This is a genomic window from Lapillicoccus sp., assembly GCF_039935575.1.
Classification (GTDB): Bacteria; Actinomycetota; Actinomycetes; order Actinomycetales; family Dermatophilaceae; genus Lapillicoccus.
On the sequence record NZ_JBDTKA010000022.1, the window covers coordinates 1 to 51,059 of the forward strand.

Below are 51,059 nucleotides of genomic sequence, written 5' to 3' on the forward strand. Positions count from 1 at the left end.
CGCATCCGCTGCGGGAGCGGTTGTCGGCGCTGCGGATGCTGGCCTTGTACCGCTCTGGTCGCCAGGCGGATGCCCTGGCTGCCTACCGGAACGTCCAGCACCTGCTCGACGACGAGCTGGGGGTGCAGCCGGGCCAGGAGGTCCGCACCCTGCACGGCCGGATCCTGCGCCAGGACCCGGCCCTGGACTACACCACCGACGCCGCACTCCCGTACTGCGGCGGCGACGCTCAGCTGCCAGTTGCTGCCGCCCGGCTTCCCCGGGTACCGCCCGTACTGCCCCTACTAGACCGGCCCCGCCTACGGTCCCTACCTCGGCCCGGACCTGGACAAGGCCAAAGCCCTGGTGAAGGAGTCGGGAACCACGCAGATCCCTATCACGATCCACCGGTTCACGGCGGCGGTGTACCGGGCCTTCCCTGCCTACATCGCCACAGTCCTGCGGGGCTTGGGATACACCGTGACCATCGAGGACATCCCAACCGGTATTACCGACCCGATCTCGCCTGCCTTGGCCAAGGACCAGATCTTCACCATGTGGGGATGGGTCCCTGACTATCCCAGCCCCGCCACGTTCTATGACGCGGAAGCGTCGTGTCGCGCCCCCAACCCCAACCAGTTCTGCGACCCCGAGATCGACGCACTCGCCAAGACTGCATACGACTTGGGCGTCAGTGACCCCAACGCCGCCCTCACCAAGTGGACGGAGGTCGACCGTCGGCTCACGGACGCCGCTGCCTTCCTAACCCTCGGCAACCACAGACGCGTGGACGTTGTGTCGGAACGGGTCGGGAACTTCCAGCAGCGCGGCGGCTTCGGGCCGGATATCTCCCAGCTCTGGGTCAAATAGCCGCCGCCGCGGCCCATAACTCGAAAAGAGGTGGCGAGGAACGCGGTGGCCAGGTGGAGGGGTGGCGAATCAAACTTGAACGTGTTCAACTTTCTGACTATGGTGGGCAGACAGTCGTCGGGAGGTATGAGATGGGGGCACGAGGCGCGGCCACGCGCGACAAGCTCGTCGAGTCGTCGCTGGCGATGTTCCGGGAGGACGGCTTCGAGGCGACGACCATGCGGCGCATCGCCGACGCCGCAGGTGTCTCGCTCGGCAACGCCTATTACTACTTCGCGAGCAAGGACGACCTCGTCCACGAGCTCTACCTCGTGGTCCAGCGCGAACACCGGGCACTCGCGATCCCCCGGTTGAGGCAGGGCGCGCCCCTCGCCGAGAACCTCGCCCTCGTCCTGCACACCGGTCTCGACGTCATGACGCCCTACCACCGGTTCGGCGGCGCATTCGTCCAGGTCGCCCTGCCGGCGTCGTCGCGGGCCAGCCCGTTCTCGCTCGAGTCGGCGCAGGCGCGAGGGCTGGCGATCGACCTGATGCGTCAGGCCGCGGATGCGTCGCGACCCCGTCCTGCGAGCGCGCTGCGCGAACGGATGCCGATGCTGTTGTGGCTGGCCTACTTGGGGATCACCCTGCACTGGGTCGTCGACTCCTCGCCGGACCAGGCGCGTACCCGCCGGCTGGTGGACGGGGTCGCTCCGATCGTGGGGCGAGCGGTCCGGCTCTCCCGACTACCGGTTGCGCGCGGGCTCGTCGACGACGTCGTCGGGCTCCTCGCTCCTGCGTCGGCGTCGACGCCGACGGCAGCCGCCACACCAGCCGGGGCCAGCCGGTGACGACCCTGCGGACGGCCGTCATCGCAGGCGCGTCCGGATACATCGGGCAGGCCGTGCGCCGGGCCTGGGTCGACGCCGGAGTCACCGTGCGCACGATCGGCCGGGGCCGTTCGAGTGACGCCACCTGGGACTCGCCGCGATCGCTCGCAGACGTGCTCCAGGGCGCGGACCTAGTATTCAACCTCGCGGGCCGGTCGGTCAGCTGCCGGTACTCGCGGCGCAACGCGGACGAGATCCTCCGGTCGCGGACCGAGACCACAGCGGCGCTCGGGCGGGCCCTCGCGACGGTCGATCACCCGCCGCAGCTGTGGGTCAACGTCAGCACCGGGACCATCTACCGGGACGCCCGGGACCGCCCGATGGACGAGGTCGACGGCGAGATCGGGACGGGGTTCTCCGTGGCCGTCGCGCGTGCCTGGGAGCACGAGCTGTTCGACTCCGCGGCATCCGTCCGCAAGGTCGCGCTGCGGATGGCCATCGTCCTCGGCTCTGGAGGAGGTGCGGTCAACCCGTTCGTCAACCTCGCTCGACTGGGGTTCGGTGGGCCGATGGGCGACGGGGGGCAGATGTTCAGCTGGGTGCACGTCGACGATGTCGGCAGGGCGGTGACGCACCTGTTCGACCATCCCGAGCTGAGGGGCCCGGTCAACCTCGCTGCTCCTAGTGCCGTCACCAACGCGGAGATGATGAGCGAGGTGCGGGCCGAGTTCGGGCTGGCCGCCGGCGTCCGGCTCCCGGCCTGGGCTCTGGAGGCTGGCGCCCGGGTCATCCGCACCGAGGCCGAGCTGGTGCTCAAGAGCCGCTGGGTCGAACCGCGGGTCCTGCTCGAGTCGGGGTTCGAGTTCGCCTACCCCACCTTGGAGTCGGCCCTCGCCCAGATCCGTAGCGAGACGCCGCGGGGGCTGTTGCCGGTCGCCCTCGGTTGAGCGAGGGCCCCACGACGATGGACGCCTCGACGCGTTATCGGGGGGACCGCGTCGCGCTGCCACGGGTTGACGCCTGGGCGCACCGTCGTGATCGCTGGGGGTCTGTGAGTGCTCCAGCGATCGACGGGGCGCTTACCGCAGGTGGGCGAGGTCGGTGCGGCAGGATGCCTCGAACCCGTCGAGCTCGGTCAGTGCTTCGTCGAGGTCGCGGCGGCGTTGCTCGAGGTCGGCGCGCCGCTCGTCGACCTGCGCGAGGACGTACTCCAGCTGCGACGCGCGTCCGCGTGGGGCGTCGTAGAGGTCGATGATCGTGCGGACCTCATCCAGCGGGAAGCCGAGGCGTTTGCCCCGCAGGATCAGGGCGAGCCGGGTCCGGTCGCGGCGGTGATAGACCCGCTGGGTGCCACGACGCTCGGGTGCGATCAGCCCGAGCTCCTCGTAGTGCCGGACCGTGCGGTGGGTCACACCGAACTCGTCGGCCACCTGGGCAATGGTCCAGCTCGGGTCCGTGACCTCGGCCACTCCGCTTGCCACGAGACCCACCATCCTTTACCTTTACGTCAACGTCAAGTGTAAGGACGAGGCATGTTCGAGCTGAGCAAGGAGCACGAGGACTTCCGCGCAGTGGTGCGCGAGTTCGCCGAAGCAGAGGTCGCGCCGCACATCGAGCAGTGGGACCGCGACGCCTACTTCCCTGTCGACCTGGTCCCCAGGATGGGCGCGCTTGGCCTGTTCGGCCTGGTGGTTCCCGAGGAGTACGGCGGCGCCGACGCCGACTTCATGTCCCTGGTGGTCGCCATCGAGGAGCTCGGCCGAGTGGACCAGTCGATCGGCATCACCCTTTCGGCGGGGGTGGGTCTCGGCATCAACCCGATCCTCAGCTACGGCAGCGACGAGCAGAAGGAACGGTTCCTGCCCGACCTCGTGGCCGGGCGGGCGCTCGCAGGTTTTGGGCTCACCGAGCCCGAGGCCGGCTCCGACGCCGCGGCGACCCGCACGCGTGCGGTGCGCGACGGCGACGACTGGGTGATCAACGGGGCCAAGGCGTTCATCACCAACTCCGGCACCGACCTCACCTCGGTCGTCACGGTCACCGCCCGCACCGGCACCAACGAGGACGGTTCTCCGCAGATCTCCGCGATCCTGGTCCCCGCGGGCACTCCCGGGATGGTGGTCGAGCCGGCATACCGCAAGCTCGGCTGGCATGTGTCCGACACCCACGGACTGTCTTTCCAGGACTGCCGGGTCCCCGTCGGCAACCTGCTCGGCGAACAGGGAAAGGGTTTCAAACAGTTCCTCAAGACCCTCGACGACGGCCGCATCGCGATCAGTGCGCTGGCGCTGGGCTGCGCGCAGGCCTGCCTCGAGCTGGCCACCGGGTATGCCTCGAGCCGGCAGGCGTTCGGCCGCCCCATCGGGGCGAACCAAGGCGTGTCGTTCCCCATCGCCGACCTGGCGGTGTCGGTCGAGGCGGCGCGGATGTTGACCTACAAGGCGGCCTGGCTCAAGGACGAGCTGCACGCGGGCCGTCGTTCGGTGCGCGAGGTCAAGCAGGCCGCAGCCGTCGCCAAGCTCTACTCGACCGAGGCCGCCGTGACCGCGACGAGGGTCGCCACGCAGGTCTTCGGTGGTAACGGGTTCATGGAGGAGTACCCCGTGGCGCGGTTCTACCGCGACGCGAAGATCCTCGAGATCGGCGAGGGCACCTCCGAGGTCCAGCGGATGCTCATCGCCCGTGGGCTGGGTCTGCCGGCGTGACCGAGACCGACCCGAGTGTCAGCGCGCCTGCCACCGACCCCCGGGTCGGCGACGTCCGCGAGCGCCTGCACCAGGCATACGAGGCGTCGGCGAAACCGACCGACAAAGCCAAGGCCAAGCTCGACAGCCAAGGCAAGATCTACGTCCGAGACCGGGTCGGTCTGCTGCTCGACGACGAGTCGTTCGTCGAGGACGGCCGCTATGCCAACGCGACCGCAAGCGGGCTGCCCGCCGACGGCGTGGTGACCGGGCGGGGCACCGTCGACGGCCGACCGGTCGTCGTCATCGCGAACGACCCCACCGTCAAGGCCGGGTCGTGGGGGGCACGGACGGTCGAGAAGATCGTCCGGGCGACCGAGATGGCGCTGCGCGAGGAGCTACCCGTCTTCTGGTTCGTTGACTCTGCCGGCGCCCGGATCACCGACCAGGTCGAGATGTTCCCGGGCCGGCGCGGGGCAGGCCACATCTTCCACAACCAGGTCGCCCTGTCCGGCCGGGTGCCGCAGATCTGCTGCCTGTTCGGTCCGAGCGCCGCCGGCGGGGCCTACATCCCGAGCTTCTGCGACATCGTGATCATGGTCGAGGGCAACGCCTCCATGTACCTCGGCAGCCCCCGGATGGCCGAGATGGTCGTGGGGGAGAAGATCTCGCTCGAGGAGATGGGAGGTGCCCGGATGCACTGCACCGTCTCGGGGTGCGGCGACCTGCTGGCCCAGGACGACGCCGAGGCGATCGAGCTGGCCCGGCTCTACTTCTCCTACCTGCCGGGCACCTGGCGGGACGCCCCGCCCTCCTACGACGCCGAGGAGCCGGCCGTGCCGCTGACGCGCGAGGTCATCCCCGAGCGTGAGTCGGTGCCGTTCGACGTGCACGAGGTGGTCGACGGCCTGGTCGACGACGGGTCGTTCTTCGAGATCAAGCCGCTCTATGCCGCCGAGCTCGTCATCGGGTTCGGCCGGATGGGGGGTGAGAGCGTCGGCATCGTCGCGAACAACTCGGCAGTCAAGGGGGGCGTGTTGTTCACCGACAGCGCCGACAAGGCCGCGCGGTTCATCTGGCTGTGCGACGCCTTCTCGATCCCGCTGATCTACCTCGCCGATGTGCCCGGTTTCATGATCGGTTCGGAGGTCGAGCGGGGCGGCATCATCCGGCACGGCGCCAAGATGGTCTCCGCGGTAGCGTCGGCAACCGTGCCGCAGTTCTGCGTCATCGTCCGCAAGGCCTATGGCGCAGGCCTCTACGCCATGGGCGGGCCTGGGTTCATGCCCGATGCCACCCTCGCGCTGCCCACCGCCCGGATTGCGGTGATGGGCCCCGAGGCAGCAGTCAACGCCGTCTACGCCAACACCATCGCCCAGGTCGAGGCGGACTCGGGAGCTGCGGCGCGCGACGCGTTCGTGGCGGAGAAGCGCCGGGAGTACGAGCAGGACGTCGACCTCGAGCGACTCGCCGCCGACCTCGTGCTCGACGGAGTGATCGAGGCCGAGGAGCTGCGCTCTGAGCTGCTGCGACGGCTGCGCTACGCGTCCAGGCGGGACCGGGCCTTCAGCGAGCGCAGGAGGTCCGTGCCTCCGGTCTGACCTACGCTTGCACCGTCCCCCTCTCGCCGCCATCCCGAGGTGCCCCCTGACCGCCGTCACCCACGCCACCGCTGCCCGCGAGACGGCGGCGTCGGAGGCTGGCACGCATACGCCGTGGTGGCGCCGGTTCGAGGTGTGGTTCCCGCTCGCCGTGTACGCCGCGACCCGGGTATTCGTGGTTGTGGTCGTCCTGATCACGCAGCGCTCGCAGATCGCGCTGCCGGCCCCGAACGGGATCTTGCGGATCATGTTCCCGACCGGTGAGGCACCCGGCTACTGGGCCGTGATGGGGAACTGGGACGGCCAGTGGTACCAGCAGATCGCCACCTACGGCTACCCCAACCCGCTGCCGCTCGACGACCTGGGTCAGGTCGACATGAACGCATGGGCGTTCTTCCCGCTGTTCCCCCTGATCGTCGCGGCGTTGATGCGCCTGACCGGAGGTGACTTCTACGTCGTCGGCAGCCTGACGGCGACGGTGATGGGCGCCGTGGCGATCTGGCTGCTCTACCGGCTGGTCGACCGGGCCGTCGGGCGGTGGGAGGCTGTCGTCGCCGTCATCGGGGTGTGCACGTTCATCAGCGCCCCGATCCTGCAGGCGAGCTACACGGAGTCGCTGGCCCTGCTGCTCGTCGTCCTCACGCTCACCCTGATCCGGGCACGCCAGTACTGGTGGGTGGTCGTCGTGCTGGTCCTGCTCGCGTTCACCCGCAACGTCGTGGCCGCCATGGCTCCCGTGCTCATCGCCCACTGGATCGTGCGATGGCGGACCGAGGGTGCGCAGTTCCGGCTGCGCGACCGGATCCTCATCGGGGTGCTCACGGTCGAGGCGGCGGTTCTGGCCGGGCTGTGGCCGTTCCTCATCGGTCGGGCGACCGGGGTACCCACCGGCTACGCGCAGACGATGGGGGCCTGGAAGATCGGGACCGACATCAAGCTGTCGAGCTGGTGGAACTACCTCGGGTTCGCCTATGGGTCCCTCGGACCGATTCTGGGCATCGTCATGCTCGCCGGGTTCGCCTGGTTCATGCTGACGCATCGGTCGTGGCGCTGGGGGCCTGAGCTCTGGGGCTGGGCCGGGGCCTATCCGGCATACCAGCTGCTCGTCACCAACACCGGACCGTCGAGGCTTCGTTACGCGATCCTGGCGTTCACCTTCACCTTGTTCATCGCCTGGTTCCTCAAGCTGCGCTGGTGGCGAAGGTTTGCGATCCCCGGCCTGGTCGTCGTCGCCGTCCTCGGCCTGGTCCAGCAGGTCTGGTGGATCCAGAACTACCTCATCGTCAGCCACCTCGACGGGCCGATCTACTTCCCGTGACGGCGCCGAGGCGTCACCCGTCGTGGCCTCATGAGGCTGACTGTCGCGGCCCACGACCTCAGGCGTCGTCCAGCCTGACGAAGGCGGCTCAGTCCCCGGGTGTCAGGACCCGACCCGCCGCGGGTGAGCGAGGTCGAACCACGCGATGCCGATCTGGCCCAGCAGCTCACGCAGCAACGGCAGCGAGAGACCCACGACGTTGTGGTGGTCTCCCTCGATGCCGCTGACGAAGGCGCCACCGAGGCCGTCGACGGTGAACGCTCCGGCGACGTTCAGGGGTTCGCCGGTGGCGACGTAGGCGTCGATCTCCGCATCGCTCAGGTCGGCGAAGCGGACCAGCGTCGAGGCCGTCGCGCCGAACGTCCCGGATGTCCCGCCCTGCTCGGCGTCCCGCTCGTCGCGCAACCAGTGACCGGTATGCAGCGTGCCCGACCGCCCGCGCATCTGGCGCCATCGTGACGTTGCCTCGACGGCGTCTGCCGGCTTGCCGTGCACCTCGCCGTCGAGCTCGAGCACCGAGTCACAGCCCAGCACGATCGCGGCGCCCAAGGTCCCGCTCAGCTGGTCGGCGACGGCATCACTCTTGGCGCGAGCGAGCAACAGGGGGATGTCGGCGGGTTCGAGGGGTCCGAACCGCTGTTCCGCCTCGGTGACGGCGGTCGCCTCGTCGACGTCGCTCACAATCACGGTCGGTTCGACTCCGGCCGACCGCAGGGTCGCCCGGCGGGCCGCGGACGCGCTGGCGAGCACGAGCTGGAGGGTCGTGGCAGGCATACCGCGACCCTAAAGGTGCGGTCCAGAAACGACGGTCCTTTCGGCGGCGAGACGCGACGCCTGCCCTCAGGCCACTCGAGGCTGCGTCGTGTTACTCGACCTACCATGTAAGGGGCGTCACGTCGCTCGACGCAAGCGTCATTGCCCGGGCCACGGAGCGAAGCCGTGTCGACGGCCTGTGGATAACCTCCCCGCGGCCGACGACGGTCGCCGACTGACTCGCGCACCCGACGCCGGTTGAGCAGTCAGCCAAGGATCTCGTCGACGTAGCACCAGCGCCAGGCCTCGCCGGGCTCAAAACTACGCATGACCGGGTGCTCGCTGGCCTCGTAGTGGTTGGTCGCGTGGTTGCCGATCGACGAGTCGCAGCAGCCGACGTTGCCGCAGTCGAGGCACATCCGCAGACTGACCCAGGTCAGGCCCTCGCGCAGGCAGTCGCCGCACCCTTGCGGAGTCCCGGGAGTAGCGTTCGCCGGCGCCTCGCGAAGGTGCTCGCAGTCACCGCGCTGCGCCTCGGGTGTGACGATGAGGCGCTCCTGGTACTGGTCCAGCTGGTCCTCGACCACGGTGAGCATCGACTCCTCGAGGTCCAGGGTCTGCATCACCTCTTCGAGGACGTCGTGAGGGATGGTGCCGCCGTCGCGCAGCTCGAGCACCTCTTCGCGCTCGGCGATCAGCATCTGCTTCCGCAGCCGCCGGTAGGTCTCAGTCGGGCTCGGCGCGTCCCTGTTCGTGACTCCGAGACGCTCCCAGGCGAGAAAGGTGCGCCGCTGGCCCACCGCGCGAAGCTGTTCGACGATCTCCGGCGGCGTGTCGTCGGTGACCCGGCGTTCCAGCTCGGCGTTGCCGGCAGCGACCGCCCGCTGCAGGACGGTGGCGGACTGGAGGGCGTCCTCTCGAGGGTCGGGCGCCCGGACGTCGAGCAGCCGGGCCAGCGCAGGCAGGGTCAGTCCCTGGACGAGCAGGGTCGCCACCACTATGACGAGGGCGATGAAGATGAGGGTGGCGCGTTGGGGCGTGTCCTGCGGCAGCAGGTTGACCGCCGCGAGCGTCACGACGCCGCGCATTCCTGCCCACGACAGCACGGTCCCGTTGCGCCAGAAAGTAGTCGGCCGGTTGAGGCCCGGCGTCAGCTGGAGTACAAAACCAAAGCTCAGGATCCAGATCGGCCGCAGCACTACTACCGTGAACAGCACCGCGATGGCGGCCCACAGCGAGCGCCACAACCCAAGTGGCGAGTCCGAGACGCGGTCGATGATCGCGTGAGCCTGCAGACCGATGACGAGGAACGCGGCGTTCTCGAGGATGTACTGGATTGTCGTCCAGTTGAGTCTCTCTGCCGTGCGGGACTGGGCGGTCTGGATCACCGGAGCCTTGTGTCCCAGCAGGATCCCGCAGACGACGACGGCAAGAACGCCGGAGGAGTGTACGAGCTCGGCCGGTAGGTAGGCCACCCACGGGGCGAGGAACGAGATCGCCGTGTCGGTCGTGGTGTCGGTGACCCGGTGGCGCACCTGCGCAAGCACCCATGCCGCTGCGATGCCGACGAGGATGCCACCCACCGACGCGATCAGGAAGTCGACGCCCACCTCGACGAAGGTGACCGTCCCCGCGATCGCGACGATGGCCGAGCGGACGATGACGATCGCCGTCGCGTCGTTGAACAGGGACTCTCCCTCGAGGATGGTGATGACCCGTCGGGGAAGGCCGATCCGGCGTGCGACCGCCGTGGCGGCGACTGCGTCGGGCGGCGCAACGACGCCGCCGAGGGCGACGGCAGCGGCGATCGGTATGTCGAGCAGCTTCCAGGCCACGAGCCCGACACCAGCCGCCGTGAACGCGACCAGCCCGACGGAGAGCAGGCCGATGACGTTCTTGTTCGACCGCAGGTCGACGAGCGACGTGCGGATCGAGGCGGCATACAACAAGGGTGGCAGGATCCCGAACAAGATCACCTCGGGCCCCACGGTCACCTCTGGCATCGCGGGGACGAACGACAAGATGATGCCGACCACAGTGAGCAGGAGGGGCGCGGAGGAGCCGGTGCGTCTGGCGAGGGCGGAGGCCCCGACGACGACGGCGACCAATGCGACGAGCGTCAGGGCGATGGACACGCAGGGATTGTCTCAGTCAGTCAGTCCGCCCGCGCGGGACGGCGGGCGCTCGGTACTATCGAGCGGCTCAGACCACCTCCCCTCCGGCTGATATGGACCAACGATGACCACCCCAGGCCCGGGTTACTCCGTGACGATGCGCGTCGACGTGCCGAGCGCGCCGACCGCCGCTGCCGAGCTGACGGGGGTGATCGGTCGGTGCGGCGGCGTCGTGACCGCGTTCGACGTGGTGGACTCCGTCGGCGGCATGATGACGGTCGACCTGACGACCAACGCCGCGTCGGAGGAGCACGCGACCGAGATGAGCCAGGCGCTCGGTGAGCTGCCTGGCGTAACGGTCGGGAAGGTCTCGGACCGAACCTTCCTGATCCACCTCGGCGGCAAGATCGAGGTCACCCCAAAGGTGCCGCTGCGCCACCGCGACGACCTTTCGCGGGCATACACCCCTGGTGTCGCGCGCGTCTGCCTCGACATCGCGGCGCACCCCGAGAACGCCCGGCGGCTGACAATCAAGCGGAACACGGTGGCGGTGGTCACCGACGGGACCGCGGTGCTCGGCCTCGGAAACCTTGGCCCGGCGGCGGCCCTGCCGGTGATGGAGGGCAAGGCGGCGCTGTTCAAGAAGTTTGCCGGAGTCGACGCGTGGCCCGTATGCCTGGACACGACGGACACCGAGGAGATCATCCGGACCGTCAAGATCATCGCCCCGGTCTACGGAGGCATCAACCTCGAGGACATCGCCGCGCCACGGTGTTTCGAGATCGAGCGTCGGCTGCGAGCAGAGCTGGACATCCCGGTCTTCCACGACGACCAGCACGGGACCGCGATCTGCGTCCTGGCGGCGCTGCGGAACGCGTTGCGCGTGGTGGGCAAGCGGATCGAGGACTGCAACATCGTCGTGTCGGGGGCGGGTGCGGCCGGGTCGGCGATCATCCGTCTGCTGCTGCACCGCGGGCCGGCGAACATCACCGCTGTCGACGTGGTCGGGATCGTGCACCGTGGCCGCGCGGGGATGGACCCGAACCTCACCGAGATCGCCTCCCTGACCAACGGCCGGGGCCTGACCGGGTCGTTGTCCGACGCGATGGTCGGCGCTGACGTGTTCATCGGCGTCTCGGCACCGGACATCCTCGTGGAGCAGGACGTCGAGGCGATGGCGCCCGGGGCGATCATCTTCGCGCTGGCCAATCCTGACCCGGAGATCGACCCCACGATCGCCCTTCGGTATGCGTCGGTGGTGGCCACCGGACGTTCGGACTACCCGAACCAGATCAACAACGTCCTCGCGTTCCCCGGTGTCTTCCGCGGGCTGCTGGACTCCGGGGCTAGAGACATCACCGACGAGATGATGCTCGCTGCGTCCGACGCGCTCGCCGACGTGGTGGACGCGTCGCGTCTGAATGCCTCCTACATCGTTCCCAGCGTGTTCGACCCCTCAGTTGCCGGGGCCGTGGCAGACGCGATCATCAGCTCGGCGAGAGTCCCTGCTCGGCCGTGAGCGTTGTTCCAGTGAGTCCGGCGGCCGAGAGTCGGGTTTCGTGTCTGGTTGCGGTGTCATGGTTTTCTGGCCCGGCAGCCCCAACGCCGCAGCCACCCGCCCCGGCAACACCGGCTCAGCGAACCGGGTCTCGGGGGGGCACCGCCGCCGCGAACGACGGGCGCGGGAGCCGACACCGTGACCGCCACCGCCAAAGCCCCCTCGGCTCGAGCTGATGTTCGGTTCTAGCAGTCGGGAGGTCCGTCAAGCAAGCAGGCCACAGACCAGTCCTGTTGCCGGCCGAACTCACGTTCTTCGCGACGAAACTCACGTCTCTCGTGGTTTCGACGGTCCATCACTGGTCAGGACCGATAAGAATGTGAGTTCAGTCGGGTGAACGGTCGCCGCGGCGAGGGCCGGAGGTTCGTCCGGGTCGGTCCTCTCGTCCGAGTCCGTCCGGGTCCCCGTCCCCAAGTCCGTCCGGGTCCCCGTCCCCAAGTCCGTCAGGGTTCCCACTGCCAGGGCGCCAGGTTCTCGCTGCCAGCCCGTCAGGTCAGCTCGCCCAGCACGGCCTCGCGCAGCGTGTCGAGCGGCACGCCACCGATGTCGAGCGCCCGCCGGTGGAACGCCTTCATGTCGAAGGCGTCCCCCTCGCGCGCCTCGACCTCCTTGCGCAGCTGCAACCACAGTCGTTCGCCGATCTTGTAGGACGGCGCCTGGCCCGGCCAACCGAGGTAGCGGTTGAGCTCGAACCGTAGCCACGCCTCGCCTTGGTTGGCGTGTGCCGTGAGGAACTGCCACGCCTTGTCGTAGGTCCAGTCCCCCCCGCCGACCTCCACGGGCGCCTCGAACCCGCAGTGCACCCCGATGTCGATGACCACTCGCGCGGCGCGCAGCGACTGCCCGTCGAGCCAGCCCATCCGGTAGCCCGGGTCGTCCAGATAGCCGAGCTCGGCCATCAGCCGCTCGGCGTACAGAGCCCATCCCTCTCCGTGCCCGGAGGTCCAGGCCTCGAGGCGGCGCCAGGTGTTGAGCAGGTCGGACCGGAAGACCGTCTGACCCACCTGCAGGTGGTGCCCGGGAACGCCCTCGTGATGAACGGTCGTCAGCTCCTTCCAGGTCCCGAACTCGGTGACGCCCTTGGGAACCGACCACCACATCCGACCCGGGCGGCTGAAGTCGCCGCTCGGCTGGGTGTAGTAGATGCCGCCCTGCTCCGTCGGCGCGATCATGCACTCGATGGTGCGAACCGGCTCCGGGATGTCGAAGTAGACGTCGGTCAGGTTGGCGATCACCTGGTCGGCGGTGGTCTGCATCCAGTCCTTGAGTGCCGCCTTGCCTTCGAGCTTGTACTTCGGGTCGGCCTCGAGGGCGGTGATCGCCTCCTTGACACCCGCTCCCGGTGCGATCTGCTCCGCCACGGCGCGCATCTGCGCGTCGAGGCTGGCGCACTCCTCGATACCCCAACGGTAGGTCTCCTCGAGGTCGACCGTGGCCCCGACGAAATAGCGTGACATGAGTGCGTAGCGCTCGACGCCGAAAGCGTCGGCCTCCGGAGCCGCGTCGAGCAGCTCGGTCCGCAGGAACTGCGCCAATCCCCGGTATGCGTCGGACGCCTGCTGGGCGGCGGCGCTCAGGTCGTCGTGATGGCTGCCGCTCAGCCTCTCGCCGCCGGACCGGGCGCCCGTGACGATGGTGACGAAATAGCCGTCGTCGGCGACGAGATCGTCGCACTGCGCGGCGCATGCCTCCACCTGCCGGCGGGGGGCGACGTTGCCCTTGGCTTTGGCGGCGAGGAGAGACTCCTGGTACTGCGAGACGGCGGCCGGGATCTTGGTCATGCGGGTCGCGAAGGTCGCCCACCCGTCGTTGCTGTCCTGCGGCATCAGGTCGAAGATGTCGCGGATGCCCTGCAACGGGGAGGCGATCACGTTGAGGGACATCTCCTCGAGACCCGACTCGTGGATCTGCTCGGCCAGCTCGAGCCGGTCGCGCATCGCGGCGATGGTCACGCGGTCGACGTCGTCGGCGGGGGTTGCTGCCGCGAGCTGAGCCAGGGTCCGCTGGCGCAGCTCGGAGAAGGCCTGCTGGCCGGCCGGAGAGAAGTCGTCGAGGTCCTGGTCGTGACCGGGGAGACCGGCATACGTCGCACCGATCGGGCTGAGCTCGATGGACGCAGCGAAGTACTCCTCCGCGATGCCGTCGACCTCGGTGGCGGGTCTGGTCGTCGGCTCGGCGCTGGCGGGGGTGTGAGTGGTCGCGCTGGTGTCTGAAGTCACGCCCGGAAACGTATACCCGTGCCCCGACGACCGTCACGGAGGATTCGAGCGGTCGAGCGGGAGGATGGCCGGATGGGGAGGGACGAGGAGGTCGTGGCCGTGGTCGCGAGGTCACGGGCGCTACGGGACCTGCGCCGCCCACAGGCGGCGCTGCACCTGGTCATGCCGGCCCTCGCCGCCCACCCGGACGCCCCTGAGCTGCTCGTCGAGGCTGCCCGGTGCCGCCTCGGCGTAGGTGGCCGCAGCAACCTGGGCCCAGCGATCGAGCTCCTGCGCCGCGCCATCGCCCTGGAACCCGAGGACGCCACGGCCGTCGCACTGCTCGGCGCGTCGTTGACGGTGACGTTCACGCGCGCCCGTGAAGGTGAGCAGCTCCTCGACCGGGCGTGCGAGATGGCCCCGTTCGACGCCGACGTCGCCTACGCGCGGGCCACCGCCCTGGAGCAGCGCAGCGTGGTGCGCTGGGACAAGGCGCACGCCGCCGTCCTCCACGCCGTGGCCCTGGCGCCGCAGAACCCCCAGGTGCTACTGCTCAAGGCGACGGTCGACCGGGGCCGGCTCGGACCTTACGACACGCAGGGCCGAGCCACGCTCGTCGCCGACATCCAGGCCGTTCTCGCGATCGACCCCGGTAACGCGGACGCCGCATACCTCCTGGCTCAGGTGACCGGCACCGGTGCCGCTCCCGCCGCCCGCGCCGAGTCCTTCCGCCAGGGCGTCCGCCTCGACCCACGGCACGGCGAGGCGATCCAGCGGGTCGACTCGAGCCTGGTCGCGCCACTTCGCGGTGGGTACTGGGTGGTCTGGTTCCTCGTCGTGCTGCAAGCCGGGCTGCTCTGGTGCAGCGTCTCGTGGGGAACGGCGCTGAATGTCGTGTTGTTCGTCTTCGCGCTAGTCGTGCCTTGGGTGAGGTTCCGCGCCGCCCGTCGGTCGTCGCCTCCCGGGTTCGGACGGCACGGCGGCAGGGACCCGCTGTTGTGGACCTTCGGGTTGCTCACCTATCTGGGTGCGTTCGCGTTGAAGGTGTCCCTCGACGGTTTCGGTGGAGCACTGCTGCTGTGGGTATGTGTCGCGATCCTCACCGCCGCCGGCGCGGCATACCTGGTGCGCAGTGGGCTCCGCCGCCACCGCTACGGCTGACCACGGCGGGGGGAGAGGGGAGTGGTCAAAGATGATCCGGGCCATCTCGAGAGCGCGGTCCGGCATCGGCAGAAGCCTGGATATGGTCGGCCCATGACAAGCGTCGCGGTGACCGAGGTCGACGGGGCTCCCGGAAGGTGGCGCGACGCGTGGTCGTGGGCGCGTGACCGACCTGGTCGAGAACGAGGTCGTCGAGTGGCAGCACCCACTGAAGCACCGGTGGCGCTGGGAGCTGGTCGCGCTCACCCCCAGTACCACCCAGGTGACCGAGACCTTCGACTAAGGGGGCGGCTCGCGGCCAGGTTCGACGGCTAGCCGGCAGTCAGCGCCAGTCAGCCCCCAGTCAGCGGCTGTCAGCGTCAGTCAGCGCCTGTCAACGCCTGTCAACGGCTGTCAACGGGCTTGGCTGACGCTGCTCATGTTGAAGTCGCTCACCCGGACCGGTGGCATCGCTGTGCGCGTGAAGAAGTCGCCCCACTCCCTCGGGTAGCACCGGACCGTCTCGCCGATCTCGGTGATGCGGTTGAGGACGTCGAGCGGCGAGATGTTCCACCGGAAGTTGTTGACCGCCCCGACGACCTCACCGTCCTCGACGAGGTAGACGCCGTCGCGTGTCAGGCCCGTCATCAGCAGGGTCTGCGGGTCGACGATCCGGATATACCACATCGTCGAGAGCAGCAGCCCGCGCGAGGTCGATGCCACCAGGTCGTCGACCGAGCCGGAGGCACCGGGCGCCTCGAGGATCAGGTTGTCGGCCGCCAGACGAACCGGTGTCCCGGATGCCGAGGCTGCCGGGGCTGAGGGTCCGGACGCTGTCGAGGCATACGACCTCGAGCCGGACAGTGCGACCAGCTTGCCGCGTGAGACCCAGTCCTGACGCGGGATCGGCAGCCCGTTGTCGAACACGGAGGTGTCCGACGACGAGGTCCGCGCGACGACGAACGGCGCGCACTCCAACCCAGGTCGCCCGGGGTCGCTGAAGATCTCCACCGGCAGAGTCGCGAGCTGGTCGCCGATCCTGGCCCCACCGCCCTTGCGGGAGAACGCAGATCGGCCCTCGTCGGCAGCCTTGGCCTCGGCGAGCCAGTATGCGTAGATCAGCAGGTCCGCGAGCGCGGTCGGCGGCAGGATCGTCTCGTAGCGGCCGGCGGGGAGGTCGATGGACCGTTCGGCCCAGCCCAGCCGCCGAGTGAGCTCTGCGTCGGCAGCTCCGACGTCCGCCTCCGACGGGTCCCGCAGGGTGAAACCGAGATAGCTCGATGCGGACCAGTCGGCGTTCTTGGCGTTCATCTCGAGGCGGCCGGTGGGCTGCACGTGTCGCAGCCGCACGCCTGTCGAGGATCCGAGGTAGACGCTGTCGACCACCTGTTCGGCGAACCCGAAGTGCAGACGGGTCGCACCACCGCCTCGCATCGCCTCGCCGAGGTCGGCGGCCACGTCCGCGAACGCGCCGATGCTCGTCGTCTCGGGTTTCAGGCCGAAGTCGGACCCGACACCCGCGAGCTCGGGCGTCACCAGTGGCGCCGCGTCCGAAGCCGCCTCCGCCGCCCGGGCACCCGCCTCTGCCTCCTCGACGAGAGCGCGCACCTGCGCGGCGGACGTCACCGTCCGGTCGACCACACCTGATGCGGTCCCGTCGCCGGACGGGGAGGTCGCGACCACGGTGACCGACCGCGACGACATCTCGCCGTTCGTCGTCAGGGAGCTGTTGGCCCAGCGCAGGTTGGCCTCGGACCGGTCGGTGACGATGACCACGGTTCCTTTGGTCGTCGCCGCGGCCAGGGCGGCTTCGACGACCTCTTGAGGGGTGGACAGCTGCGTCATCAGTGACCCGCCTCCTGCACGGTGTTGAGGATCCGTACGCCTCGGAAGAGCGCCGCCGGGGTGCCGTGGCTCGCGGGGGAGACCTGACCTGGTTGAGCCTTCCCGCAGTTGAGTGCCCCACCTCGGTAGAACGTCGACGGGCCGCCGACGGCTTCCATCGAGCGCCAGAAGTCGGTGGTGGTCGCCTGGTACGCCACGTCGCGCAGCTGACCCGTGATCGCGCCGTTCTCGATCCGGAAGAACCGCTGGCCGGTGAACTGGAAGTTGTAGCGCTGCATGTCGATCGACCACGACTTGTCACCGACGATGTAGATGCCGTCGTCGACCTGTGCTACGAGGTCCTCGACCGAACCTCCCGACGGGTCGGGTTGGAGGCTGACGTTGACCATCCGCTGCAGCGGCACGTGCCGGGCGCTGTCGGCATACGCGGCGCCGTTGCTGCGTCCCAGGCTTTTGAGCGAGGCCATCGCCCGGTCGGTCTGGTATCCGACGAGGATGCCGTCCCTGACGATGTCCCAGTGCTGTCCGGCGACGCCCTCGTCGTCCCAGCCGACGCTCGCGAGACCCCAGTCGGTGTCGCGGTCGCCCGTGACGTTCATGACCGGAGAGCCGTACTGGAAGGTGCCCAGCTTGTCGAAGGTCGCGAACGACGTTCCGGCATAGGCCGCTTCGTATCCCAGTACCCGGTCGAGCTCGGTCGCGTGCCCGATGGACTCGTGGATCGTGAGGAACAGGTTGGTTCCGTCGATCACGAGGTCGTAGTCGCCGGCTCGGACGCTGGGGGCCTTGACCTTGGCGGCGAGCAGCTCCGGGATCTCCGCGATCTGACCGGCGAGGTCGGCCTCGGCCCCGAGGACGTACTCCCAGCCGGCAGCCGCCGGGGGAGACAGGGTGCGCATCGTCTCGAACGCCCCCGTGGCCCGGTCGACCGTGGTCGCCGTAAGCTCGGGCTCGATCCGGATCCGGGTCTGGGTCGTGGAGGTGCCCGCGAGGTCGGCGTAGAAGACGTTCTCGCGCACGGCCTGCAGCGTGGCCTGGGTGTGGTCGACGCCGTCCTCGGCCTTGAGCCGTTCCGACAGGTCGACCAGCGCGGCGATCTTGTCCGGGTCGCTCACGGTGAACGGGTCGACCTCGTAGGGCGAGGACCACTGCCCATCCGGGTATGCCGGCTCGTCGGCGAGCACGACCCGATCGGTGGAGACCTGTCCGGACACCTGCGCGACGGCGACCGCGCGCTCGGCGAGCCGCGCGGCCTCCCCGGGCGCAAGCACCACCCCGGCGGCGAACCCCCAGCTGCCGTCGTGCACGACGCGAACCGCGAGCCCGACGTCGTCGGAGGTGATCGACGTCTCCAGGTCGAGGTCGTGCAGGGTGAGGAACTGGGTACGCGTCGAGACCACCCGCAACGCGGCGTATTCGGCGCCCAGCTCGCGGGCCCGCGTGAGTGCGGCGTCGGCGAGCACCGACAGCGGCAGCGCGAGGAACTCGGCGTTGACACGGGGCGTCCGAGACATCCAGGGATCCTTTCGTCGCCTGCCAACCTATGCCAACCCCCTGCGGGGCCCTCCGTCGCTCGGACGGAATGAGCGGCGGCCACCGGCCACCCCACCGGACTCTGACGTTTGTGGGTCTGTCCGCGTTGCTGTCCGACTTGTCGACGGACATCTGAGTTCGGTCAGGACACGAGAAGCGATCCCACGGCAAGTTGCGAACAATGGACCTGGCGATCCCGAGAGGAAGGAGCTCGCACGAGTCACCCCCAGAAGTCCACGCGAAAGACGGCGGCCACGACGAAGACAGCACCCGCCCTCACACAGGAGGAGCGGGCGGCGATGAAGGAGCGTGCCGGGATGCCCGCCTACGCCAAGGTTGTGTGCTTCTTCCAGGGTGCGTTCACGTTCACCGCACGGTATGCGACGCTCGGCTTCATCGACCCGGCCAACCCTCGACGACGGCGCGATGTGGCCGACGGCCTTCGCCCTGACCGAGCTGACGCCAGCGGTCGAGAAGCAGATCGCGGACCTGGTGAAGCGCGCCGCCAGCTGACCTGATCACCCGGCCAGCCGATCAGTCGGGACGGTTGTGCTTCCCGAAGATCTCCGCGGCCGCCTCGCCGAACCCCGCAGGGAGACCGGCCTCGGCGAATGTTGTTGCGATCTCGCGCATCTCGGCCTCCCACCGCCAGCCCTTGGCTGCGGCTGACGCCGCAGCGCGGTCCGACCGCGCCTCGACCTCGGGCTGCGACATCGCCCACTCGGCGAGCAGCGCATCGTCGACGTCGTAGGCGGCCGCGGTGCCTCGCACGGCCAGTAGCAGCGCCGAGCTGATCTTCGTCCACGACGCATAGACCATCTTGGTGGCCGAGGCGGCATACGGCCCGGACTCGAGCACGATGGCCTCGAGCCGCGAGCCCACGAACTCGTAGGCGACCTGGTGGGCGTGCGAGCCGGACACGTAGAGCCGGGTGGCCCCGTGCACCGTCGGCGGCCCGCCGATGATGCCGCCGTCGACGTAGGTCGCGCCGCCCTCCGAGACCACGCCTGCCACCTCGGCTGCGGTTCTCGGGCTGATCGCGTTGGCGTCCAGGTAGAGGCCAGTGAAGCCGCGCACCGCGCGGGCCACGTCGAGAGCCGAGCCAGGCGGGCATACGGAGATCACGAGATCACATCCCGAAAGACCTTCTGCTGCCACGAGGCCCGCGTCCTCGGCTCGACGCTGGGTGGCTTTTCCACGCCCGGCCGGGAGCCAACGCACTCGTGCGCCCACATCGACCAGGGCCCTGCCGACCTCGGCGCCCATCGCTCCCGGATGCAGGACAGCAATAGTGCTCATCTGATCACCCCCGAACCGTCTGGCCAGTGACCCCACGATGCCACCCTGCGTGAAGCATCCGCCCCCTCTGGGGGGTCCAATCTTTTACGCTTCCGGTTCGCTGCGCCGGCGGTGTCGAGTCGGCCGCTCCTGGGCGGCCGGCCCCCGGGAGTCGTCAGTGGGGCAGGCCGGAGGTGCGCCACCCACCGCATGCTGGTCCGTAGGCGGTCTGTAGCCGGGCGGCCGGCGAGGCCCAAACCCGTTGTGCCGCGGTCCGTCCGGCGTTCTCGCCGGCTGTCGCAAGAGCCGACAGCACCGTGACGAGCGCGGCCAGCTCCTCGTCGGTCGGCCTCCCGGCACTGATGACGAGCACGTCGTCCGGCCCCGGCTGCCAGTCACTCATAGGGGGATGTTCCCGTGTTTCTTCGGCGGCAGCGTCTCTCGTTTGGTCTTGAGGGCGCGCAGCGCGCGGGTGACATGCATCCGGGTGTTGGACGGGGAGATCACCGTGTCGACGTAACCGCGCTCGGCCGCGATGTAGGGGTTGGCCAGTTGCTCCTCGTAGTCCCGGACGAACTCCTGACGCGTCTTCTCGACGTCGCGACCGGCGGCCTGCGCGGCGGCTATCTCCTTACGGTAGAGGATGTTCACGGCTCCCTGCGCTCCCATCACGGCGATCTGAGCCGTAGGCCAGGCGAGGTTGATGTCGGCACCGAGATGCTTGGAACCCATCACGTCGTACGCCCCGCCGTACGCCTTGCGGGTGATGACGGTGACGAGCGGCACGGTCGCCTCGGCGTAGGCATACAGGAGCTTGGCGCCGCGCCGGATGATCCCGTCCCACTCCTGGTCGGTGCCCGGCAAGAAACCCGGCACGTCGACGAAGGTCAGCACCGGGACGTTGAACGCGTCGCAGGTCCGCACGAACCGCGCGGCCTTCTCGGAGGCGTCGATGTCGAGGCACCCGGCGAACCGCATCGGTTGGTTCGCGACGACACCCACCGGCATACCGGCGATCCGGGCGAAGCCAGTGATGATGTTGGGCGCAAAGAGCTGCTGGACCTCCAAGAAGTCAGCGGAGTCGTCCGCCCTGTCCACGATGTGCCGCACCACCTCGTGCATGTCATAGGGCTGGTTCGGCGAGTCGGGGATGCACGTGTCGAGCCAGCGGTCTTCGTCGGTCACGTCGAGCGACCTGCTTTCCGGCGGGGGTTCGTATGTTGGTGGCTCCTCGAGGTTGTTGGACGGCAGGTATGACAGCAGGGCTTTGACGTAGTCGATCGCGTCCTGCTCGTCGGTGGCCATGTAGTGGGCAACCCCGGACTTGGTGTTGTGGGTGTGGGCGCCGCCGAGCTCCTCCATGGTGACGACCTCGCCGGTGACCGTCTTGATCACGTCGGGCCCGGTGATGAACATGTGCGAGGTCTGGTCGACCATGACCGTGAAGTCGGTGATGGCGGGGGAGTAGACGGCACCACCCGCACACGGGCCGAGAACGAGGGAGATCTGGGGGACGACGCCGCTCGCGTGCACGTTGCGCCGGAAGATCTCGGCGTAGAGGCCGAGTGCCACCACCCCTTCCTGGATGCGGGCGCCGCCGGAGTCGTTCAGCCCGACGACCGGGCAGCCGATCTTCATGGCGAAGTCCATGACCTTGCAGATCTTCTCGCCGAACACCTCGCCCAACGAGCCCCCGAACACCGTGAAGTCCTGGGCGAACACGGCGACCTGACGTCCGTCGACCTGGCCGTACCCGGTGACCACACCGTCACCGTAGGGCCGGTTCTGGTCCTGGCCGAACGCGGTGCTGCGGTGCCGCGCGAACTTGTCCATCTCGATGAAAGTGCCTTCGTCGAGGAGCATCTCCAGCCGTTCGCGGGCGGTCTTCTTGCCCCGGGCGTGCTGCTTCTCGACGGCGCGTTCGGAACCCGCATGCGCGACCTCGGCGACGCGGCGCTTGAGCTCGGCTAGTTTGCCGGCGGTGGTCCCGAGGTCCGGGCCCGGGGGCTCGGCCTGTTCCGCAGCGGGCGTCACCGCGGGCGTCATGGCGGGCGTCACCGCGGGCTTCACGGCGGGCGTCGATGACATGCCCGGGAGCCTAGCCTTGACCCTCGTGGCTCCCCCGCTCGATCCCGAGGTTCTGCGTGCGGCGCTGGTCACGCGCGGATCAGGCTGGACCGAGGTGGAGCACCATGACAGCATCGGTTCCACCAACGCTCGTGCCACGCGGCTCGGCCGGCCCTGGGTCGTGGTGGTCGCCGACCACCAGAGCGCCGGCCGCGGCAGGTTGGCTCGCCGCTGGGATGCCCCGCCCGGGAGGTCCGTCGCGGTCTCGGCGACGGTTCCGGTGCCTGCGTCCGGCGCCGGCTGGCTGCCCCTGCTCACCGGACTGGCCGTGACCGAGGCGGTCGAGGCGACGACATCCCTGGCGGCGGTGCTCAAGTGGCCCAACGACGTCCTGCTGCCGTCGGACGACGACCGCAAGGTCAGCGGCATCCTCTGCGAGGTGGTGACGGCCCGCGCCGGGCCGTTGGTCGTCATCGGTGCTGGCATCAACGTCAGCCAGAGCCGCGCGCAGCTGCCTGTCGAGACCGCGACGTCACTGCTGCTGGCCGGAGCCCGCGTCACGGAGTCGACCGGAACCGACCTCGTGGTGGCCTATCTGCAGCGGCTCGCCGACCGGTACGCCGCTCTCGTGGAGGCGCCGGTCACCGGGGGGGCGCTGGCAGGGCCGACAGGGCTGTCGGGTCTGGCGGCCGAGTACCGCACCCGCTGCTCGACGCTCGGCCGGCGCGTGCGGATGACCCGCGCTGAGACAAACGGGGCTATCGATGTCGTCGGGGTCGCCGTCGACATCGACGCCGAGGGTCGACTGGTGATCGATGGACCCGGCGGGCCCACGGCCTGGGCTGCCGGTGACGTGGTCCACGTCAGGCTGGATGGGTGAGCCGTCGCGGGTTGGGCATGATGACGGGCATGGATCAGGGGCCGGAGACGGAGTACAGCCGCTCCGGCCGACGCCGCCGTCCCTCCGACGACCTTCCGGACGACCCTGGACCCGACGACGTCGCCGCGGCGATCCTCGGACGACCGATAACCCTGACCCGTCGCGAGGTGAGTACCGGAGCCGACGTCTCGCTGCTGAGTGCCCGCCGGTTCTGGCACGCCCTCGGGTTCCCCCTCGTCACCTCGGACGACAAGTTGTTCAACGAGGCCGACCTGCATGCGTTGCGCACCGTCGCCGCGATCGTGCGTGCCGGGGAGCTCGACGAGTCGACGGCACTCGCGCTCACCCGAGCGTTCGCGCGCACCGCGGACCGGCTGGCCGCCTGGCAGGTGCAGCTCGTCGCCGAGGCCGTGGCCATCGAGCAGGGGGTCGATGAGGAGGCGGTGCTGCCGACGACGCACTCGGGGCTCACGACCGCTCGCGAGACGGCCAAAGCAGTGGTCGACATGGCCGACGAGCTCGAACCGCTGCTCGTGTATGCCTGGCGGCGGCACCTGACGGACGCGCTGTCGCGAATGCTGGCGGACGCGGAGCCCACCACCGACGAGGAGGGAACTCACCGCCACATCGGCTTCGCCGACCTCGTCTCGTTCACCTCGCTGGTGCGCAAGCTCTCCGAGCGTGAGCTCGCCACCGTGGTCGCCCGGTTCGAGCTGCTCACGTCCGACGTCGTGACGGCGCACGGCGGCCGCATCGTCAAGACCGTCGGCGACGAGATCCTGTTCTCCAACCGGGAGGCCGCGCCTGCCGCGGCGACCGCCCTCGACCTCGTCGACGCGATGGCCGACGACGAGCTGCTGCCCGACGTCAGGGTCGGGCTGGCTGCGGGGCGGGTGCTCTCCCGGTTGGGCGACGTCTTCGGGACCACCGTCAACCGGGCCTCCCGGCTGACCTCGATCGCGCATCCCGGCCGCGTCCTGGTCGACGGACCGATGGCCTCAGCGCTGGATAGCGTGTCGGGGTTCGAGCTGACCCCGTTGCGGCCGAGGACGCTGCGCGGCGTCGGCCGGGTCCATCCGCACGTCCTGCTGCGAGCCGCGGCCACCGGCCGGCGCACCGGTCGGGTCGTCCCGATCGACCTGACCGACCCGATCAAAGCGATCCACCCGAACGACCTGACATCGGCCCCACCCGAGGAGAGCTCGTGACCCCCTACACCGTGAGCCCGCTGGTCCGGCTCGAACACCACCTCGACGGACACGTCGTCGAGATCGTCCTCGACCGGCCCGAGGCGCTCAACGCCGTGTCCGTCGCCATGGCCACGGCGATCGCCGCGGCGACCGCGTCCGTCGCCGCCGACCCGCGAGTTCGCTGCGTGGTGCTGTCCTCCAGCCAGGACCGGGCGTTCTGTGTCGGCGCCGACCTCAAGGAGCGCAACGGCCTGTCCGACGACCAGCTCGCCGCAGGGCGGCCGGGCAACCGGGCGGCATACCGAGGGGTGCTCGACCTCCCGGTGCCGGCGGTCGCGGCGGTGGAAGGCTACGCGCTCGGCGGTGGTTTCGAACTGGCTCTGTCGTGCGACCTCGTCGTCGCGGGAGAGGACGCGAGCTTCGCGCTGCCGGAGGTGTCGGTCGGCGTCATCCCGGGCGGCGGCGGCACGCAGCTGCTCCCCCGCCGGGTCGGCTGGTCCCGAGCGGCGTCCCTGATCTTCACCGCGCGCCGGGTCTCCGCGCAGGAGGCGTTGGACCTGGGTTGCATCGACGAGATGGTCCCGACGGGTTCCGCGAGGGCTCGGGCACTGGCCCTGGCGGCCGTGGTCGCGGGCCATTCGCCGGTCGGCGTCAGACAGGCGAAGAAGGCAATGCGCGACGGGGCCGACGTCCCCTTGGCGGTCGGCCTGGACATCGAGGACGCCTGCTGGGCGGCGACCGCCTTCAGTGCGGACCGGGCCGAGGGCGTCGCCGCCTTCGCCGAGAAGCGGCGCCCGGTATGGCCTGACAGCGAGAGCTTTCATCCTGATCCCCTAGCATCCTCGCCATGACGCGTGTCCTGCTGGCCGAGGACGACCCTGCGATCTCGGAGCCGTTGGCCCGGGCCCTGCGGCGCGAAGGGTACGAGGTGGACGTGCGCCCGGACGGGCGGGCCGCCCTCGAGGGCGCCCGGGACAACCCGGACCTGATCGTCCTCGACCTGGGGCTCCCGTTCATCGACGGGCTGGAGGTCTGCCGGCGGGTGCGGGCGATGGGCAAGACCGTCCCGGTGCTCATCCTCACTGCTCGGGCTGACGAGGTGGACACCGTCGTGGGCCTCGATGCGGGCGCCGACGACTACGTCACCAAGCCGTTCCGCCTCGCCGAGCTGCTCGCCAGGGTGCGGGCTCTGCTGCGCCGAAACGCCAGTGACATCGAGCCGTCCAACGAGATGGTGCGGATCGACTCCGAGGGGCGCCGGGCCTGGTTCAACGACCAGGAGATGCAGCTCACGGCCAAGGAGTTCGACCTGCTGCGGGTGCTGGTCCGCGAGCAGGGCAAGGTCGTCTCGCGCGAACAGCTGATGCGTGAGATCTGGGAGACCGCCTGGTTCGGGTCCACCAAGACGCTCGACATGCACATCAGCGTGCTGCGCCGGAAGCTCGGCGACGACGCCACGCAGCCGCGCTACATCTCCACGGTCCGTGGTGTGGGCTTCCGCTTCGAGCGCCCGGAGGGCTGACGGGCCATGCGGCGTCTGATCGTCCGCACGACTCTGTATGCCGTCCTCGTGGCCGCCCTGGTCGTCGCTGTCCCGGCGCTCGCGGCGCTCGTCTGGGTGGTGACGTCACGCCCGGCGCTCGTCACGATGTGGATGGCCCAACCAGCGGGCACGCGGGCTTTCCAGCTGTGCGTCACCGCAACGGTGCTCGTGGCGGTTGCGGTCGCGGTCACGCTCGGGCTGGTCCATGGGCGCGCCCAACGGATCGCCGAGCCCATGACGCGCCTCGCCGAGGCGGCGGAACGCCTGGGCCAGGGACCGGCCCGGCTGGAACCGTTGGCGTCCGGCATACCCGAGGTCGACGGCGTCTCGGCGGTCCTCAGCCGCAGCGCCCAGCAGGTCACCCGCTCACTGTCCGCCGAGCGCCAGTTCGCTGCGGACGCCTCCCACCAGCTGCGCACCCCGCTCACCGCATTGCTCATGCGGCTCGAGGAGATCTCGGAGTCCGCCGACCTCGACGTCGTGCACGAGGAGGCCGGAATCGCGATCAACCAGGTGGAACGCCTGACCCGCGTCGTCGACGACCTGTCGATGCGCAGCCGGCGCAGCAACGACGCGCCACGGCCCGAAGTGAGTCTCGACTCGGTGATCGCGGCCCTGCAGCGCGAGTGGCAGCCGGCCTTCGAGCAGGCCCGGCGCAGCGTGCGCGTGCACGGCGAGCGGGGCCTGGTCGTGCGGGCTACCCCGGTGGCGTTGAGCCAGGTGCTCAGCACGTTGTTGGAGAACTCGCTGGTGCACGGGCGGGGCACGGTCGACCTCGAGGCCCGGCGCAGCGGTCCGTCGGTCGTCGTCGAGGTGAGTGACCAGGGCGACGGGGTGTCGCCGACGATCGCCCCGCACATCTTCGAACGGTCGGTCAGCTCGGGCGAGGGTAAGAGCACCGGCCTGGGGCTGGCGCTCGCCCGCGACCTGGCAGAGTCAAACGGCGGCCGCCTCGACCTGGTCTCGGCACAGCCCGTGCGGTTCGCGCTGTTCCTCTCGGAGGCCGACCCGCGTTAGCGGTGGGTTGGCGAACGCACGAGCGTCTGTCAGGGGCGGCCGGACGAGGTGTTGACGTTCTCGGCCTCAGGGTCACCGGGGTGCTCGCCCGCGAACACGAACTGGCGGTAGGCCCAGAAACGGAAGATTGTCGCGAACCCGATCCCGATGATGTTGTTCACGTTGAGCGCCAGGTGCGAGTCGAAGTGCAGGACGTAGGTCGTGAAGGCCAGATAACCCAGGTTGATCGTCAGGCCTATCCCGTTGACTGCGAAGAACAGGATCGCCTCGTGATGCACGGGCCGGTTCCGGCGGTGCCGGAAGGTCCACAACCGGTTGCCGATCCAGGCCCACGCCGTCGCGACGACTCCGGAGATGATCTTGGACGTCGTCGGCTTGCCGTCGAGGACCGTGAGCAGCAGCAGGTTGAAGATGCCGGTGTCGATGACGAACCCGACCAGGCCGATGACGCCGAACTTCGCGATCTCGCGTCCGAAGACACCCAGCAAGTCACGGATCCGATCGAGGACGCCGGTCCGTGGTGTCTCGGTCACCGCAGCACTGTAGCCGCGGACGCTGCTTCCGCTGCGTACGCTGCGTGCGACGGGGGACCGCTCGGCCCTCTAGGCTCACGTGTCGTGACGGCATCGCCGACGGAAAGCGCCCAGGCGCGGTCTGCGCCCCGGCGCTCGCCCGGAGGGTTCCCGGTTGTCGGGGTGATCGGCGGCGGGCAGCTCGCCCGGATGATGCAGGGCCCGGCGATCGAGCTGGGCGTCCAGCTGTCGGTCCTCGCCGAGTCGGTGGATGCGTCGGCCGCCCTCGTGGTGCCGTCGTCACCCGTCGGGGACCACACGGACATCGAGAGAGTGCGGGAGTTCGCTGCCCGGTGCGACGTGGTGACCTTCGACCACGAGCACGTCCCACCGGAGGTGCTGGCGAGCCTCGAGGCAGCAGGCATACCGCTGCACCCCTCTCCGGCTGCGCTGGTCTACGCGCAGGACAAGCTCGCCATGCGCCGCCGGCTCGCCGAGCTGGGCGTGCCGTGCCCGAGGTGGGCCGCAGCGCGGACAGCAGACGAGGTGCGCGCCTTCGGCGACGAGGTGGGTTGGCCGGTGGTGGCCAAGACCCCCCGCGGGGGGTACGACGGCAAGGGCGTCCGCGTGGTGTCGGCCGCCGAGGTCGACGGGCTCGAGGACTGGCTGGGCGCGATGGGTCGACCCGGGCCGCTCGAGGACGGGATCCTGGTCGAGGAACGGGTCGAGTTCGTGCGCGAGCTGGCGGTACTGGTGGCGCGCAGCCCCTCTGGTCAGGCCGCGGCGTGGCCGGTCGTCGAGACGGTCCAGACCGACGTCATCTGCACGGAGGTGCTGGCTCCGGCTCCCGGGCTCGACCCCGGTCTCGCGGCCGAGGTCACCGCCGCCGTGCTCGGCATCGCGGGAGAGCTGGCGGTCACGGGGGTGATGGCGGCCGAGCTGTTCGAGGTGCGTTCCGAGGAAGGTGGGCGACCGGCATACCTCGTCAACGAGCTGGCCATGCGCCCGCACAACAGCGGCCATTGGTCGATGGACGGCGCGGTGACTGGCCAGTTCGAGCAGCACCTGCGCGCGGTCCTCGACCTGCCGTTGGGAGACCCCTCGACCCGAGCGCCCTGGACGGTGATGGCGAACGTGCTCGGCGGCGGTCACGACGAGCTCTACAGCGCATACCGGCACGTCATGGCGCGCGACCCCGGCGTCAAGGTGCACCTCTATGGCAAGGGTGTGCGGCGCGGCCGAAAGATCGGGCACGTCAACGTGGCGTCGCGCTCGTTGGAGGACGCCCGGGGGCGGGCCACACATGCCGCCGACTACCTGCGAGGAGTCATCGATGAGTGACCGGACGCCACCCGTGGTCGGCATCGTCATGGGCAGCGACAGTGACTGGCCCGTCATGGAGGCGGCCGCAGTCGCGTTGCGAGAGCTAGAAATCGGGTTCGAGGCTGACGTCGTGTCGGCACACCGTATGCCGGACGACATGATCGCGTACGGACGCGCCGCCGCCGCGAGAGGGCTGCGCGTCATCGTCGCCGGAGCAGGGGGCGCCGCGCATCTGCCGGGCATGCTCGCGGCCGTGACGCCGTTGCCGGTGATCGGGGTCCCCGTTCCGCTGAGGTACCTCGACGGCCTGGACTCGCTGCTTTCGATCGTGCAGATGCCCGCCGGCGTGCCGGTGGCCACCGTCTCGATCGGTGGCGCCCGCAATGCGGGACTCCTGGCCGCGCGCATCCTCGGTGCGGGAGAGGGTGAGGAGGCGGCCCGGATCCAGGCGGCGATGGCCGCGTTCCAGGAGGAGCTGCGTTCGGTGGCCCGCGCCAAGGGGCGGGCACTCCGGTCGACGCTCTGAGGGACCCGTTCTGGGTTGCGTCCGACGTTTCGGTAGCCCTTGCCGGAGCATGGGGCTGAATCCGGTGATCTCGGCGGGGATATAGGACCGCGTCCAACGGAAGTACCCACGTATGGGTGACATCTCCATCCGGTCGGCGTTGACGATCCACCGCGGCACGACCAACCACTCTCAGAGGTCAAGACCCGTCCTCGTACTTGGGTTGGACGGCCCTGAGGCCGCCAACATCGAACGTCACGACCTCGCCGTGACATCGGACTATCTCCGGAGCCTTCCTTCGTTCGTGCGCAAACACCTCGTCATCCCCGTCGTGGACGAGCTGACGCCGATCACCCAGAAGCACACCATCGAAGGACTCGTGATGGGCGAAACCTGAGCCCTGCGTGAGCTCGGCGGGACCGGACTGCAGACGTGGCCCTGTCAGGGCCCTGGCGACGACGCAGCGCAGAGCCCATGGGGGCGGGTGGTTATCCGACGACGACCCCGGCGCCGTCGCCAGGCTGGAGGCGCGGGTACTCGATGTGCGGGCACGTGTCCATGACCACCGCGAGACCGGCATCGCGAGCGCGCCGGGCGGCCGCTTCGTCGACGACGCCGAGCTGGAGCCACACCGCCGCGATCCCGAGTCGCTCCTTCTGCGCGATGGCCTCGTCGACGACGGCACCCACCAACGTCGAGTTGACGAAGCAGTCGACGACGTCGACCTGGGTGTTGTCGGGGATGTCGGTGAGCGACGCATACCCCGGGGCGTCGAACACCGTCTCGGCCGACGGGTGCACGGGCACCACGTGCATACCGAGCTCGACGTGCAGGAACCGCGCGATGCCGTATGCCGTGCGTGCGGTGTTGGAGGAGAGTCCGACGACGGCCCACGTGCCCGGTGTCGTGAGTAGGTCGCGGATCACGTCAGGGTCGTTCTGGTACCTCGTCATCCCGTCATCCTGACACGCGGGGCGAGGTGGTTCCCGGGGACCTGAGCTGCCGCCCCACCGGGTCGGCCCCGCGCGGCGTCAGCGACACGGTGACATGATGCGACAGGTCCCGAGGCCGGGTCCGTCTCCCCACATATCCGCGTTCTGGAAAGGCGTCTCATGAGGTTTGGCATGTTCGTCCCGCAGGGCTGGCGCATGGACCTGGTCGGCATCGACCCGGACCAGCACTGGGGCACGATGCTCGGTCTCGCGAAGCGCCTCGATGACAACCCCGACTGGGAGTCGCTCTGGGTGTTCGACCACTTCCACACGGTGCCCGAACCGTCTCAGGAGGCCACCCACGAGGCATGGTCGTTGATGGCGGCGTTCGCGGCCTCGACCAGCCGGGTGCGTCTCGGTCAGATGTGCACGTGCATGTCGTACCGCAACCCCGCCTATCTCGCGAAGGTCGCCGCAACCATCGACGTGATCTCCGGTGGACGTGTCGAGATGGGGATCGGTGGTGGCTGGTACGAGCACGAGTGGCGGGCGTTCGGGTATGGGTTCCCTTCTGCGGGAGAGCGACTCGGCCGTCTGCGCGACGGCGTCGAGATCTTCCGCCAGATGTGGACCACGGGTGGTGCGACGCACGCGGGCAAGTACTACACGGTCGACGGAGCGATCGGTCAGCCTCGGCCACTCCAAGGCACCTCGCTCCCGGGGTCGGAGGTGAACGGTATCCCCATGTGGATCGCCGGTGGTGGCGAGAAGGTCACGTTGAAGATCGCCGCCGAGTACGCCGACTACACCAACTTCGACGGGTCGCCGGAGGGCTTCGCCGCGAAGAGCGAGATCCTCAGGGGTCACTGCGAGACGGTCGGCCGCGACTTCGGTTCGATTGTGCGGAGCGCGAACTACAACGTCAGTATCGGTGAGACCCAGGCCGAGGTCGACGACCGGATCGCCGCTGTCGAGGACGTCTACCGCAAGGTCGGCGTGTCCGACAAGGTGGTCCAGGACCGGATCGCCGGCTTCCGGAGCGATCTCGGGGCGGGTACGCCGGAGCAGATCGTCGAGCGGCTGAAGGCGCTCCAGAGGTCCGGGATGACCTACGCCATCGTCAACTTCGCCGAGGCCGCCTACGACACCTCGGGAATCGAGATGTTCGAGACCCAGGTCATTCCCGCGCTACGGGGGTCGGACGCCTGATGCCCTGGTCTTCGTCGGAGACGCCCGACCAGAGCGGTCGGACGTTCGTCATCACCGGCTCGAACTCGGGCATTGGTCTCGAAGCCGCAAAGGTACTGTCTCGCAAGGGTGCTCACGTCGTGATGGCCTGCCGCAACCTCGAGAAGGCGCAGAAGGCACGGGCCGAGGTCGGCGGCACAGCCGAGGTGCGGCACCTCGACACCGCCTCCTTGGAGTCCGTCCACGCCTTCGCGGACGGTCTCGACGGCGAGGTCGACGTCCTGGTCAACAACGCCGGCATCATGGCGGTCCCCCAGGCTCGCACCACCGACGGGTTCGAGTCCCAGCTCGGTACGAACTTCCTCGGCCACTTCGCTCTCACGGGACTGCTGCTCCCGCGTGTGACCGACCGGGTCGTGACGCTGTCGTCCGGTGCTCATCGGATGGGTCGGATCAACCTCGAGGACCCGAACTGGGAGAACCGGCGCTACCGGCGCTGGTCCGCATACGGGCAGAGCAAGCTCGCGGACCTGATGTTCGCCTACGAGCTGCAGCGTCGCCTGCTGCTCGCGGGCTCCTCGGTGCGGTCGATCGCGGCGCACCCCGGTTACGCGGCGACCAACCTCCAGGCGAGCATGGGTCGTGCAGCGGTAGCGGTCCAGGGCGTGCTGCTGCGGGTCGGCGTGGTCCAGGACGCCGCTGGTGGTGCAGAACCGACGCTGTATGCGGCCACCGCCCCCGACCTGCCCGGCGGGTCGTTCGTCGGTCCGTCCGGCCCTGGGGAGATGTCTGGGCCCGCCCAGATCGTCGGCTCGTCGAGCGCGTCGCGGGATCTGGACGTGCAGCGTGGCCTCTGGGACCTGGCCGTGCGCCTCACCGGCGTCGACCCCGGTCTTCCTGCCGACGTTGTCGCGTGACTCGACGGCGTACCGGGCGGTAACCTCATTCTCGTGAGCACTGGCAACCCTGACTTCGACCTGTACCAGCTCCCCGAGGAGCACGAGGCCGTCCGGGAGGCGGTGCGCGCGGTCAGCCGGGACAAGATCGCGCCTTTTGCGGCGGAGGTCGACGAGCAGTCGCGCTACCCGCAGGAGGCGCACGACGCGCTGGTCGCGAGCGACTTCTTCGCCCCCCACGTGCCCGAGGAGTATGACGGGGTCGGGGCCGACGCGCTCGCGACGTGCATCGTCATCGAGGAGGTCGCCCGGGTGTGCGCCTCCAGCTCGCTGATCCCGGCGGTCAACAAGCTCGGCTCGATGCCGGTGATCCTGGCCGGTTCGCAGGAGCTCAAGCAGCGCTACCTACCGCCGCTCGGTCGCGGCGAGGCCGCGTTCTCCTACGGACTGTCCGAGCGCGAAGCCGGTTCGGACACGGCCTCGATGAAGACTCGCGCGCGACGAGACGGCGACGACTGGGTGCTCAACGGCCAGAAGTCCTGGATCACGAATGCCGGCGTCTCGCAGTACTACACGGTGCTCGCAGTCACCGACCCCGACGGACGTCGCGGCGCCAACATCAGCGCCTTCGTGGTCGAGAAGTCCGACGAGGGCTTCTCGTTCGGAGAGAAGGAGCGCAAGCTCGGCATCAAGGGCAGCCCGACGCGCGAGCTGCACCTCGACAACGTGCGCATCCCCGGGGACCGCATCATCGGCGCCGAGGGTGACGGGTTGAAGATCGCCCTGCAGACGCTCGACCACACCCGCATCACGATCGGGGCGCAAGCCGTCGGCATTGCCCAGGGCGCGCTCGACGTGGCCCTCGACTACGTCAAGGAGCGCCGGCAGTTCGGCAAGGCGGTGGCCGAGTTCCAGGGCATCCAGTTCATGCTGGCGGACATGGCGATGACGCTCGAGGCGGCCCGACAGATGGTCTATGTTGCGGCGGCGAAGTCGGAGCGGAACGACAAGGACCTCGCGTTCTTCGGGGCCGCGGCGAAGTGCTATGCCTCCGACGTGGCCATGCGCGTGACGACCGACGCGGTCCAGCTGCTCGGGGGTGCCGGCTACGTCAAGGACTACCCCGTCGAGCGGATGATGCGCGACGCGAAGATCACCCAGATCTACGAGGGCACCAACCAGATCCAGCGGATGGTCATGGCGCGGGAGCTGCTCAGGTGAGCCGCTCCCGCTTAGGGATCGGGATCGGTCTGACTGCGGTAGGCCCCATGACCGTCGAAAGTCGGCGGTCCGCCCGTTATAGGGGCCGGGTTGCCGACTTTCGGCCGTAACACGGACCCGAGGTGATGGGTCCTAGGGGTAGGTCGTACCGGGAGGAGGAGAGCTGAACGGCTCGTCGTCCTGCAGGGCGTGGAACAGCACCAGTGCCTGGGCGCTGTTCCACTTCACGGCGATCCCGGCGTTCGGCGTCTGGAGAGCGGCCGTCTGGATGGGGACGACCAGCGACAGCGTAGCGCCGCTACCGACTCCGCGGATCGCCTGCAGCACCCGCACGGCATCGACGACCGAGGTGCCGTCGCCGACCTCGAGGCCGCTCGCTGCCGCGTTCGCGAAACCTGTGTAGCGCCAAGGAATGAGCACGGTCGACGGGGTCAGTGCCTTGCTCATGATCGCGCCGAGGAACTGGCGTTGACGCTCGGCCCGGCCGATGTCGCCGCGCGGGTCGGACTTGCGCGCTCGGACATACCCGAGCGCGGTCGGGCCGTCGAGGGTCTGACAGCCCTTGGTGAGGTTGATGGCTGCGTCCTTGTCGTTCATGTCGAACGGGACGCACACCTCCACGCCACCCAGGGCGTCCACCACCGAGGCGAACCCCGCGAAGCCGATCTCGACGTACCCGTCGAGGCGTACGCCGGTGGCTTGCTCGATCGTGCGGGTGAGCAGCTCGGCCCCGCCGATGGCATACGCGGCGTTGATCTTGTTGCTGCCGTGCCCCGGGATCGGCACGTAGGAGTCGCGCGGGATCGAGACCAGGGCGGGCTTGCCGCCGCTGCCCGAGACGTGCACCAGGATGATCGAGTCAGTGCGCTTGCCCGCGGCGTCACCGCCGCCGTTGAGCTGTTGCTGCTGCTCGGGAGTGAGGCCCTCGCGGCTGTCCGAACCGACGAGAAGGTAGTTGTGCGCGGAGGTGACCGCGGGACGGTCTCCGGCCGGTGTCGTGTTCACCCGTTGCACGCCGTGCCAGGCCGCGAGGGGAACGGCGACAAGGAAGACCACCCAGGCCAACAGCACCAGGACCACCGTCACGCCGATGCGCCGCCGACGCTGTCGTGCGGTGACCGGCCGACGTGGGCCGTTCGGTGGCGAGGACCCCGGTCCTCGAGCGCCCGGGGTCGGCTCGGTGCGGGGGCGCGGGCGGGCATGAGGAGGCCGCGTGTCGACCCGGTAGGCATCGCCCTCGCGGGTGACGTCGGGTCCAGGGGTGTCGCGGCTCACCGGGCGCCTCTCGTCGGGGGATCTTGTCGGGCGGGAGCCGTCCATGGTGCCACGTCGACCTCAGTGCGACGGGGAGCTTGAGTCGGGGTGCTCGACCACAGCCCGCACTTGGCTGAGCATGGCGACCGCACCGGACATGACGAGCAAGCACAGCACCGAGAGGACGAGCGGACCGGTGTCCGTGCTCAGCTGCTCGTCGAAGACGACGACCCCGAGAAGCACGGAGACAAGTGGGTCGGTGGTCGCGGTCGCGGGCAGGCTGGCGGTGAGTGGTCCGGCCTGGAAAGCCATCTGGGCGAGCAACAGACCGGAGGCACCCGCGACGACGAGGCAGTACAGCTGCCAGCTCGTGAGCAGTGCGAGCGGGCCGTGCGACGCCATCACGTTGGTGCAGGTCTTGATCAGGGCAGCTGTGCCGGCATAGATGGCGCCGACGGCCATCCCCAGCATCGCGGCGGCGCGTCGAGAGCCCTTCTTGCGGCTGCTGAACCGGCGTGACCCCGCGACGAGGGTGACCACGGCGGCCAAGATGGCCAGCCCGGCCAGGATCGCGGGTAGCCGGTCTGCCGTGCTCGGGACCGCCGTCAACGCTCCGGACTCCAGCAGGAAGCCCGTGACCGACGCAACGAGTACGGCCCCCAGCAGCAGCTCTCGACGGCTCATCCGCGTGCCGGCGATCCAGTGGGCGACTACCAGCGAGAACAGCACGGCGCTGACGAGTACGAGCTGGACCACGATCAGCCCCCCGATGTGGAGGGCGAGGACCTGCAGGGCGAGGCCGCCCACGTCGGCCGCGATCCCGCCGAGCCACAGGGGATGGCGCAGGGCCGCCGCCGCGAAGCCCAGCAGCTCCGCGGGCCGGAACCGTTCGACATGCGGCATCAGCCCCGCACTGCGGTGCTTGAGCGCCGTCGCCAGCGCGAAGAAGGCCGCCGACCCCAGAGCGAGGGCGACCACCCCGACAAAGTTCACGACGGGAGTCGCCGTATGCCGGTGGTCACCGAGCTCCGCGTAGGGCCGGACGTCGAGTGTGCTGTGCCTGCAGCCGGGCTGCCGTCTCGTACACCTCGGCGGTAGCCGCCAGGAGCGGCCCCCACGCGGCCGGACAGTCGGTGGTCCGGTTGTGCTCGGCGATGGTCCGGCGTAGCGCCCTGTCGCGCGCCAGGCGGACCACGGCGTCGACCATCTCGTCGTCGGACGCGCAGAGCAGGCCCTCGCGTTCGTGACGCACGAACTCGCGGACCCCGCCTTGTGACTTCGCTACCACCGGCAGCCCGGCACAGCGTGCTTCCAGGGCGGCGATACCGAACGACTCGAGGTCGGCGGGAGCGACGAAGACATGCGAGCCACCGAGTAGCGCACGCACCTCACGACGCTCCAGCCGACCGAGCAGGCTCACCTGTGAGGCGAGTCGGTGCCGCCGCACGAAACGGTCCATCGCCGGGCGCATCGGACCCTCGCCGGCGACGAGCAGACGCAGGCGGGTCGGGTCGCCCGAACGTTCGAGCGCCGACTGCGCGGCACGGAAGATGCGCAGCAGCGCGAGCGGCCGTTTACGGCTCGCGAGCCGCATCACCGCGACCAGACGCAGCTCGTGAGGACGCTCTTCGGGGGCGGTCAGGCGCCACTCGTTCTGGTGGATGCCGTTGGACAGCACCCTGATCGGCGTCCCGGGGATGAGGTGTCGACGAACCGGTGCCGTGGCCGCCTCGCTGACGGCGGTCCAGGCGATGGGCAGTCCGGACCAGCCACCCAGCGCATCCATGGTGGCCATGATCGGGCCGACGCCTGCCCACATCGAGTGGACGGTGACGACGGTCGGGAGTCCGGCCCGCGCCGCCGCTCGCGCCCCGAAGAAAGCGAGGGGGGAGGCGACGCCGAGGTGCGCGTGGACGACATCGACGTCGAGGTCGAGCAGTGCCCGCACACCGGCTGCGGTGGCAAGGGGGTGGATCACGTTGGCACCTCCCTCCACTCCCGCGACGCGGTGCACCCCTGGTGCCGCCGGCCCCGTCGTGCTCGTGACGACGTGGACCCCGTGACCCAGGTCCCGTTGCAAGCCGAAGAGGTCGCTGACATGCGTCTCGATGCCCCCGAGGCGAGGCAGGTAGAAGTCGCTGACGTGCGCAATCTTCACGGGGCGTTGTCCACGGTTGAGTTCCTGACGTGTCACACGGCTGAGCCAGGGTGGCGAGCCTGACGCCGCTTCGTCCGGGCAGCGTTGGTGGCTTCGATGTGAGCCGGTCGCCACTATCCCTCATGCAGCGGGGACGGGCGACTCCGCCTCGCGGAGCGAGGCGTAGAGTAGGCGTTTTCCCGCGAGGGAGGGGTGACGAGTGAGCATCTCAGAAGCGGTCTTCGACTGGCGCTGTCGGCGTGCTGCGCACCTGCTCACGCTCCGGGACCGACGGACCCTCGCGGCGCAGCTAGCGCTCTACCGCTCCGAACGTGACCGATGCGAGCTGCGTGCGCTGGTCGAGCATCTGGACGAGGACCAGACGGTCGAGGTCCGGGCGATCCTCGACAGCCAGGACGCGCGCGCCAGGTGGCGCGCAGGGTCGTCGGGCGCCGGGATGCGCTGTCCCGCGGTGAGCTGAGGAGACGGCCGTCGAGGTCGTCTGAAGTGCGGAGATAGAGTCCGTGACATGGACAAGGTGGTCTCCAGCACAGCCGAGGCGATCGACGGCATCGTCGACGGGATGTCGCTCGCGGTCGGCGGTTTCGGGCTCTGCGGCGTCCCGAGCGTGCTCATCGCCGCGATCTACGACGCCGGCGTCACTGATCTCGAGGCGATCTCCAACAACTGCGGCGTCGACGACTGGGGCCTCGGGATCCTGTTGCGCGACAGACGGATCCGGCGGATGATCTCGTCCTATGTGGGTGAGAACAAGGAGTTCGCCCGGCAGTACCTCTCGGGCGAGCTGGAGGTGGAGCTGACCCCTCAGGGCACGCTGGCCGAGCGGCTTCGGGCCGGTGGGTCGGGCATCCCGGCGTTCTTCACCAAGACGGGTGTGGGCACGCAGATCGCGGAGGGTGGGCTGCCATGGCGGTATGCCCCCGACGGCGTCGTCGAGGTGTCGTCACCGCCGAAGGAGACCCGGGAGATGGACTGGATGGGGGAGCGCGAGACGTTCGTCCTCGAACGGGCGATCGTCGCGGACTTCGGCTTGGTGCGGGCCTGGAAGGGCGACCGGCACGGCAACTTGGTGTTCAACCAGTCGGCGCGCAACTTCAACCCGCTCGCGGCGATGGCCGGGCGAGTCACCGTCGCGGAGGTCGAGGAGCTTGTCGAACCGGGCGAGCTCGACCCCGACCAGGTGCACCTGCCTGGGATCTTCGTCCAGCGGGTGCTCGCGCTGACTCCGGAACAGGCTGCCGACAAACGCATCGAGCGCCGCACCACTCGCCCAGCCGGCGCCCAGACCTCCCAAAGCGACCAGAAGCGCGAGGCATGACGTGGCGCTGACCCGCGAGCAGATGGCCGCCCGCGCGGCGCAGGAGCTGTCCGACGGCGCCTACGTCAACCTCGGCATCGGCCTGCCGACGCTCGTCCCCAACTACGTCCCCGACGACGTCGAGATCGTGCTGCAGTCGGAGAACGGCATCCTCGGCGTGGGGGCCTACCCCGTCGAGGGCACGGAGGACCCGGACCTCATCAACGCGGGCAAGGAGACCGTCACCTTGCGCAAGGGCGCGTCGTTCTTCGACTCGGCAACCTCGTTCGGGATGATCCGCGGCGGCAAGGTCGACGCCGCGATCCTCGGTGCGATGCAGGTGTCCGAGGCGGGCGACATCGCGAACTGGATGATCCCCGGCAAGATGGTCAAGGGGATGGGTGGCGCGATGGACCTGGTCCACGGCGCCCGGCACGTCATCGTCCTGATGGAGCACGTGGCGCGTGACGGGGCCTACAAGATCGTCAAGGAATGCTCGCTGCCATACACCGGCCGCGGTGTCGTCCAGCGCATCATCACCGACCTCGCCGTCATCGACGTGACGTCGAGCGGGCTGGTGCTGCGCGAGCTGGCGCCCGGGGTCACCGAGGACGAGGTCCGCGAGAAGACCGAGCCCGAGCTGAGCGTCGACCTGGGCTGAGCTGCTGGTCGACCTCGGGCGAGCTCAGCTGAGGTCCAGCGTCACACCCTCCGAGGCGAGGCGCGCCGACTGGTCGCCGTCGGGCTCGATCACGAGGACGACCGAACCGTCTGCGGCCCACGCAGAAAGTGCAGCCCGCAGAGCCGGACCGAGGCGGTCGGGCACCCTGACTCGGGGTGAGGAACCCCAGTCGGGTTGTGAGACAACGACGTCCGCGTATGCCTCGGTGCCGCTTCGGTCGTGGAACGCCACCGAGCGGGCGTCGGCCTCCTCCCACGGCGCGAAGACGTCGCCGTGGGTCGCCAGCTCGCGTGCCTCGTCGACGACGTCGGCAGCGGTGTCCAGGCTGGCGCGGGCGAGCATCGGCAGCGTCACGAGAACGGCGAGGCCGGCTTCCTGCGCGACGCGGTCGGCCAGTCGGTGGTCCATGGTGACGACGACATCGGCCGTGCTGGCATCCGGTCCGACGACGAGAGTGGCGCCGACCGACCAGGTGGCCAGCGCCCAGTAGAACGCCCGCCAGTGGGCTGGGAGGTCGAGACCCACCGTCGTTGCCGGGGCGGCGTCGAGATCGTCCTGCAGCATGTTGGCCGCCTTGGCGACCCAGTTCGCGAGGACGCGGGCGGAGAGCTCGACGCGCTCGCCATGTGAGGGACCGGGCGTGTCGACGTAGCAGGTCAGGCGGGGCCGGGTCGAGTCCGAGGCGAGCATCGCGGCGAGGACGCCGCCCGGGGTGGGCCGGGGAGCGGGTGCAGGAGTCGGTGCTGCGGTGGTCGGAAGGGTCGGCACGAGCCGATCGTAGGGCGCTCGCGACGCGCCGTGGGGCGACCGGGGAAGCAGGGGTCGCCGGGCTAGGCTCCGACCATGCCGGGCTCTTCTGGAGGTTCAGCCGCAGGTCAGGGGTCGCGGGCAGCGGGGTCGGGTGACTCGGGTGACTCGGCCGCTCTCACGGTGGCGCTCGTGGGACCGACCGGCTTTGCGGCTGGCTCCGGTTCGGCGCCTCGTCGGCTGGTCGACCACACGCTCGCCCTCGCGGACGAGCTGACCAGAGCCGGTCACGACGTCACCCTGGTGTCGTGGTCACCGGGGACGCGCCGCGCCGACGCAGACGCGAGCACGGTCCCGGCCGAGCACACGCTCCCGCGCACCTGGCGCACGCTGCGCCGGACCCGGCCCGACACGTGGACGCGGACCGGACGCCGGCTGCGCGGGTACGACACCGTCCTGGTCGTGCACACCGGGCCCGTGATGGTGCCGCTGCACCTCGCGCTGCTGCACGCGGCCAATGCGGGTCGGGCGCGCGGTAGCGTCGGTCCCCGCGGGGTCCTGCTCGTCGACGAGCTGTTGCCGGCGCACCCGCACGCCGGGGTCCGGGGTCTGCTGGGCTCGTTCCTCGGCCGGGTCGACGGCGTTCTGGTCCATCGCGCCGAACAGGCGCCCCTGGCAACGCGGCTCGGTGCCAGACGCGTCTATGCCGTCGCCCGGCCGGACGCGGTCGTCCCGCGCCTCGTCCGACCGGACCCCGATCCGGCGGCTGCCCTCGTGGCGAGCGCACGACGCTCCGTGGCGGCGGAGCACGGCCCCGTCGGGGCGGCGCGCAGCGGCGGCGACCGACTGCCGGCTCGGCGGCTTCAGGAGCTCAGCGCACAGGATGTCGACAGCGAGACGAGTGCGGCGTGGGCCAGATACATCGGCGCGATCGAGGCGCTCTCGGCCCCCTCCGTCCCCGCCTCGGACTTCGGTCACGATCCGATGCTCGACGCAGAGCACGACGCCGACCACCGCTCGCACAGCTCGGACGGTGACGACTCGCGGCAGTCCACAGTGCGCCGTCGCTGGTCGTCCGTCGCGTCCGCAGCAGTGGTCGCGACCGTCACCCGGGCCAGGGCCACGTCTGCCGGCCTGCGACTTCCTGGGCGTCGGGTGCAGCTGGACCGGTCCGACCTGCCCGACTGGATCCTGTTCACGGACGTGCTCGACGACGCGGCGCAGGCCGACGAAGCCAGAGCCGAGGCGGCCCGCCTCGGGCTGCGCCGGCACCGTGACGGCATCGCGGCCTGGGCGGCGCTCGGCGCGCTCGCGGCGATCGTCCGGGTGGCCGACGACGGCCGGCGGAGCGCGGTCGTCGTGGACGAGTCCGGCTCCCGGTCGCCGTTGTCGGCCTGGGCGAGGGCGGTGGGCTTCGCCCCCGTCGACCTGGGTGTGACGGTGGCGCCGGGGCTGCTGCGTGAGCCCGACCTCCTCGAGCTCGACGCGGGCGGGGTCGACGTCGTGGCGCGCATCCATCCCGGTGGGTGCGACGCGTCCGACCTCGACGAGACGTTGTCGCAGTCGTCCTGGGCGCTGCGGCCCGGGGGCCTACTCATCCTCACCGTCCCGCTCGGCGCACCCGGAACCGAGCTCTCGCTCGGTCCAGCGGACGTCCGCGGTGTGGTGGCCCGCGCCGACGAGTTCGGGTTCGTGCTGGTAGGAGACCTCGACGGCGAGGTCGGGCGACGTATGCGCCGGGCCGCGGCCGACGTCGGGACCACCGGCCTGCGCAGCCCGGGTGCGGCATACGGGCTGGTGCGGTTGACGCTGCGCCGACGGTGACGTCCCCGTGAGCCGGCAGCGCATCCTCGCGCTGGCCCGGGCGGTGGTCGCCGTCGCCGTCGTCGCCGCGCTGGTGTGGGGGATCGCCCGGAACTGGTCCCAGATCAGCGCCGACCTGTCCCGGGTGAGCCTCGGCGAGCTGCTGCTGTCGGTCGTCCCCGCCGCCCTCGGAACCTGGCTGACCATGCTCGGGTGGCGGGTCATCCTCGCCGACCTCGGCTCGCCGTTGCACCTGGCACCGGCGGCCGGGGTGTTCTTCGTCGGGCAGCTCGGGAAGTACCTCCCGGGGTCGGTGTGGACGGTGCTCGTGCAGGCCGACATGGCCTCGCACCTGCACGTCCCGAGGCGGCGTACCGGCGTGGCGGGGCTGGTCACCATCGGGATGTCCGTGCTGACCGGCCTGCTCGTCGGGCTGCCCGCCGTGCCGTTGCTGCTGCGCCAGTCCGGCGGCGGCCTGGTCTGGGTCGTGCTCGCCGTGCCGGTCCTCGCGCTGCTGCTCTGGCCCGCACTGCTCAACCGGATCGTCGCCCTGGGCCTGCGCGTGCTGCGTCGCGAACCCCTGGACCGCGGGCTGTCAGCCCGTGCGGTCCTGCTGACGGTGCTGCTCTACTGCCTCGCCTGGCTATGTTTCGGACTGCACATCTTCGTGCTGGCCCGCGCGGTCGGTGGCGCCGCCGCGGAGGTCGCCGTGCCGTCGCTGACCGGATATGCCCTGGCCGGCGCGTTGGGGATGCTCACCGTGATCCTGCCTGCGGGGCTGGGGGCGCGGGACGGCATCCTCGCGTTGGTGCTCGCCTCGGCCATCCCGTTGTCGGCCGGTGCGGCGGTGGCGCTGGTGTCGAGGTTCGTCGTGACGGTCGTGGACGTTGCGGCCGCCGGGGTCGGGTGGGCGTACGCGCGTCGTCACCACCTGGTGAGGTCCCGCGCCGAGGCTCCGCTGCCGCCGGTCTGACCCCCCGCGGCGGGCGGCGTCCCTTCGACGTTCCGGGTGGTCGCCACCCGCCAGAAGGCGCTAGGGAGCCGGATGGTCGGCGTCGCCCGACCGCGCCAGGTCGGCAGCCGAGTCAGTGGTGGGGGTCAGACTGTCCCGGTGACCGTCTCCCGCCCACGAGACTCCGTGAGCGACCGGGTGAGCGACCCCGTGCGCGACCCGGTCGGCGCTGCGAGCGACGCGCTCGGGGAGGTCTGGCCGGAGGAGCGTCGCGACTGGCGCTCGCCGAGACCCGTCCTGGTCGGTGCGGTGCTGTCGGTCTTCCGGCGGGGGGGTGGAGACCCGACCTGGCTCCGGTTGGGAGACGGGTCCGTGGCGCGAGGCATACGGACTCCCGCCGGTCCGGCGACTCTGGTGCTGCGAGCCCGCCCGGCTGGCTCCGAGGTCCTTGCGTCGGCCTGGGGCCTGGGGGCGGGGTGGGCGCTTGACTCGGTTCCCGACCTGCTGGGCGGCGGTGACGACGACGCGGGCTTCGTGGCGCACCACGCTCTGGTCGGCGAGGCCGCCCGGCGCTTCGTGGGCTGGCGTGTCCCGCGGTCGCGGCTGGTGATCGAGGCGCTGGTCCCTGCGGTCATCGAGCAGAAGGTCACCGGGCAGGAGGCGTTCGACGGCTACCGTCGTCTGGTGCGCGGGTTCGGGGAACCCGCGCCTGGCCCGTATGCCTCGGCCGGGCTCCGGGTCGCGCCGTCACCGGCGGGCTGGGCGGCGGTCCCGTCCTGGGAGTTCCTCAAGGCCTCCGTCGACCACAGCCGGTCCACCACGATCATCGGTGCGGTGCGCGCCGCGGGTCGGCTGGAGCAGGGGGTGGACCAGCCATCGGCCCGCGCCCGGGCCCGGATGCAGACCCTGCCCGGGATAGGGGTGTGGACGGCGGCCGAGGTCGCGCAGCGCGCCCTTGGAGACGCCGACGCGGTCAGCTTCGGCGACTATCACGTGGCGAAGAACATCACCTGGGGTCTGCTGGGAGAGGCGCTCGGCGACGACGTCCTGGCCGAGGTATTGGAGCCGTATGCCGGTCACCGCTATCGCGTGCAGCGACTGCTCGAGCTCGCCGGGGTCCGCCGTCCCCGCCGGGGCCCACGGATGGCGCCGCGGCTCCACCTGCCGCGCTGAGCCCCACCTGGCGCGTCAGCCCACCTGCCACCGGCAGCTCGACCGCGTCAGCCCCATCTGTCGCGCCAGCCCCACCTACTGAAGTAGCGAAGATCTGCCAGGCCGCCAGCCTCGACCGGACTCAGCGTGTGTGCGTCAGGGTGACCCGGACGCCCGCACCGGGAGCCGACGGAACACCCACGATCCGGCCGTGGACACCCTCGCCGAACAGCGCGACGCACACCCGGGCGGCGGCGATCCCGCGTTCGACCGGGTCGGGCCCGGTGACCAGGACCTCGTGCTCCCCGACATCGACGCCCACCGTGTCGAGGCCGTGGAGGGCGACGGCGACGGCTCGTGAGATGCGCTCGCGCACGGGTTCGGGTGCCGTCGACGCGACACCCAACCGGTGGGCGAGCGGGGTGCCGGGCTCGACGCCGAGCGCTGCGCGCACCGCCTCCGCCCACCCGTAGGCGAACCAGTCACCGGCCCCGACGCGCAGGATGGCCCGCGCACCCGCACCCGGTCCCTCGACGACGACGTCACCCAGCCCGCGCAGGAGCGCCGCGGGGATGCCCGCTGCCTTGCCCTTGACCAGGTCCGCCGCGGACGCCACCTCGTCGGCGAGAGCACGTGCCGTGACGGACAGCGTCCGCCCGTCCGCGTCGGGGGTGCCGGCCAGGTCGTCGAGGACGACCAGTCCCGCGCAGCCGAGCGCGAAGTCCACCTGCCCGGCTCGCCACGGTCGGCCCGCGGTGTCGCTCAGGACGATCGCCAGCCGGGTGACGCCGGCGGCCGCACACAGCCGATCTCGCACCTCCCGACAGACCGCGTCCGGGTCGGACGGCAGGACCAGCAGCTCGTCCTCCGGGCCGGTGTTAGACGCGTCCACCCCGGCCGCCGCCATCACGGGCCCGGCCGCGGCCTCGACCACCTGCGTCATAGCGGCACCGGTGTCGCGCTCGGCGACGACGCGGCGGCTCTGGGCGGCGATGACCGACGACCGCCCCGCCGCAGGAGCGGTCAGTCCTGCGGCCTTGGAGGCGACCTTGCTCGACACGACCAGGACGTCGCCATCGGCGAGCGCCAGACCGATCCGGGTGAGAGCCGCGCCGAGAAGCGCGGCCAGGTCGTCGCCGGACCGCACTTCGGGCATACCGGTGACCGGGATGACCTCGAGCGTCATGCGGACGCTCGAGGGGTGCGCCGGACGCCAAAACCAGTCACGGAGCGAACCACGGAACCCGTCAGGCCCGTACGCCGGTGAGCTGGGTGCCGAGTTCGACGGCCGCGCCGGCAATGTCAGCCGCGGCCTCGATGCTGGACATCAGCAGCGGCCGGGGCCGCACGACCAGCCGCCCGGACGGGACGAACCAGTCGTCCTCCGGCGCCACGAGCCACCCGTCGAGGAAGTCCTCATAGAGCCCGGCGACCCCGCGGGTCGTGGACTCGACGCCGATCGACTGCAGGCACACGTCGGCGTAGCCGCGGACCGGGCGGCCGGAGATCAGCGGCGACACTCCGACGACCGGCGCGCGCGTGCCCCGCAGCGCGTCGCGCACCCCGGGGACGCCGAGGATCACACCGATCGACACAACCGGGTTGCTCGGTGGCAGGAGCACCAGGTCCGCGGTGCGGATGGCGTCGAGCACTCCCGGCGCGGCGGTCGCGTGGTCCATACCCACGACGACGAACCGGGCCGCCGGGACGGAAGCCTGCAGGCGTACCCACCACTCCTGGAAGTGCACGGCGCGCTGCTCGCCGCCCTCGTCGAGGACCACGTGGGTCTCGACCGGTGTATCGGTCATGGGCAGCAGGGTGACCCTCTGCTTCGGGAGACCCCACCGGGCCGCGAGCCGGGCCGTCACCTCGGAGAGGGTCTGACCCTGACCCAGCCAGAGCGACCGCGCGACGTGCGTTCCGATGTCCCGGTCGCCGAGTCCGAACCACTGGGGTTCCACCCCGTATGCCGCCAGCTCGCCCTGCACGGCGTGCGTCTCGCCCTCGCGACCCCATCCCTGGGCTTCGTCGATACCGCCGCCGAGGGTGTAGAGGACGGTGTCGAGGTCCGGGCAGACTCGCAGCCCGAACAACGTGATGTCGTCGCCGGTGTTGCCGATGACGGTCACGGTCGAGGCAGCGAGCTCGGGGGTCCGGTCGAGGTGGGCGAGCAGGCCGCGGACGAAGCGGGCTCCACCGACGCCGCCCGCCAGCACCGTGATCTGCATGCCCCGAGTCTGGCAGCAGCGCAGCCCGCCTCTGCACCGGCCTGCACCTCACGCGCCGTCGTGCACACCGGCCCCTGCACCGGCCCCGGCACCGGCAGCGGCACCGGCACCGGCACCAGCGCCGCCCGCTCGTGCTCAGCAGAGCCCGGCTCCTGGTCATATCGCGCCGCGCGTCGCGCCGGACACGCCGGTGCTGACGTCCTGTCTGCATCCGCGGGCAGCAAATATCACCTCAAGGCTTGACTTATGACCAATGACACGCGTGTAATTTCACCACTGTCCTTCCGAGGTCGACCCGCATCGCCGCCACCAGGGGAGCAGGGGTCAGCATTGGAGCCAAGGACGGCGGCGCACCACCGTGTGCGCGCTGACAGGGTCGAGGAGGGCGCGATGTACGAGCTCAGTGTGGTGACGAACATCGAGGGACCAGAGGACGAGCTGACCTGGCAGGAACGGTCGCTGTGCGCACAGACCGATCCCGAGGCGTTCTTCCCGGAGAAGGGCGGCTCCACCAGGGAGGCGAAGAAGGTCTGCATCGGGTGTGAGGTGCGGGCCGAGTGCTTGGAGTACGCGCTCGCGAAGGACGAACGCTTCGGGATCTGGGGCGGGTTGTCGGAGCGCGAGCGCCGCAAGCTGAAGAAGCGTGCGGTCTGAGTCGCCGCCGGCGACTCCCGCTGATCTCGTGACGACGACGCTCGCGCCGCCGCCCGCCATGCCGTCCCCTCAGCCTCGCCGGGGGGACCGGCCTGCGACCCTGCAGGTGACTGCCGTCGTTCGGGTGGCCGATGTCCCCGGTATGGGTCTGCCCGAGGTGCTCGATGCGCTCGCCGAGCAGGTGCGGCCGCCGGACCGGGTCGTCGTCGTGGTCGACGACGCGGCTTCTGCCGCTCTCGCCGCCGTGCGCGAGCAGCTGCTCTCGCACGACCGGCTGCGCGAGGTCGTTCCTGACGCGACGGTCCTGCCCGTGCAGGGCGGTCCGGGACCGTTGCGCACGACGTCCGCGGGTCAGGGGCCCGTGCCGGTCGGCCTCGCGGTCGATGCGGTCCTCGCCGAGCTGGACCGCACGAGCGTCCCGAACGCGACGGGCGGGTGGTCGACCAGCCAACCGTCGACCAGCCAACCGTCGACCAGCGCAGAGTCGACTGGTTCAGAGTCGACTGGTTCAGACTCGACTGGTTCACAGTCGGGCGGCGCTCTATCCAGCGGCACCGTGTCGGGGGGCGTGTCGGGGGGCGCGAACCCGAGCGGGGCGGAGTCCACCGACGAGGCGTCGGGGACCGCAGAGCCGACCCGCGGTGAGTCGATCGGGTCGAGGGCTGCCACGCCGCCGCTCGGCCCGACATACCAGAGTGGGCGGCAGTGGTTGTGGATGCTCGACGACGCGACGGCGCCGGCTCCCGCGACGCTGCTCCGGTTGGTCGACACGGTGCGCCGGTCGCAGAGCGTCGGCATCGCCGGCCCCAAGGTGGTCGAGTGGGACCAGCCGCGACAGCTCGTCGAGCTCGGCCGACAGGTCACCCGCGCCGGTCGCCGGATCGACTCACCAGAACCCGGCGAGGCCGACCAGGGGCAGTACGACACCCGCAGTGACGTGCTGGCCGTCGGCATCACCGGCATGCTGGTCAGCCGGTCCGTCCTCGACGACGTGGCCGGGTTCGACCGGGCCTTTCCCGCGCACGGCGCTGACCTCGACCTCGGCTGGCGGGCGCAGCTCGCCGGGCACCGGGTGGTGGTCGTGCCCACGGCCGTGGTGCGGCACGCCGACGGCGGCATGAGCGCACGAAGCGCTGCGAGCACCGGTTCCTCGTCCACTGGGGCCACTATCGCCACCACTCGGCTGACCGAGCGCCGAGCCGAGCGGCGCGCCTCCCGCCGCGTCGCCTTGACCCGCTGCTCACTGGTAGCCGCCCCGTTCCTCGCTGTCTGGATTCTGCTGAGCAGCCTGGTCGGCGCGACGGCGCTGCTGTTGCTCAAGCGGCCGCAACACGCCTGGTCCGAGCTCGGCGACCTCGCCGCGCTGGTGCGCCCGGTCAGCTCGATCGGCGCCCGCTTCCGCTTCCGCCGGGCCTCCCGTTCCACCCGTTCACTGCGCGCCTCCCGGGTCCGCCGCCGAGACCTGAGATCCCTGTTCGTCGGCGGCGGCACGGCCGTCGGCCATACCTGGGACCGGGTGCAGGAGGCGTTCACCCCAGACCGGGTGAGCGGGCCGACGGAGCCAGCACCCGACAGCGAGCAGGCTACCGAGACTGGACCGGTCTCCGAGGAGGCCGAGGCGCTCACCGGTCTGCCCCCGTCGCTGCCGCAGCGGATCGCCACGCATCCTGGGTTCCTGGCCACCCTCGCCTGCCTCGTGCTGTCCGCCGTGATGTTCCGCAGCGCGCTGGCCCAGGGCGTGCTGAACGCCCAGGGCGCCGGTCTCTCCGGAGGAGAGCTGCACGCACTCGCGACCGACTCCGGCGGCCTGTGGCACCAGTTCCGCGACGGGTGGCATGGGGCCGGCTGGGGCAACGCCCTTGACGTCTCGCCAGCCGTGGGTGTCCTCGCCGCCTTGACCTGGCTGGTCGAGCGACTGCCCTACGTCGACTCGGGGCGGAGCCCGGCGTCCGTCACCCTCGCCTGGCTCCTGATCGCCGCCATGCCGCTGTCCGCCGTGACGGCATACCTCGCGGGTCGGGTCGCTACCCGCTCGCGATGGGGTCGTGGTCTGGTCGCCCTCGCCTGGGGCTCGAGCGGTGTTCTCCTGGCGGCCATCTCCGCCGGGCGGGTCTCGCTGGTCATTGCCCACATCCTGCTGCCCCTCGTGGTTGCCGGGTTCGGTGCGACTCTGGGGCGTGGGGGCACCTGGACCCTGACGTTCGCGACGGCACTCGTCACGGGCGTGATCGGTGCGTTCGTCCCGGCCCTGCTCGTCGTTGCCGTTGCCGCCGCGTTGGTCGCCGTGCTGGTCGGCCCCGGCGTCGGCCGGCGGGTTCGCGCCCTGGTGCTGCTGGTCGTCCCGACAACCCTGCTCGGGCCGTGGGTCATGAGGTTCGTCGAGGAGCCGAGGCTGCTGCTCAGCGGCCCTGGTCTGGTCGACGTGGGCACTGACTCGCCACCCGCCTGGCAGCTGGCGCTCGCCCAGCCCGACGGCGGCCGTCGGCTGCTGGGTTTCCTGTTCGTTCCGTTGCTTGTGGTCGCGGTGCTCGCCCTGGTGCGGCGTAGCGGCGGCCGGCCGCGGACCGTGTCCATGGTCGGGCTCTCTGCGCTGGCTCTCATCGGTCTCGCTGTGGCGCTCGGCTCCGAGCGCGTCGAGGTCGGCCAGGCTGCCGGGGACGACGGCGTCTCGACTCTCGCGACGCTCTGGACCGGGGTCGGCCTCGAGCTCTGGGTCATCGCGGTCCTCGGGATCGTTCTGACCGGCTGGCACGGGTTGGCTCACGTCCTCGGCGAGCCACGTTGGGGCTGGCGCCGCGTCGCCGCCGGCCTGGCTGCCGCGGTGGTCACCCTCACGGTCGCCGCCGCCGGAGGGTTGCTCGCCTGGCAGGGGTCTGGTCCCCTCGCGCCCGGGTCCACCGTCCTGCCCGCGGTCGCGGTCGACCAGGCCAGCGGCCCGGACGCGAACCGACTCGTCGTCCTCAGACCGGCGACCAACAGACTCGACTACACCCTCTACGGCAACGAGCCCGGAGACCTCATGCGTGACGTCACCCGCGCGACCCAGGTCACCGACCCCGGTCTCGCGACCGTCCTCGGAAGCATCGCGTCAGGCTCCGACACCCCGGCCTCCGGAGCGGGGCCCGCGCTCGCCGATCTCGGCGTCGGGTTCGTCTCGCTCCGTGGGGCTGGCGACAGCGCCCTGGCTCGCACGCTGGACGCGGCCCCCGGACTGACCCGGCTCGGGGCGTCGGAGGACCAGACGCTCTGGCGGGTTCTCGCTCGCCCGTCCAGCGTCGCGGCCGACGTCCCCGTCCCGCCTGCTCGCGTCCGCCTCGACGACGCCGCCGCTAGGCCCCTCCAGAGCGTGCCCGTCGTCGGCCCGCACGGTGCCGTGTCGCGCGACCTGTCGGTCGGCGCCCCGGGGCGCCGCGTCGTCGTCGCCGAGGCACCCGAGTGGGCTGGGCACGCCGTCGTCAGCTACGACGGTGCACCGTTGACGGTCGTCTCGGCCTCTGGGCCGCCCACCTACGCGATCCCGGCGGCCGGCGGTCGTCTCGACATCGACCTCCCACCGGCCCACGAGCGCTGGTTCCTCGCTCAGCTGGCGTTGTTGGCCATCGTGATGTTCCTCGCCATACCGTTCGGCACCCGACGCTCGCGGCGGCTGACGTGAGGCCGCCGTGGTGGGGTCTGGCCCGCGGCGTCGTGGTCGTCGCCGTCGGCGGGGGCCTGGTCTGGGCCGCCACGAACGTGTCCGGGACGCTCTCCCTGACGCCCGCTGTCGAGCAGGTGGCCGCCCCCCAGTCCGCGCTCGTCCCGGTCGCCTCCTCCGCGCTGTCGTGCCCTGGTCCCGAGACCGAGGGCCTGGCCGGCGTGCCTGCCGTCGCCGGAACCACCACCGTGTATGCCGCCTCGCCGCCCGCCGCTGCGATGACCGGCCTTGCGGCCGTGCCGGAGGCGGGGTCGGTCGCCCTGACTGCGGTACCCCCGGGAGACGCCGCCTCGACCGGCACGCCGTTGGCCGCCACATCCGTTGCCGCGACTGTGGTGCAGGCGCCACTGACGGGGAGCACGGTCGGCCGGGTCAGTGCAACCGGCGCCCTCGCGCCCGGCGTTGCTGGTCTGCAGACCACGCTGACCACCGAAGGCGACGACCGGGCGTTGTCCGCCACGGCGTGTCGCACACCAGGTTCGGACCTGTGGCTGGTGGGCGGCGGGGGCGGCAGCACCCGACGGGAGCGCGTCGTCCTGACCAACCCGGGCGCCAACGCCGTCTCGGTCGACGTCTCCGTGCTCGGTCAGGCCGGTGCGCTGGCCTCGGCGAGCGGCGACAACGTCGCAGTGCCCGCCCACGGCCGCACCAGCCTCCTCGTCGACGCGCTCGTCGGACCCGAGAAGACCCCCGTCGTGCACGTCGTCGCCACCGGCGGTGCCGTCACGGCGACCCTGTCCGACAGCTGGGTCGACGGCGCCGTCGGACGAGGTGCGGACGACGTCGCACCGACGGCCGAGCCGTCCAACGACCAGGTCGTCCCCGGAGTGTTCGTCAGCGGCCCGACGACGCTGCGGGTGGCCGTCCCCGGCAACGAGGAAGCGGTCGTCCAGGCCCGCGCCCTGACCGCTGCGGGGCCGGTCGGGCTGCCCGGCGACGGCGTCATCCGCATACCCGGCAGCTCGGTGCGTGAGATCGACCTCTCGTCGCTCCCCGCTGGTTCCTACGCGGTCCAGGTGCGAGCCGACAAGCCGGTCGTCGCGGGCGTCGTGCTCGAACGCCGTGGGACGGCAGCGCAGCAGTCCGACCTCGCCTGGTCGTCGTCCACCGCGCCCGTTCCCGTGCTGGCCGGGACGCCGTTGCCCGCCGGGGCGTCGGGCTCCCTCCAGCTCGTCTCGACCGGAGACACCGCTTCGGCGTCCGTCTACACGGTCTCGGCGAGCGGGCAGGTCACCCCGCACACCTACGCGCTGGCAGCCGACAGCACCGTCACGCTCGACGTCTCCGGCCAGCAACAGGTGTGGGTGCGCCAGACCACCGGCACGATTCGCGCTGCCGTCTCGATCTCCGTCACCGAGGGGACGGCCGGGCCACTGTTCGCCGTCGTCCCGTTGCCCCCGGCCGTCGTGAGCGCGACTCAGGTGCCGGTTCGCCAGCTCCCAGGCTGAACCTGGGCTGAACTGGGTCCGGACGAGTGACCGTCG

At 70.4% G+C, this 51,059-nt stretch carries 46 protein-coding genes and 1 pseudogene; 30 read left to right on the forward strand and 17 right to left on the reverse strand.

The features are described from left to right. Positions 1-8: 8 nt before the first annotated feature. From ABI385_RS18425 to ABI385_RS03000, 4 genes and pseudogenes are all read left to right on the forward strand, one after another. Positions 9-155: pseudogene (locus ABI385_RS18425) on the forward strand (BTAD domain-containing putative transcriptional regulator); the annotation flags it as partial. Positions 156-345: 190 nt separating this feature from the next. After that, positions 346-849 (forward strand): hypothetical protein, encoded by a 504-nt coding sequence (locus tag ABI385_RS02990; protein ID WP_348102249.1) that lies wholly within the window; start codon positions 346-348, stop codon positions 847-849. 131 nt (positions 850-980) lie between these two features. Then, on the forward strand, positions 981-1,679 hold the full coding sequence (locus ABI385_RS02995) for a TetR family transcriptional regulator (protein ID WP_348102250.1): 699 nt from the start codon (positions 981-983) through the stop codon (positions 1,677-1,679). Further along, the gene (locus tag ABI385_RS03000) at positions 1,676-2,605 is read left to right on the forward strand and encodes a TIGR01777 family oxidoreductase (RefSeq protein WP_348102251.1); all 930 of its coding nucleotides are present in this window, start codon (positions 1,676-1,678) and stop codon (positions 2,603-2,605) included. The genes ABI385_RS02995 and ABI385_RS03000 overlap by 4 nt, the downstream gene beginning before the upstream one ends. A 132-nt stretch (positions 2,606-2,737) precedes the next feature. Here ABI385_RS03000 and ABI385_RS03005 read toward each other — a convergent pair whose 3' ends face one another. After that, positions 2,738-3,139 (reverse strand): MerR family DNA-binding transcriptional regulator, encoded by a 402-nt coding sequence (locus ABI385_RS03005; protein ID WP_348102252.1) that lies wholly within the window; start codon positions 3,137-3,139, stop codon positions 2,738-2,740. Positions 3,140-3,190: 51 nt separating this feature from the next. Here ABI385_RS03005 and ABI385_RS03010 point away from each other — a divergent pair, with 51 nt between their 5' ends. Genes ABI385_RS03010 through ABI385_RS03020 form a run of 3 tightly spaced genes read left to right on the forward strand, consistent with a single transcriptional unit; the run spans position 3,191 to position 7,261 of the window. Next, entirely contained in the window at positions 3,191-4,363 is a 1,173-nt protein-coding gene (locus ABI385_RS03010; protein WP_348102253.1) for an acyl-CoA dehydrogenase family protein, read from the forward strand. Further along, positions 4,360-5,943, forward strand: coding sequence for an acyl-CoA carboxylase subunit beta (locus tag ABI385_RS03015; RefSeq protein ID WP_348102254.1), 1,584 nt, complete (start codon positions 4,360-4,362; stop codon positions 5,941-5,943). Before ABI385_RS03010 ends, ABI385_RS03015 begins: the two co-directional genes overlap by 4 nt. 7 nt (positions 5,944-5,950) lie before the next feature. Then, a complete protein-coding gene (locus tag ABI385_RS03020; protein ID WP_348102255.1) occupies positions 5,951-7,261 on the forward strand; it encodes a hypothetical protein in 1,311 nt (436 codons plus the stop codon). 102 nt (positions 7,262-7,363) lie between these two features. Here ABI385_RS03020 and ABI385_RS03025 read toward each other — a convergent pair whose 3' ends face one another. Together ABI385_RS03025 and ABI385_RS03030 are read right to left on the reverse strand one after the other, a co-directional pair. Then, positions 7,364-8,035, reverse strand: coding sequence for a Maf family protein (locus ABI385_RS03025; RefSeq protein ID WP_348102256.1), 672 nt, complete (start codon positions 8,033-8,035; stop codon positions 7,364-7,366). A 245-nt stretch (positions 8,036-8,280) separates the two neighbouring features. After that, on the reverse strand, positions 8,281-10,149 hold the full coding sequence (locus tag ABI385_RS03030) for a cation:proton antiporter (RefSeq protein WP_348102257.1): 1,869 nt from the start codon (positions 10,147-10,149) through the stop codon (positions 8,281-8,283). A gap of 103 nt (positions 10,150-10,252) precedes the next feature. Here ABI385_RS03030 and ABI385_RS03035 point away from each other — a divergent pair, with 103 nt between their 5' ends. Next, positions 10,253-11,647 (forward strand): NAD-dependent malic enzyme, encoded by a 1,395-nt coding sequence (locus tag ABI385_RS03035; protein ID WP_348102258.1) that lies wholly within the window; start codon positions 10,253-10,255, stop codon positions 11,645-11,647. A gap of 527 nt (positions 11,648-12,174) precedes the next feature. Here ABI385_RS03035 and ABI385_RS03040 read toward each other — a convergent pair. Then, positions 12,175-13,905: a DUF885 domain-containing protein gene (locus tag ABI385_RS03040; RefSeq protein ID WP_348102259.1), complete on the reverse strand. Its 1,731-nt coding sequence runs from the start codon at positions 13,903-13,905 to the stop codon at positions 12,175-12,177. Between the two features lie 72 nt (positions 13,906-13,977). Here ABI385_RS03040 and ABI385_RS03045 point away from each other — a divergent pair, with 72 nt between their 5' ends. Then, positions 13,978-15,045: a hypothetical protein gene (locus tag ABI385_RS03045; RefSeq protein ID WP_348102260.1), complete on the forward strand. Its 1,068-nt coding sequence runs from the start codon at positions 13,978-13,980 to the stop codon at positions 15,043-15,045. Positions 15,046-15,438: 393 nt separating this feature from the next. Here the strand turns inward: ABI385_RS03045 and ABI385_RS03050 are convergent, their stop codons facing one another. Together ABI385_RS03050 and ABI385_RS03055 are read right to left on the reverse strand one after the other, a co-directional pair. Further along, positions 15,439-16,869: a metallopeptidase TldD-related protein gene (locus ABI385_RS03050; RefSeq protein ID WP_348102261.1), complete on the reverse strand. Its 1,431-nt coding sequence runs from the start codon at positions 16,867-16,869 to the stop codon at positions 15,439-15,441. Further along, positions 16,869-18,383, reverse strand: a complete 1,515-nt coding sequence (locus ABI385_RS03055) for a TldD/PmbA family protein (protein WP_348102262.1) — start codon at positions 18,381-18,383, stop codon at positions 16,869-16,871. The genes ABI385_RS03050 and ABI385_RS03055 overlap by 1 nt, the downstream gene beginning before the upstream one ends. 318 nt (positions 18,384-18,701) lie before the next feature. Between ABI385_RS03055 and ABI385_RS03060 the strand changes: the two genes are divergently transcribed. Further along, positions 18,702-18,920, forward strand: a complete 219-nt coding sequence (locus tag ABI385_RS03060; RefSeq protein WP_348102263.1) for a hypothetical protein — start codon at positions 18,702-18,704, stop codon at positions 18,918-18,920. 16 nt (positions 18,921-18,936) lie between these two features. Here ABI385_RS03060 and ABI385_RS03065 read toward each other — a convergent pair whose 3' ends face one another. The 3 genes from ABI385_RS03065 to ABI385_RS03075 all read right to left on the reverse strand — a co-directional run bounded on the left by ABI385_RS03065 (position 18,937) and on the right by ABI385_RS03075 (position 21,726). Next, positions 18,937-19,701, reverse strand: a complete 765-nt coding sequence (locus tag ABI385_RS03065; protein WP_348102264.1) for a DUF1932 domain-containing protein — start codon at positions 19,699-19,701, stop codon at positions 18,937-18,939. A 154-nt stretch (positions 19,702-19,855) separates the two neighbouring features. Continuing rightward, positions 19,856-20,083 (reverse strand): acyl-CoA carboxylase subunit epsilon, encoded by a 228-nt coding sequence (locus ABI385_RS03070; RefSeq protein ID WP_348102265.1) that lies wholly within the window; start codon positions 20,081-20,083, stop codon positions 19,856-19,858. Next, positions 20,080-21,726 (reverse strand): acyl-CoA carboxylase subunit beta, encoded by a 1,647-nt coding sequence (locus ABI385_RS03075; RefSeq protein ID WP_348102294.1) that lies wholly within the window; start codon positions 21,724-21,726, stop codon positions 20,080-20,082. The genes ABI385_RS03070 and ABI385_RS03075 overlap by 4 nt, the downstream gene beginning before the upstream one ends. 67 nt (positions 21,727-21,793) lie before the next feature. Here ABI385_RS03075 and ABI385_RS03080 point away from each other — a divergent pair, with 67 nt between their 5' ends. The 5 genes from ABI385_RS03080 to ABI385_RS03100 are packed head-to-tail and all read left to right on the forward strand — an operon-like array spanning position 21,794 to position 26,377. After that, positions 21,794-22,627, forward strand: coding sequence for a biotin--[acetyl-CoA-carboxylase] ligase (locus tag ABI385_RS03080; RefSeq protein WP_348102266.1), 834 nt, complete (start codon positions 21,794-21,796; stop codon positions 22,625-22,627). A 29-nt stretch (positions 22,628-22,656) separates the two neighbouring features. After that, positions 22,657-23,835, forward strand: coding sequence for an adenylate/guanylate cyclase domain-containing protein (locus ABI385_RS03085; RefSeq protein ID WP_348102267.1), 1,179 nt, complete (start codon positions 22,657-22,659; stop codon positions 23,833-23,835). After that, positions 23,832-24,668 (forward strand): enoyl-CoA hydratase-related protein, encoded by an 837-nt coding sequence (locus ABI385_RS03090; RefSeq protein WP_348102268.1) that lies wholly within the window; start codon positions 23,832-23,834, stop codon positions 24,666-24,668. Before ABI385_RS03085 ends, ABI385_RS03090 begins: the two co-directional genes overlap by 4 nt. Next, complete coding sequence (locus tag ABI385_RS03095) at positions 24,665-25,339, forward strand: response regulator transcription factor (RefSeq protein ID WP_348102269.1); 675 nt, start codon at positions 24,665-24,667, stop codon at positions 25,337-25,339. Before ABI385_RS03090 ends, ABI385_RS03095 begins: the two co-directional genes overlap by 4 nt. 6 nt (positions 25,340-25,345) lie before the next feature. Continuing rightward, complete coding sequence (locus ABI385_RS03100) at positions 25,346-26,377, forward strand: HAMP domain-containing sensor histidine kinase (protein WP_348102270.1); 1,032 nt, start codon at positions 25,346-25,348, stop codon at positions 26,375-26,377. 29 nt (positions 26,378-26,406) lie between these two features. Here the strand turns inward: ABI385_RS03100 and ABI385_RS03105 are convergent, their stop codons facing one another. After that, entirely contained in the window at positions 26,407-26,910 is a 504-nt protein-coding gene (locus ABI385_RS03105; protein WP_348102271.1) for a GtrA family protein, read from the reverse strand. Positions 26,911-26,994: 84 nt separating this feature from the next. Between ABI385_RS03105 and ABI385_RS03110 the strand changes: the two genes are divergently transcribed. The 3 genes from ABI385_RS03110 (at position 26,995) to ABI385_RS03120 (ending at position 29,114) form a co-directional block, all read left to right on the forward strand. Beyond that, positions 26,995-28,230: a 5-(carboxyamino)imidazole ribonucleotide synthase gene (locus ABI385_RS03110; RefSeq protein WP_348102272.1), complete on the forward strand. Its 1,236-nt coding sequence runs from the start codon at positions 26,995-26,997 to the stop codon at positions 28,228-28,230. Beyond that, a complete protein-coding gene (gene purE / locus ABI385_RS03115) occupies positions 28,223-28,738 on the forward strand; it encodes a 5-(carboxyamino)imidazole ribonucleotide mutase (protein ID WP_348102273.1) in 516 nt (171 codons plus the stop codon). The genes ABI385_RS03110 and purE overlap by 8 nt, the downstream gene beginning before the upstream one ends. A gap of 112 nt (positions 28,739-28,850) precedes the next feature. Then, positions 28,851-29,114, forward strand: coding sequence for a hypothetical protein (locus tag ABI385_RS03120; protein WP_348102274.1), 264 nt, complete (start codon positions 28,851-28,853; stop codon positions 29,112-29,114). Positions 29,115-29,205: 91 nt separating this feature from the next. Here ABI385_RS03120 and ABI385_RS03125 read toward each other — a convergent pair whose 3' ends face one another. After that, positions 29,206-29,670 carry a CoA-binding protein gene (locus ABI385_RS03125; RefSeq protein ID WP_348102275.1) on the reverse strand — a complete coding sequence of 155 codons (465 nt, stop codon included), beginning with the start codon at positions 29,668-29,670 and terminating at the stop codon, positions 29,206-29,208. Positions 29,671-29,829: 159 nt separating this feature from the next. Here ABI385_RS03125 and ABI385_RS03130 point away from each other — a divergent pair, with 159 nt between their 5' ends. Genes ABI385_RS03130 through ABI385_RS03140 form a run of 3 tightly spaced genes read left to right on the forward strand, consistent with a single transcriptional unit; the run spans position 29,830 to position 32,954 of the window. Then, the gene (locus ABI385_RS03130) at positions 29,830-30,858 is read left to right on the forward strand and encodes an LLM class F420-dependent oxidoreductase (protein WP_348102276.1); all 1,029 of its coding nucleotides are present in this window, start codon (positions 29,830-29,832) and stop codon (positions 30,856-30,858) included. Continuing rightward, on the forward strand, positions 30,858-31,754 hold the full coding sequence (locus tag ABI385_RS03135; protein ID WP_348102277.1) for an oxidoreductase: 897 nt from the start codon (positions 30,858-30,860) through the stop codon (positions 31,752-31,754). The genes ABI385_RS03130 and ABI385_RS03135 overlap by 1 nt, the downstream gene beginning before the upstream one ends. Before the next feature lie 33 nt (positions 31,755-31,787). Next, the gene (locus ABI385_RS03140) at positions 31,788-32,954 is read left to right on the forward strand and encodes an acyl-CoA dehydrogenase family protein (protein WP_348102278.1); all 1,167 of its coding nucleotides are present in this window, start codon (positions 31,788-31,790) and stop codon (positions 32,952-32,954) included. Between the two features lie 132 nt (positions 32,955-33,086). Here ABI385_RS03140 and ABI385_RS03145 read toward each other — a convergent pair whose 3' ends face one another. The 3 genes from ABI385_RS03145 to ABI385_RS03155 are packed head-to-tail and all read right to left on the reverse strand — an operon-like array spanning position 33,087 to position 36,366. Then, positions 33,087-34,229, reverse strand: coding sequence for an LCP family protein (locus ABI385_RS03145; protein WP_348102279.1), 1,143 nt, complete (start codon positions 34,227-34,229; stop codon positions 33,087-33,089). 60 nt (positions 34,230-34,289) lie between these two features. After that, the gene (locus ABI385_RS03150; protein WP_348102280.1) at positions 34,290-35,201 is read right to left on the reverse strand and encodes a DMT family transporter; all 912 of its coding nucleotides are present in this window, start codon (positions 35,199-35,201) and stop codon (positions 34,290-34,292) included. Positions 35,202-35,226: 25 nt separating this feature from the next. Continuing rightward, positions 35,227-36,366 carry a glycosyltransferase family 4 protein gene (locus tag ABI385_RS03155; RefSeq protein WP_348102281.1) on the reverse strand — a complete coding sequence of 380 codons (1,140 nt, stop codon included), beginning with the start codon at positions 36,364-36,366 and terminating at the stop codon, positions 35,227-35,229. A gap of 199 nt (positions 36,367-36,565) precedes the next feature. Here ABI385_RS03155 and ABI385_RS03160 point away from each other — a divergent pair, with 199 nt between their 5' ends. From ABI385_RS03160 to ABI385_RS03170, 3 genes are read left to right on the forward strand one after another with little or no spacing between them, the layout of a single operon-like run. Beyond that, on the forward strand, positions 36,566-36,826 hold the full coding sequence (locus tag ABI385_RS03160) for a hypothetical protein (protein ID WP_348102282.1): 261 nt from the start codon (positions 36,566-36,568) through the stop codon (positions 36,824-36,826). Between the two features lie 48 nt (positions 36,827-36,874). Then, positions 36,875-37,684, forward strand: coding sequence for a CoA transferase subunit A (locus ABI385_RS03165; RefSeq protein WP_348102283.1), 810 nt, complete (start codon positions 36,875-36,877; stop codon positions 37,682-37,684). A 1-nt stretch (position 37,685) separates the two neighbouring features. After that, complete coding sequence (locus ABI385_RS03170) at positions 37,686-38,324, forward strand: CoA transferase subunit B (RefSeq protein ID WP_348102284.1); 639 nt, start codon at positions 37,686-37,688, stop codon at positions 38,322-38,324. A gap of 24 nt (positions 38,325-38,348) precedes the next feature. Here the strand turns inward: ABI385_RS03170 and ABI385_RS03175 are convergent, their stop codons facing one another. Beyond that, on the reverse strand, positions 38,349-39,113 hold the full coding sequence (locus ABI385_RS03175) for a TIGR03089 family protein (protein ID WP_348102285.1): 765 nt from the start codon (positions 39,111-39,113) through the stop codon (positions 38,349-38,351). A 75-nt stretch (positions 39,114-39,188) separates the two neighbouring features. Between ABI385_RS03175 and ABI385_RS03180 the strand changes: the two genes are divergently transcribed. From ABI385_RS03180 to ABI385_RS03190, 3 genes are all read left to right on the forward strand, one after another. After that, on the forward strand, positions 39,189-40,916 hold the full coding sequence (locus ABI385_RS03180) for a hypothetical protein (protein WP_348102286.1): 1,728 nt from the start codon (positions 39,189-39,191) through the stop codon (positions 40,914-40,916). A 7-nt stretch (positions 40,917-40,923) separates the two neighbouring features. Next, positions 40,924-41,868 carry a lysylphosphatidylglycerol synthase domain-containing protein gene (locus ABI385_RS03185; RefSeq protein WP_348102287.1) on the forward strand — a complete coding sequence of 315 codons (945 nt, stop codon included), beginning with the start codon at positions 40,924-40,926 and terminating at the stop codon, positions 41,866-41,868. A 138-nt stretch (positions 41,869-42,006) separates the two neighbouring features. Next, positions 42,007-43,020, forward strand: a complete 1,014-nt coding sequence (locus ABI385_RS03190) for a DNA-3-methyladenine glycosylase 2 family protein (RefSeq protein ID WP_348102288.1) — start codon at positions 42,007-42,009, stop codon at positions 43,018-43,020. A gap of 121 nt (positions 43,021-43,141) precedes the next feature. Here the strand turns inward: ABI385_RS03190 and ABI385_RS03195 are convergent, their stop codons facing one another. Further along, the gene (locus ABI385_RS03195) at positions 43,142-44,185 is read right to left on the reverse strand and encodes a coenzyme F420-0:L-glutamate ligase (RefSeq protein ID WP_348102289.1); all 1,044 of its coding nucleotides are present in this window, start codon (positions 44,183-44,185) and stop codon (positions 43,142-43,144) included. A gap of 61 nt (positions 44,186-44,246) precedes the next feature. Continuing rightward, positions 44,247-45,227: a 2-phospho-L-lactate transferase gene (cofD, locus tag ABI385_RS03200; protein WP_348102290.1), complete on the reverse strand. Its 981-nt coding sequence runs from the start codon at positions 45,225-45,227 to the stop codon at positions 44,247-44,249. 390 nt (positions 45,228-45,617) lie between these two features. Between cofD and ABI385_RS03205 the strand changes: the two genes are divergently transcribed. The 3 genes from ABI385_RS03205 to ABI385_RS03215 all read left to right on the forward strand — a co-directional run bounded on the left by ABI385_RS03205 (position 45,618) and on the right by ABI385_RS03215 (position 51,023). Further along, positions 45,618-45,881 (forward strand): WhiB family transcriptional regulator, encoded by a 264-nt coding sequence (locus ABI385_RS03205; protein ID WP_348102291.1) that lies wholly within the window; start codon positions 45,618-45,620, stop codon positions 45,879-45,881. A 106-nt stretch (positions 45,882-45,987) separates the two neighbouring features. Beyond that, positions 45,988-49,536, forward strand: coding sequence for a glycosyltransferase (locus ABI385_RS03210; RefSeq protein ID WP_348102292.1), 3,549 nt, complete (start codon positions 45,988-45,990; stop codon positions 49,534-49,536). Continuing rightward, on the forward strand, positions 49,533-51,023 hold the full coding sequence (locus tag ABI385_RS03215; protein WP_348102293.1) for a DUF5719 family protein: 1,491 nt from the start codon (positions 49,533-49,535) through the stop codon (positions 51,021-51,023). The genes ABI385_RS03210 and ABI385_RS03215 overlap by 4 nt, the downstream gene beginning before the upstream one ends. Positions 51,024-51,059 lie beyond the last annotated feature (36 nt).

What these genes read in the sequence shown, in the direction of transcription:
- ABI385_RS02995 (WP_348102250.1), top strand. Translation starts at nt 981, where the DNA reads ATGGGGGCACGAGGCGCGGCCACGCGCGACAAGCTCGTCGAGTCGTCG.
- ABI385_RS03010 (WP_348102253.1), top strand. Translation starts at nt 3,191, where the DNA reads ATGTTCGAGCTGAGCAAGGAGCACGAGGACTTCCGCGCAGTGGTGCGC.
- ABI385_RS03025 (WP_348102256.1), bottom strand. Translation starts at nt 8,035, where the DNA reads ATGCCTGCCACGACCCTCCAGCTCGTGCTCGCCAGCGCGTCCGCGGCC.
- ABI385_RS03035 (WP_348102258.1), top strand. Translation starts at nt 10,253, where the DNA reads ATGACCACCCCAGGCCCGGGTTACTCCGTGACGATGCGCGTCGACGTG.
- ABI385_RS03045 (WP_348102260.1), top strand. Translation starts at nt 13,978, where the DNA reads ATGGGGAGGGACGAGGAGGTCGTGGCCGTGGTCGCGAGGTCACGGGCG.
- ABI385_RS03050 (WP_348102261.1), bottom strand. Translation starts at nt 16,869, where the DNA reads ATGACGCAGCTGTCCACCCCTCAAGAGGTCGTCGAAGCCGCCCTGGCC.
- ABI385_RS03055 (WP_348102262.1), bottom strand. Translation starts at nt 18,383, where the DNA reads ATGTCTCGGACGCCCCGTGTCAACGCCGAGTTCCTCGCGCTGCCGCTG.
- ABI385_RS03060 (WP_348102263.1), top strand. Translation starts at nt 18,702, where the DNA reads ATGAAGGAGCGTGCCGGGATGCCCGCCTACGCCAAGGTTGTGTGCTTC.
- ABI385_RS03065 (WP_348102264.1), bottom strand. Translation starts at nt 19,701, where the DNA reads ATGAGCACTATTGCTGTCCTGCATCCGGGAGCGATGGGCGCCGAGGTC.
- ABI385_RS03070 (WP_348102265.1), bottom strand. Translation starts at nt 20,083, where the DNA reads ATGAGTGACTGGCAGCCGGGGCCGGACGACGTGCTCGTCATCAGTGCC.
- ABI385_RS03075 (WP_348102294.1), bottom strand. Translation starts at nt 21,726, where the DNA reads ATGACGCCCGCGGTGACGCCCGCTGCGGAACAGGCCGAGCCCCCGGGC.
- ABI385_RS03085 (WP_348102267.1), top strand. Translation starts at nt 22,657, where the DNA reads ATGGATCAGGGGCCGGAGACGGAGTACAGCCGCTCCGGCCGACGCCGC.
- ABI385_RS03095 (WP_348102269.1), top strand. Translation starts at nt 24,665, where the DNA reads ATGACGCGTGTCCTGCTGGCCGAGGACGACCCTGCGATCTCGGAGCCG.
- ABI385_RS03100 (WP_348102270.1), top strand. Translation starts at nt 25,346, where the DNA reads ATGCGGCGTCTGATCGTCCGCACGACTCTGTATGCCGTCCTCGTGGCC.
- purE (WP_348102273.1), top strand. Translation starts at nt 28,223, where the DNA reads ATGAGTGACCGGACGCCACCCGTGGTCGGCATCGTCATGGGCAGCGAC.
- ABI385_RS03120 (WP_348102274.1), top strand. Translation starts at nt 28,851, where the DNA reads ATGGGTGACATCTCCATCCGGTCGGCGTTGACGATCCACCGCGGCACG.
- ABI385_RS03125 (WP_348102275.1), bottom strand. Translation starts at nt 29,670, where the DNA reads ATGACGAGGTACCAGAACGACCCTGACGTGATCCGCGACCTACTCACG.
- ABI385_RS03130 (WP_348102276.1), top strand. Translation starts at nt 29,830, where the DNA reads ATGAGGTTTGGCATGTTCGTCCCGCAGGGCTGGCGCATGGACCTGGTC.
- ABI385_RS03135 (WP_348102277.1), top strand. Translation starts at nt 30,858, where the DNA reads ATGCCCTGGTCTTCGTCGGAGACGCCCGACCAGAGCGGTCGGACGTTC.
- ABI385_RS03165 (WP_348102283.1), top strand. Translation starts at nt 36,875, where the DNA reads ATGGACAAGGTGGTCTCCAGCACAGCCGAGGCGATCGACGGCATCGTC.
- ABI385_RS03180 (WP_348102286.1), top strand. Translation starts at nt 39,189, where the DNA reads ATGCCGGGCTCTTCTGGAGGTTCAGCCGCAGGTCAGGGGTCGCGGGCA.
- ABI385_RS03195 (WP_348102289.1), bottom strand. Translation starts at nt 44,185, where the DNA reads ATGACGCTCGAGGTCATCCCGGTCACCGGTATGCCCGAAGTGCGGTCC.
- cofD (WP_348102290.1), bottom strand. Translation starts at nt 45,227, where the DNA reads ATGCAGATCACGGTGCTGGCGGGCGGCGTCGGTGGAGCCCGCTTCGTC.
- ABI385_RS03205 (WP_348102291.1), top strand. Translation starts at nt 45,618, where the DNA reads ATGTACGAGCTCAGTGTGGTGACGAACATCGAGGGACCAGAGGACGAG.